The sequence below is a fragment of the Streptomyces spongiae genome, assembly GCF_009377185.1.
Taxonomy (GTDB): Bacteria; Actinomycetota; Actinomycetes; order Streptomycetales; family Streptomycetaceae; genus Streptomyces; species Streptomyces spongiae.
Genome location: NZ_VJZC01000005.1, coordinates 1 through 57,671, shown reverse-complemented (window position 1 = coordinate 57,671; position 57,671 = coordinate 1). Strand labels below are relative to the sequence as shown.

General features: G+C 69.3%; 48 protein-coding genes and 2 pseudogenes (1 of these 50 running past the window's edge). 30 read left to right on the top strand and 20 right to left on the bottom strand.

Going from position 1 to position 57,671, the window contains the following annotated elements; all coding sequences use genetic code 11:
* A protein-coding gene (locus tag FNH08_RS53415) for an ASCH domain-containing protein (protein WP_152769448.1) crosses the window boundary here: on the top strand, nt 1-689 show its 3' portion. 46 nt of this gene lie to the left of the window's left edge; the window shows 689 of its 735 coding nt (coding positions 47-735); its start codon lies off the left edge, out of view; its stop codon occupies nt 687-689.
* Nucleotides 690-816: 127 nt separating this feature from the next.
* On the opposite strand, the gene FNH08_RS01840 is transcribed toward FNH08_RS53415, so the two are convergent.
* The 3 genes from FNH08_RS01840 to FNH08_RS01825 form a co-directional block, all read right to left on the bottom strand.
* Entirely contained in the window at nt 817-2,646 is a 1,830-nt protein-coding gene (locus tag FNH08_RS01840) for a tyrosine-type recombinase/integrase (RefSeq protein ID WP_152769447.1), read from the bottom strand.
* Nucleotides 2,646-3,668 carry a tyrosine-type recombinase/integrase gene (locus FNH08_RS01835; protein ID WP_152769446.1) on the bottom strand — a complete coding sequence of 341 codons (1,023 nt, stop codon included), beginning with the start codon at nt 3,666-3,668 and terminating at the stop codon, nt 2,646-2,648. Before FNH08_RS01835 ends, FNH08_RS01840 begins: the two co-directional genes overlap by 1 nt.
* A 516-nt stretch (nt 3,669-4,184) precedes the next feature.
* Nucleotides 4,185-5,087 carry a LysR family transcriptional regulator gene (locus FNH08_RS01825; protein WP_322723484.1) on the bottom strand — a complete coding sequence of 301 codons (903 nt, stop codon included), beginning with the start codon at nt 5,085-5,087 and terminating at the stop codon, nt 4,185-4,187.
* 188 nt (nt 5,088-5,275) lie between these two features.
* Between FNH08_RS01825 and FNH08_RS50525 the strand changes: the two genes are divergently transcribed.
* Nucleotides 5,276-5,581, top strand: coding sequence for a DUF1330 domain-containing protein (locus tag FNH08_RS50525; protein ID WP_194238330.1), 306 nt, complete (start codon nt 5,276-5,278; stop codon nt 5,579-5,581).
* 279 nt (nt 5,582-5,860) lie between these two features.
* Here FNH08_RS50525 and FNH08_RS51460 read toward each other — a convergent pair.
* Nucleotides 5,861-6,292, bottom strand: a pseudogene (locus tag FNH08_RS51460) (tyrosine-type recombinase/integrase); the annotation flags it as partial.
* A gap of 242 nt (nt 6,293-6,534) precedes the next feature.
* On the opposite strand from FNH08_RS51460, the gene FNH08_RS50520 reads away from it, so the two are divergent.
* The gene (locus FNH08_RS50520; RefSeq protein ID WP_194238329.1) at nt 6,535-6,822 is read left to right on the top strand and encodes an integrase core domain-containing protein; all 288 of its coding nucleotides are present in this window, start codon (nt 6,535-6,537) and stop codon (nt 6,820-6,822) included.
* A 53-nt stretch (nt 6,823-6,875) separates the two neighbouring features.
* On the opposite strand, the gene FNH08_RS53840 is transcribed toward FNH08_RS50520, so the two are convergent.
* The 6 genes from FNH08_RS53840 to FNH08_RS01785 form a co-directional block, all read right to left on the bottom strand.
* Nucleotides 6,876-7,220, bottom strand: a complete 345-nt coding sequence (locus FNH08_RS53840; protein WP_407704319.1) for a DUF742 domain-containing protein — start codon at nt 7,218-7,220, stop codon at nt 6,876-6,878.
* Nucleotides 7,221-7,247: 27 nt separating this feature from the next.
* A complete protein-coding gene (locus tag FNH08_RS01805) occupies nt 7,248-8,591 on the bottom strand; it encodes a D-arabinono-1,4-lactone oxidase (RefSeq protein ID WP_322723483.1) in 1,344 nt (447 codons plus the stop codon).
* Between the two features lie 61 nt (nt 8,592-8,652).
* Nucleotides 8,653-9,924 (bottom strand): MFS transporter, encoded by a 1,272-nt coding sequence (locus FNH08_RS01800; RefSeq protein WP_152769442.1) that lies wholly within the window; start codon nt 9,922-9,924, stop codon nt 8,653-8,655.
* Between the two features lie 40 nt (nt 9,925-9,964).
* Complete coding sequence (locus FNH08_RS01795; RefSeq protein WP_152769441.1) at nt 9,965-11,227, bottom strand: amino acid deaminase/aldolase; 1,263 nt, start codon at nt 11,225-11,227, stop codon at nt 9,965-9,967.
* Nucleotides 11,228-11,318: 91 nt separating this feature from the next.
* Complete coding sequence (locus FNH08_RS01790; protein ID WP_194238331.1) at nt 11,319-12,164, bottom strand: SDR family NAD(P)-dependent oxidoreductase; 846 nt, start codon at nt 12,162-12,164, stop codon at nt 11,319-11,321.
* Nucleotides 12,165-12,222: 58 nt separating this feature from the next.
* Nucleotides 12,223-13,206, bottom strand: coding sequence for an SMP-30/gluconolactonase/LRE family protein (locus FNH08_RS01785; RefSeq protein ID WP_152769439.1), 984 nt, complete (start codon nt 13,204-13,206; stop codon nt 12,223-12,225).
* A 160-nt stretch (nt 13,207-13,366) separates the two neighbouring features.
* Here FNH08_RS01785 and FNH08_RS01780 point away from each other — a divergent pair, with 160 nt between their 5' ends.
* Together FNH08_RS01780 and FNH08_RS01775 are read left to right on the top strand one after the other, a co-directional pair.
* On the top strand, nt 13,367-14,887 hold the full coding sequence (locus tag FNH08_RS01780) for an aldehyde dehydrogenase family protein (RefSeq protein WP_152769438.1): 1,521 nt from the start codon (nt 13,367-13,369) through the stop codon (nt 14,885-14,887).
* 45 nt (nt 14,888-14,932) lie between these two features.
* Nucleotides 14,933-15,760, top strand: a complete 828-nt coding sequence (locus FNH08_RS01775; RefSeq protein ID WP_152769468.1) for a class II aldolase/adducin family protein — start codon at nt 14,933-14,935, stop codon at nt 15,758-15,760.
* 118 nt (nt 15,761-15,878) lie between these two features.
* On the opposite strand, the gene FNH08_RS01770 is transcribed toward FNH08_RS01775, so the two are convergent.
* On the bottom strand, nt 15,879-16,469 hold the full coding sequence (locus FNH08_RS01770) for a TetR/AcrR family transcriptional regulator (protein ID WP_152769437.1): 591 nt from the start codon (nt 16,467-16,469) through the stop codon (nt 15,879-15,881).
* A 1,544-nt stretch (nt 16,470-18,013) separates the two neighbouring features.
* Between FNH08_RS01770 and FNH08_RS01765 the strand changes: the two genes are divergently transcribed.
* Nucleotides 18,014-18,664, top strand: a complete 651-nt coding sequence (locus FNH08_RS01765; RefSeq protein ID WP_152769436.1) for a TetR/AcrR family transcriptional regulator — start codon at nt 18,014-18,016, stop codon at nt 18,662-18,664.
* Nucleotides 18,665-18,779: 115 nt separating this feature from the next.
* Here the strand turns inward: FNH08_RS01765 and FNH08_RS01760 are convergent, their stop codons facing one another.
* Nucleotides 18,780-19,622: an IclR family transcriptional regulator gene (locus FNH08_RS01760; protein ID WP_152769435.1), complete on the bottom strand. Its 843-nt coding sequence runs from the start codon at nt 19,620-19,622 to the stop codon at nt 18,780-18,782.
* A gap of 185 nt (nt 19,623-19,807) precedes the next feature.
* Between FNH08_RS01760 and FNH08_RS01755 the strand changes: the two genes are divergently transcribed.
* The 9 genes from FNH08_RS01755 to FNH08_RS01715 all read left to right on the top strand — a co-directional run bounded on the left by FNH08_RS01755 (nt 19,808) and on the right by FNH08_RS01715 (nt 28,238).
* Nucleotides 19,808-20,656, top strand: coding sequence for a 2-keto-4-pentenoate hydratase (locus FNH08_RS01755; protein ID WP_152769434.1), 849 nt, complete (start codon nt 19,808-19,810; stop codon nt 20,654-20,656).
* A 148-nt stretch (nt 20,657-20,804) separates the two neighbouring features.
* Nucleotides 20,805-22,154 (top strand): aromatic ring-hydroxylating dioxygenase subunit alpha, encoded by a 1,350-nt coding sequence (locus FNH08_RS01750; RefSeq protein ID WP_152769433.1) that lies wholly within the window; start codon nt 20,805-20,807, stop codon nt 22,152-22,154.
* On the top strand, nt 22,151-22,498 hold the full coding sequence (locus tag FNH08_RS01745; protein ID WP_152769432.1) for a bifunctional 3-phenylpropionate/cinnamic acid dioxygenase ferredoxin subunit: 348 nt from the start codon (nt 22,151-22,153) through the stop codon (nt 22,496-22,498). The genes FNH08_RS01750 and FNH08_RS01745 overlap by 4 nt, the downstream gene beginning before the upstream one ends.
* Nucleotides 22,495-23,706: an NAD(P)/FAD-dependent oxidoreductase gene (locus FNH08_RS01740; RefSeq protein ID WP_152769431.1), complete on the top strand. Its 1,212-nt coding sequence runs from the start codon at nt 22,495-22,497 to the stop codon at nt 23,704-23,706. Before FNH08_RS01745 ends, FNH08_RS01740 begins: the two co-directional genes overlap by 4 nt.
* Before the next feature lie 116 nt (nt 23,707-23,822).
* On the top strand, nt 23,823-24,380 hold the full coding sequence (locus FNH08_RS01735) for a 3-phenylpropionate/cinnamic acid dioxygenase subunit beta (protein ID WP_152769430.1): 558 nt from the start codon (nt 23,823-23,825) through the stop codon (nt 24,378-24,380).
* A 19-nt stretch (nt 24,381-24,399) separates the two neighbouring features.
* Nucleotides 24,400-25,266, top strand: a complete 867-nt coding sequence (locus FNH08_RS01730; RefSeq protein ID WP_322723480.1) for an alpha/beta fold hydrolase — start codon at nt 24,400-24,402, stop codon at nt 25,264-25,266.
* Entirely contained in the window at nt 25,266-26,108 is an 843-nt protein-coding gene (locus FNH08_RS01725; RefSeq protein ID WP_152769429.1) for an SDR family NAD(P)-dependent oxidoreductase, read from the top strand. The genes FNH08_RS01730 and FNH08_RS01725 overlap by 1 nt, the downstream gene beginning before the upstream one ends.
* Before the next feature lie 41 nt (nt 26,109-26,149).
* Entirely contained in the window at nt 26,150-27,718 is a 1,569-nt protein-coding gene (locus FNH08_RS01720; RefSeq protein WP_152769428.1) for an acyl-CoA synthetase, read from the top strand.
* 16 nt (nt 27,719-27,734) lie between these two features.
* The gene (locus FNH08_RS01715; protein WP_152769427.1) at nt 27,735-28,238 is read left to right on the top strand and encodes a GNAT family N-acetyltransferase; all 504 of its coding nucleotides are present in this window, start codon (nt 27,735-27,737) and stop codon (nt 28,236-28,238) included.
* Between the two features lie 98 nt (nt 28,239-28,336).
* Here FNH08_RS01715 and FNH08_RS01710 read toward each other — a convergent pair whose 3' ends face one another.
* The gene (locus tag FNH08_RS01710; RefSeq protein ID WP_152769426.1) at nt 28,337-29,302 is read right to left on the bottom strand and encodes a helix-turn-helix domain-containing protein; all 966 of its coding nucleotides are present in this window, start codon (nt 29,300-29,302) and stop codon (nt 28,337-28,339) included.
* A gap of 257 nt (nt 29,303-29,559) precedes the next feature.
* Here FNH08_RS01710 and FNH08_RS01705 point away from each other — a divergent pair, with 257 nt between their 5' ends.
* The 15 genes from FNH08_RS01705 to FNH08_RS01635 all read left to right on the top strand — a co-directional run bounded on the left by FNH08_RS01705 (nt 29,560) and on the right by FNH08_RS01635 (nt 48,869).
* Nucleotides 29,560-30,678, top strand: coding sequence for a saccharopine dehydrogenase family protein (locus FNH08_RS01705; RefSeq protein ID WP_322723479.1), 1,119 nt, complete (start codon nt 29,560-29,562; stop codon nt 30,676-30,678).
* Complete coding sequence (locus FNH08_RS53410) at nt 30,675-31,901, top strand: thiolase family protein (RefSeq protein WP_322723477.1); 1,227 nt, start codon at nt 30,675-30,677, stop codon at nt 31,899-31,901. The genes FNH08_RS01705 and FNH08_RS53410 overlap by 4 nt, the downstream gene beginning before the upstream one ends.
* Nucleotides 31,902-31,962: 61 nt before the next feature.
* Nucleotides 31,963-32,853 carry an enoyl-CoA hydratase/isomerase family protein gene (locus tag FNH08_RS01695; protein ID WP_152769425.1) on the top strand — a complete coding sequence of 297 codons (891 nt, stop codon included), beginning with the start codon at nt 31,963-31,965 and terminating at the stop codon, nt 32,851-32,853.
* Nucleotides 32,850-34,148, top strand: a complete 1,299-nt coding sequence (locus tag FNH08_RS01690; protein WP_152769424.1) for an acyl-CoA dehydrogenase family protein — start codon at nt 32,850-32,852, stop codon at nt 34,146-34,148. The genes FNH08_RS01695 and FNH08_RS01690 overlap by 4 nt, the downstream gene beginning before the upstream one ends.
* A gap of 28 nt (nt 34,149-34,176) precedes the next feature.
* A complete protein-coding gene (locus FNH08_RS01685) occupies nt 34,177-35,748 on the top strand; it encodes an acyl-CoA synthetase (RefSeq protein WP_152769423.1) in 1,572 nt (523 codons plus the stop codon).
* Between the two features lie 128 nt (nt 35,749-35,876).
* On the top strand, nt 35,877-36,908 hold the full coding sequence (locus FNH08_RS01680) for an NADP-dependent oxidoreductase (RefSeq protein ID WP_152769422.1): 1,032 nt from the start codon (nt 35,877-35,879) through the stop codon (nt 36,906-36,908).
* 85 nt (nt 36,909-36,993) lie between these two features.
* Nucleotides 36,994-37,977, top strand: coding sequence for a zinc-binding dehydrogenase (locus FNH08_RS01675; protein ID WP_322723475.1), 984 nt, complete (start codon nt 36,994-36,996; stop codon nt 37,975-37,977).
* Nucleotides 37,978-37,987: 10 nt separating this feature from the next.
* A complete protein-coding gene (locus tag FNH08_RS01670; RefSeq protein WP_152769421.1) occupies nt 37,988-38,935 on the top strand; it encodes a 3-carboxyethylcatechol 2,3-dioxygenase in 948 nt (315 codons plus the stop codon).
* 5 nt (nt 38,936-38,940) lie between these two features.
* A complete protein-coding gene (locus tag FNH08_RS01665) occupies nt 38,941-39,738 on the top strand; it encodes a 2-keto-4-pentenoate hydratase (protein ID WP_152769420.1) in 798 nt (265 codons plus the stop codon).
* Between the two features lie 4 nt (nt 39,739-39,742).
* Nucleotides 39,743-40,705, top strand: coding sequence for an acetaldehyde dehydrogenase (acetylating) (locus FNH08_RS01660; RefSeq protein WP_322723473.1), 963 nt, complete (start codon nt 39,743-39,745; stop codon nt 40,703-40,705).
* The gene (gene dmpG, locus FNH08_RS01655; protein ID WP_152769418.1) at nt 40,702-41,736 is read left to right on the top strand and encodes a 4-hydroxy-2-oxovalerate aldolase; all 1,035 of its coding nucleotides are present in this window, start codon (nt 40,702-40,704) and stop codon (nt 41,734-41,736) included. The genes FNH08_RS01660 and dmpG overlap by 4 nt, the downstream gene beginning before the upstream one ends.
* Nucleotides 41,729-42,640 carry an alpha/beta hydrolase gene (locus FNH08_RS01650; RefSeq protein WP_322723472.1) on the top strand — a complete coding sequence of 304 codons (912 nt, stop codon included), beginning with the start codon at nt 41,729-41,731 and terminating at the stop codon, nt 42,638-42,640. Before dmpG ends, FNH08_RS01650 begins: the two co-directional genes overlap by 8 nt.
* Before the next feature lie 95 nt (nt 42,641-42,735).
* Nucleotides 42,736-45,102, top strand: coding sequence for a SpoIIE family protein phosphatase (locus FNH08_RS01645; protein WP_152769417.1), 2,367 nt, complete (start codon nt 42,736-42,738; stop codon nt 45,100-45,102).
* 149 nt (nt 45,103-45,251) lie between these two features.
* Complete coding sequence (locus FNH08_RS01640; RefSeq protein ID WP_152769416.1) at nt 45,252-46,265, top strand: zinc-binding dehydrogenase; 1,014 nt, start codon at nt 45,252-45,254, stop codon at nt 46,263-46,265.
* A gap of 249 nt (nt 46,266-46,514) precedes the next feature.
* On the top strand, nt 46,515-48,869 hold the full coding sequence (locus FNH08_RS01635) for an ATP-binding protein (RefSeq protein WP_322723471.1): 2,355 nt from the start codon (nt 46,515-46,517) through the stop codon (nt 48,867-48,869).
* Here FNH08_RS01635 and FNH08_RS01630 read toward each other — a convergent pair.
* The 7 genes and pseudogenes from FNH08_RS01630 to FNH08_RS01600 all read right to left on the bottom strand — a co-directional run bounded on the left by FNH08_RS01630 (nt 48,836) and on the right by FNH08_RS01600 (nt 57,590).
* A complete protein-coding gene (locus FNH08_RS01630) occupies nt 48,836-50,029 on the bottom strand; it encodes a cytochrome P450 (RefSeq protein WP_152769414.1) in 1,194 nt (397 codons plus the stop codon). The genes FNH08_RS01635 and FNH08_RS01630 overlap by 34 nt on opposite strands.
* 66 nt (nt 50,030-50,095) lie before the next feature.
* Complete coding sequence (locus FNH08_RS01625; RefSeq protein ID WP_152769463.1) at nt 50,096-50,755, bottom strand: alkaline phosphatase family protein; 660 nt, start codon at nt 50,753-50,755, stop codon at nt 50,096-50,098.
* A 21-nt stretch (nt 50,756-50,776) separates the two neighbouring features.
* Nucleotides 50,777-51,280 (bottom strand): annotated as a pseudogene (locus FNH08_RS01620) (hypothetical protein); the annotation flags it as partial.
* A complete protein-coding gene (locus tag FNH08_RS01615) occupies nt 51,280-51,894 on the bottom strand; it encodes an EboA domain-containing protein (protein WP_152769413.1) in 615 nt (204 codons plus the stop codon). The pseudogene FNH08_RS01620 and the gene FNH08_RS01615, both read right to left, overlap by 1 nt.
* A 24-nt stretch (nt 51,895-51,918) precedes the next feature.
* Entirely contained in the window at nt 51,919-52,827 is a 909-nt protein-coding gene (locus FNH08_RS01610; protein ID WP_407704317.1) for a sugar phosphate isomerase/epimerase family protein, read from the bottom strand.
* A gap of 180 nt (nt 52,828-53,007) precedes the next feature.
* Nucleotides 53,008-54,201 carry an MFS transporter gene (locus FNH08_RS01605; RefSeq protein ID WP_322723469.1) on the bottom strand — a complete coding sequence of 398 codons (1,194 nt, stop codon included), beginning with the start codon at nt 54,199-54,201 and terminating at the stop codon, nt 53,008-53,010.
* A 161-nt stretch (nt 54,202-54,362) separates the two neighbouring features.
* Nucleotides 54,363-57,590: a bifunctional cytochrome P450/NADPH--P450 reductase gene (locus FNH08_RS01600; RefSeq protein ID WP_152769411.1), complete on the bottom strand. Its 3,228-nt coding sequence runs from the start codon at nt 57,588-57,590 to the stop codon at nt 54,363-54,365.
* Between the last annotated feature and the right edge of the window lie 81 nt (nt 57,591-57,671).

Genomic DNA, 57,671 nt, shown 5'->3' with positions numbered 1-57,671 from the left:
CTGCGGAACGGCTCGCAGCTTCCCTCGGAAGCGACCCGAACCACACCGTTGCCGCAGCGGCGATGGACACGGTCGGCAGCATCTATGAGGCGGTCAACGTCTATCACTTCACCGGCGGACCGTGCGCAGAGCTCGTCGTACTCGGTGCCGCCGCAGCAGCGGGAGCCGGCCCGCTCGTCACAATCGCTGCCGCGGGAGATCGGGGTCGCGGCCTGATCCCGCCGTGCGGCCGCTGCCGCCAAGCGCTTCTCGACATCCATCCCGACGTCTTCGTCGCCGTACCGACCGACGACGGACCGGCACTGCGCCCGATCCGGAGGCTTCTGCCGGATACCTACTTCTACCCCGATGCGGATGCGCGTCGAATTGTTCGGTTCAACAAGCGCTACTACGAAGACATCGCCACCGCACGGAAGACCTCCACCGTCCGTTATGAGGATCCGATCGCGCCGGGTCCCGCAATCTTCCTCTTCGAGGACGACGAAGCCCCCCGCACGTTGGAGGGCACCGTCACCGGCGTCGAACGCCACCGGCTCGATCGCCTCACCGCCGAACAGGCTCGGCTCGATGGCTTCACGAGCATCGACCAGCTCAAGAAGGGCCTCCAGGGCCACTATCCCGGCCTGCCCTCTGATGCCGAAGTCGAATTTGTGACGTTTACGGTCGAAGCGCCTGACGCCGTGGAGTGATGCAGCGTGGATAGCTCCATGCCCGATGGGATCGCAGTGCGGACGCCTGGCGATCCCATCGGGCGCCCTTTTGTTGATATCGGCGTCACATCACAGCTGGCCGGATCGTTCAGCTTGAATGGGGCCGTCAGGACGCTTCTCCATCGAGTCTGCTGAGGAGTCCGTCGAAGATCTGCTCGCGTGTGACTTGTCCCTTCGCTGCCGCGTCGTCTCGCTGGCGTTCGAGGGTGGGCCGGAACTCGATCGTGGTGACGAAGAATGTGCACGATTCACAGATCGACTCGAAGTGGCAGTCCATCTCGATGGGGCGAGCGCAGTAGCCGTTGCCGAGCATCCGGCGATGCATCTCCCGGCGGAGCTTGGCCATCTCCGTGCCCTCGGCATCGGCCGGCAGCTGACGCGGTGCGTCGTAGAGTGCCTCAACCTTCTCCGAGACGGCGAAGTACTCGTCGGCGACGGTGCGGTCGGCGATCCGGGCGTAAACATGGGTCATGGACAGCGACTTATGTCCAAGCAATGCGGCGATGGCCTCCAGCGACATGCCCCGGTTGATCGCCTGGGTGGCCAGAGTATGCCGGAGCTGGTGTGGGGTGACCCGGCCGAGGCCAGCCCGCTCGGCTGCCTTGCGGACCGCGGCCTCGATGCGGGAGGCGTTGACAGGGCGGCCGTGGTCGGTGAACAGCAGGTTCGAGCGCAGGCCCTCGGGCCGGTGCAGCAGCCAGTCGTCCAGCAGCGTCTTCAATTGCGGGTGCAGGGGGACGTAGCGGTCGGTGTGCATCTTGCCGACCGGGACGCGGAGCCAGTAGGCGGAGCCGATCTGCACGATCGCGTCGACGGTGAGGCCGAGCATCTCGCTGCGGCGCATCCCGGTGCGGGCGAGGATCTCGATGGCCAGCCGGGTGAACGGGTCGGAGTCCTGGCGGGCGGCGGCCAGCAGTTTGGCGGCCGCGGCGTCATCGAGGAAGCGAGGCAGTGGTTCGTCCGCGATCGGGAAGTCGCTGTCGAAGACCAGCTGGCGGGGCGGCCGGTCGGCGGCATCCCACTCATCCAGGCGGCCGAAGAAGCCGCGGAGTTTGCTGAGCCGGTCGCGGACGGTGTGCCGGTGCAGCGGTCCTCCGCGGGCGGCCGGCCGCTCAAGCAGCCACTGCCGATAGCGTTCGACGTGCCGCCGCTTGAGCTCCGCGACGCAGGTCACGGCCGTGTCCTCGGCGGCCACCAGGAGGGCGAACTCCCGCAGTGTCAGCTCAGTGTTCTTCACGGTTCCCGGCCGCAGCGTTCCGGCGATCTGCTGCAGATAGTGCTGCATCGTGTCCGCCAGCCCGGCAGGGACGCGGGCCCACTCGCGGGCACGCATGTCGGCGTGGTCCGGGGAGCGACGGCGTGGGAGCTGGTCGGTCAACTCGCAGTGGAAGAGCGTCGCTTCCAGGTTGAACAAGGCGGTCGAGAGGGCCTTGACGCCGCGATTGGGAATGCGGCAGGCCGCCTCCAGCAGCAGGCGGCGTCCCTGGTCCCAGTCGCTCTGTTGCAGCTGGTCCGGCTGCCGTCCGAACAGGGCGATGAAGTGGGCCAGCAGGTTGAACTGGGTCATGGCCACTGTGTCGCGGAAGCCCAGTGTGCGGGCGGTCTCCATGAACCGCAGGTGCAGTTCTGGCTCGGTGCGTGCGAGCACGATGCCCAGCCTCGGACGCCGGGCGACCAGGTAGTCGGCGCCCGGCTGCATGCGTCCGGTGACCGCCAGCCAGCTGATGAACCGGTGCGTCTCGTGGTTGAAAGCAAGCTGGCGTTCCAGCGGCAGCGTGCGGAAGTCGTCGAGGTCGGGCACTGCGGCGAGTAGGACTCGGGCGCCCCAGCGAACCTTGTGGTCGGTGTTCATGCCCTGCGCGGCCCGGTGGGCGAGGTAGAACTCGACAAGGTCCGGGCGCACGATCGGCAGGGCGGCGGCGCGGGCGCGGCGCATCAGGACTCCGCCCGGTCGGCGTCGATGGCAGCACTGGCCTGAAGGTATTGCTCGACCAGCCAGCTGTTCGCCAGGTGGATGTAGATCCGGGTCGACTCGATGGAGCGGTGACCAGCCTGGGCCTGTACCGCCTCCAGGGCCATGCCCGCCTCCCGCAGCCGGGTCAGGCAGGTGTGCCTGAGCTGATGACAGGTCAGCCTCGGTAGTCCTGTTCGCTTCCGGACACCATCGAGAATCTCGTCCAGACCATCGGCGGAGAGCGGTCGGCCGCGGGTGGGCCCGCGCAGCACCACGAACACTCGATCGTGGTCGACGGGTGGACGCTCACGGTCCAGGTAGTCGCCGACCGCGCTGAAGAACTGCGCGGAGACGGGTATCAAGCGCTGGTGGCCGCCCTTGCCCTCGCTGATGAAGACCCGACGTTCGCCTGGTGAGAGGTCGCCCAGCCGCAGGCCGAGGACCTCGCAGCGGCGAAGCCCGCCGAGCAGCATCGCGAGGACCATGGCCCTATCCCGTGCGGTGTTCACCGCGCCGAGCACCATTTCGACCTCAGCCGGGCCGAGAACGCGTGGGAGGGTTCGGGGCGTGCGCAGGAGCGGTGCCCCGCGGTTGCCGCTGCGGCGGCGGTTGGCCAGCCCCGTCGGCACCGGGTTGCGATCAACGGCCAGGTCGTCGCGGGTCATGAGGTAGCCGAACAGCCCGGAGATGCTGGCGAGACGGCGCTTGATGGTCCGAGCCGAGAGTCCTGCTTCACCGTCTTCGAGACGGACTACCTTCGGTCCCCGCCTCGGCTTCTTCTGCGCGGTGATGAACGCGAAGACATCCGCGGTGACGACGTCGGCAGGCTCCTTGGGCACCACCGAGAAGAAGACCTTCAGGTCGTAGGCGGTGGCCAACAGAGTGTTCGGCCGGCAGCGTGCCGCCACGAACTCCAGATAGTCGTCGACCAGGGCGTGCCCCAGCGATGCCGTGGGGTTCCCCGCGGCGTCGACGCGTCGTACCAAATGCGGCTGCCAGGCCATCTGGGCTCCTCGACGGGAGCGACCATCCTGACCGGCAACGTGAGATCGCGGAAGAGTTGTCACCCACATAACCTCCCAGCACAGACAGCGCGTGCACGTGTCCTTCGAAGAATGCCTGCTGCCCGCAGGATCGGGAGATCCTTCTCCGCACTACTGATCAAGGGCCGATGGAGAACCCGGCCTCGGGGAGCAATGGAACAGTGGTTGGCGTTAAGCATTGACCGACGTCATGGACGCCGTTGACGGCGGGCGTTCCCGCCGGTTACCCGTGCTTGTCCGGTTCGGCGTCGGCGAAGGCGCGGTATCCGCCGAGATCTCGGGCTGGGCGAGGACGTCGCCGCGGTGTACGACTCGGACCGGACCCGGGGCCATCATCGGATGCTGATCCGCCGGCGTAGCGAGGTCGTGTCGGACATTCAGCAAGACCACCGTCGTCGTCATCACCGCGCAGTCCGCCGGGCGCAGGGTCTTCGGCCTTGCCACCGCAGGCGTCCGTCTCGCTTGACCTCTTGCGCGTCAGTCCGGCAGCCAGTGCAGCTCGTGCGCCAGGGTTTTGGCGACGGCACGGATGCGGCGGTGTAGTGGCGACTGCTCGCGTGGGAGGACCAGGTGGATCGTCAGGCTGGGTGCGCCCCGCAGCGGTCGCCAGGTGATGCCGGGCGGTTGTGCCGTGGCCGCGGCTTCTCCGGCCGGGGCGAGGGTGACCCCGTCGCGCAGGTCGCGCTGAGACATGTCGAAAGAGACTGCGGGCGTGTGGAATCGGGGGTGTGGTCGGGTGTCTCGGAACAGTGCGGACAGCTGATCGTGGATCACGGGGTTGGCCGCACGGTCCGGGAGTCGCAGCGGATACGCGGCCGCGTCGGCGATCTCGATCTCCGGGTGTTCGGCCAGCGGATGGTGCTGCGCCAGCTGGACCCCGATGCGCGCACGCCGCAGCAGGTACCGGCGCACGCCACGGCCCGGCTGTTCACCGCGGGTGATCCCGGCATCGATGCGGCCGTCGGCGACCGCGGGGGAGATCTCCGGTGTCGCCATCGGGACCGCGCCGACCTCGAGTCCGCTGTTGCCGCGAATCAGCCGGTCCACCAGGGCCGGTGCCGTCTCGGCCCCGGTGCTGAGGCTGTATCCGATGCGCAGCGTGCCCAGTTCACCGGCCGCCGCGCTCCGGGCGGTGTCCCATGCCCGGTCCAGCGCCGCCAGCGCGGGCGGCGCGGACTCCGCCAAAGCCGCACCGGCCGTGGTCAATACGACGCTACGCGTGTTGCGGACCAGCAGGGCCGTACCGAGTTCGGCCTCCAATCGGCGCATCCGGGCGCTGAGTGCGGGCTGTGCGATACCGATCCGTGCGGCCGCGCGGGTGAAGTTCAACTCCTGTGCCAGCACCAGGAAGTACCGCAGGCTCACCGTATCCGGCGCCACGTGGCCTCCCTGCCGATTGATAACGATCCGTTCTGAGTCTATCCCGTACCGGTCTTTCCCTCGACCCCACGTCAAGCCCTAACCTGCGCATATGACGGTTCAACTGACCGCAGTACCCGTCACCGGGATCGATCGATCTGAGTGTCAATTCGAAGTCGGACGTGTCCGGCCGAACACAGGAGGTTTCCATGGCTAAGGGCTACTGGGTCAGTGTCTACCCCGCCATTTCCGACCCTGAGGGGCTGACTGCCTATGACAAGCTGGCCGGTCAGGCTGTCCAGGCTGGGGGCGGGCGCACCCTGTCCCGGATCCCGTCCCGTGGCGGTCGAGTCGTCGCCCACGAGGCCGGAATCACGCAACGCGTCGTTCTGATCGAGTTCGACAGCTTTGAACAGGCCGTCGCGGCATACGAGAGCGAGGCATACCAGAAGGCGCTGGTGGCCCTCCCCGACGGCGTCGAGCGCGACTTCCGCATCATCGACGGCATCGACTGACCGGCAGGCCAGCTTCCGGATCGGGCTCGATGGGGTCTCCGGACCAGACCCACCCGCCCTGGTTTTCGACAGCGACCACCAGCCGATCACCGGAATGGCGAGACAGTTTCTCCCACGGTTCCAGGAAGTTCGGCACTCCGAGAATCGCCAGCCGACCCGCGGGCGGCCGATGGAAGTGCACCAGGGATTCCTTGAGCCTCGCAGCGGCTGCGGCGCCGGTTTCGGGCGCGCGTAGTGCTCGTGGACCTTCGCAATGACCTCGTCGGTGCGCGGACGCAGGTAGCCACCGGTGGTGGTGATCTGCCGGTGCCGCATCACCTGCTGGACGTCGACGAGGGTGACGTCGGGGTCGCCGCTCAACCGCAACCCGAGCGTGTGCCGCAGATCGTGAAGGCTGACGTTGGCCCCGATCCGGTCGTTGATCCGAGTCAGGACGGCGCGCAGTGCGGTGTAGGTCAAGGGCCGCAGCGGATGACGACGGGTCCACCACAACGGCTCGCCCGGCTCGGGCCGGTGCCCCGCGTCCAGGAGCTCGCCGAGGTAGACAGCCAGCCAGGCGAACGCCTCCGGTGCCGCCGGGCACGCCTGCTTGATCCCGCCAAGGCCCTTGGTCCGCACGTAGATACGGCCGTCGCCGGGGTGAGCGTCGCCCACCGTCATGCCCAGCAACTCGGCAGCCCGCGCGCCGCTGGACAAGAACATGCTGAACATCGCCCGGTCCCGGTTGCACCCCAGCCGCGCGAACAGCTCGTCCAGCACGTCGTCAGGCACTGCCCGGGGCGGTCGGTCAGGCTGCTTCTGCCGGTAGACGCCCCGCTGCTGTGGGCGGAACGACTCCAGCGGGTTGTGGTGGGCGTTCGGGCGGCGACCGGACCGGCCTCACGCACCACTCGGACCGCGGAGTCCAATACCGAGCTCTGCGCTACACCGAACGCCTCGAACATGAGGCCGCCGTGGCCTCGGTCGGCTCCAAGGGCGACTCGTACGACAACGCCCTGGCCGAGGCGTTCAACAGCCTGTTCAAGGCCGAGCTGATCCGCAACAAGGGACCGTGGACCGGCATCACCGACGTCGAGGTCGCGGTCGCCGAGTACATCGACTGGTTCAACCAGCGCCGTCTCCACGGCGAGCTCGGCCACATCACCCCGCCGAGCACGAGGCCGCCCACTACCTCGCGGCCGAACCTCCTGCGTCACTCCAGAAAACCAGCTAACTCAGTCTCCACGAAACCCAGGGCTTGACACTGTAACCGGGTGATGTCCGGGCCGCTCCCGCCTTGGGCGGGAGGTGTGGATCACTCCTTGGTCCAGCGGTCCGACAGAAGGATCTTGGTGAGGGCGACCGGAAGGTCCAGATGGGCCGCTGTCTCGGCGACGGCCCTGGGTATGCCGCAGAGGGCCGGCGCGCGGTGATGTTCCCATTGCGGTCCCCGAGGTGCCTGGCCGTGGGGAGGGCCCTCACCATGGTGATCAGCGTGAGGATGTTGCGGCTTGGCCGAGAGCGGCCACCGGCGATGGCGAAGGGACGCACAGGCCGACTGGCCTGCTGAAACTCCGTCTCGCCGGTCATGGCGTGCCGCTGGCACTGTGCCAGCCTGTGGGTGGAGGGGGAACGGAGCCGAAGGTGAGCTCCTGATCATCTCCGGCAAACGATGTGTTTCCCGAATTCAGTCGCCCAGCACCCGGCGCAGGTAGGCGTTGGCGAAGCGTCGGTCGGGGTCGAGCCGGTCGCGCAGCGCGGTGAACTCGCCGAATCGCGGGTAGACGTCGGCGAAGTGGGCGGCGTCGCGGCTGTGCAGCTTGCCCCAGTGCGGGCGGCCCTCGTGCGCGACGAAGATGCGTTCTGCCTCCGCGAAGTACTGCTGGTAGGGCGTGCCGCGGTACACATGGACGGCGATGTAGGCGCTGTCGCGCCCGGACGCGGTGGACAGGGCGATGTCGTCGGCGGGTGTGGTGCGGACCTCGACAGGGAAGCTGATGCGCAGATCGGAGCGTTCGACCATGGCCTTGAGTTCGCGGAGGGTGTCGAGGACGGCCTCGCGCGGGACGGCGTACTCCATCTCGATCATCCGGACGCGGCGGGGGCTGGTGAAGACCTTGTGGGGGATGTCCGTGTAGGTCCTCGCCGAGAGACCGCGGCTGGTGATCTGCGCGATCGCCGGGACGGCCGCGGGAACGGCCCGGCAGACGGAGTTGAGCGCCTGGAAGACGCCGTTGGCGAGGAACTCGTCCTCGAACCACCCCTTCAGCCGGCCCAGTGGCGCAGGAGGGCCGACCGTCCGGTTGTTGCGCAGGGTGTTGCAGCTGTCGGTGTGCGGGAACCAGTAGAACTCGAAGTGATCGTTGTCCGCGTGGAGTTCGTCGAAGGCCGCGGTGACCTTGTCGAACGTCATCGGTTCCTCGCGCGCGGTGAGCAGGAAGAGCGGTTCGACGGCGAACGTGATGGCGCTGACGACACCGAGCGCGCCGAGCCCGACGCGTGCCGCGGCGAACACCTCCGGGTTCTCGGTGGCGGAGCACCGGAGCAGCGAACCGTCCGCCGTCACCAGTTCCAGGCCACGGATCTGCGCCGCGATCGCGCCTGATGCGCGTCCTGTGCCATGGGTGCCCGTGCTGGTGGCGCCGGCGACGGTCTGTTCCATGATGTCGCCCATGTTCGTGAGTGACAGACCGTACTGGGCCAGGGCCAGGTTCATCGTCCTGAGCCGGGTACCCGCCTCGACGGTGACGGTGCCGGCGGCCCGGTCGATCGAGCGGATCCCGGTGAGCCGGTCGGGTCGGATCAGTACACCGCCGGTGGCGGCGGCAGCGGTGAACGAATGGCCGCTGCCTGCCGCCTTCACCGTCAGGCCGTCTTCGGCTGCCTGACGTACGACGGTGCGAAGTTCCTCCACCGAGGCGGGGGTAGCCTCTCGGACAGGGCGGGCTGTGACGTTTCCGGCCCAGTTCCGCCAGACGGCCGTCCTTGGGTTCGCTCTGTGCCGGGGAGCGCTGGAGCCGATCGTGGCCACGGCCTACCTACTTTCTTGTGTGTGGTGAATTCCGGGGAGCGCGGGTGGTGGCTCGGCGTCTCTACCTGACGGACCGGACGCGGTACACGAGCACCACTCCCACTGCCGCGATCGCGCCCACGCACGAGAACAGGAGTGGGTAGCCCCGGTTCGAGGTGATGATGAAGCTGGCGATCAGCGGGGCCAGCGCGGGTGGCACGAGCGTGCCGATGTTCATGATGCCGAGATCCTGCGCTCGGCTTTCGGCATCGGGCAGAACCTGCGTGATCAGAGCCTGGTCGACGGCCATGTACGCTCCGAAGCCGCCCCCCATGAGGGCTGAGGCCACCAGCGTGACGGTGAGGTTCGGGAAACCCGCCAGGAGGAAGCCCGAGACCGCCTGGAGCAGAGCCGCCAGCGCGACGAAGATGCGCCGTCTGCCGAGACGGTCGGAGAGCACCCCGGCGACGGAGGTGGCCAGGATGCCGGCCAGGAGGTAGAGGGCGGTGCAGGCCAGCAGACTGCCGGCCGGATCGGGGACCTTCAGGGCGTCGGACAGGAAGTAGAGCGTGTAGCAGGTCCCGAGGGAATTCGCGAGGTTGACCAGGAGCCTCCCACCGAATGCCCAGGCGAACTCGCGATTCCTCAGAGAGCTGCCCATGGACCTGACAAGCGCGCCCAGGCTCAGCGGGGGCTCCGGACTGTACGCGGGGTCCCGGAAACACATGAGGAACGGTAGGGCGCAGGCGAGGAGCAGGGCCGCGATGACGATGTAGCCGTCCGACGGCGGGAGAGCGAAGGCGGAGACGATGGCTATGCCGACCATGACGCCCAGGGCCTGGGGGCCGTAGATCGCGCTGGACACCAGACCGCGCTGGTCGACGGGAACCTGGTCGGCGATCATGGCGGTCAGCCCGGCGGTGGCGGCGCTGAGGCCGAGCATGCTGGCCGACCAGGCGGCGGTCACTCCGGTCACGGTGGTCTCTTCGCCGGTGACGACGAGTCCGGCAGCGAAGAACAGCGCGCCCCCCACGAGCCAGATTCGTCTTCGTCCGAAGCGGCTTCGGGAGCGGTCGCACAGCGCGCCGCAGACGGGGAGGGCGACGACTGCGACCAATCCGGAAACAGCGTTGACGACGGCGAAGCTCTGCACCTTCGATGCCGGATCGATCAGTTCCAGTTGCTGGGGGAGCAGCAGCTGAAGGGGGACGAGATTCGCCGTCCAGTACCCGAACCACACCAGACCGAACAAGGCGATCCAGTTGCGGGAGACGGGATCGGTCGGCCCATGGCCGGCGTCCGACCCGACGACGGCTGCCGACCCGGGAGCGGGTTGGTGGAACTCTGTGGACATGGGGCCTCCGGGGGACGGAAACGGGCCTGTCGGAGTGGGATCAGAGGAAGGCGTGTCCTTCGCCGCGGTAGGTCGTGACCTGGTCGACGATCTCCGCGCCGGACACCAGGTGGAGTGTGTTGACGCGTTCGCACAGTTCACCGGCCTTGGCATGCCGGAACCACACGTGGTCGCCGAGCCGCAGTCCCTGCGCCGCGGCGCCGAGAACCGGTGTCTGGACTTCGCCGGCACCTTCCATGGGGTTCATGCGCAGGCCATGAGGCCAGCTGAGAGTGGGTTGGCGGTCGAGACCGGGAGGCCCGGAGGCGATCCAGCCGCCGCCGAGAACGGTGGCGATCTTGGTGGTCGGACGGCGTACGACGGACATCACGAAGAACGCGGCGGGACGGGGGCGGAAGCGCCGGTAGTAGTCGAACAGTCCGGGTCCGTACAGGCCCGATCCGGCGCCGATCTCGGTGATGACGTGCTCGGCGGCGGTCTGCTCGATGGAGCCCGTGCCCCCGCCGTTGACGAATTCCAGCGGTGCCACTGCTTCGACGGCGGCTATCGCCGCGGCCCGCCGGTCGGCCAGTTCACTGGCGGAGATGCGCTGCATGGCGCGGATCGCGGCCCGTTTGAGCAGGGACCCGGGCTGGTTGTCGCCGAGTCCCGCGATCTGGCCCTCGTAGGACATGACGCCGGCCAGATGGAATCCGGCTCTGCTCTGGATGGCGTGGGCGAGCGCGGCGGCCTGCTGCGGGGAGTGCACCGGGGAGCGGTACGGCCCGAGGTGGATGCGACCGCCGGCCAGTTCCAGCGAGGCGTCCAGATCGATACAGACGCGGATGTCGGGGCGGGAACGGCCCACCACCTCGTCGACGAAGTCCAGCTGACCGATCGAGTCGACCATGAGAGTGACGCGCGAGGCCGCGCTTTCGTCCGAGGCGAGCCGCTTCAGCGCGGTTCGGTCCGTCGTCGGATATCCGATCACCACGTCCTGGTGCTCCTCGGCCAGCCACAGGGCCTCGGGCAGGGTGAAGGCGAGGATCCCCCGGTAGCCCTGGTGCTGGACGGCCCGCCGGATCAGGTCGGAGCTGCGGACCGACTTGCTGGCCAGACGAATGGTCGCCTGTCCGGCTGCCCGGCGTGCCAGATCCGCGGTGTTGGCGTCGAAGGCGTCGAGGTCCACGACCGCGAACGGCGGATCCAGGTGCTCGGTCGCCCTGCTCAGCTGGATCATCCGCACCTCGTTCGGCGCGGAGATGGCGGAGCCGGGCTTTCTCACGTCTGTTCGGGACGCCGTGTGTGTACTCACGGTCCGCATCCTTTCTGGGAGGTTCGCCTCGTCGGGCGGGCCGACGGGGGCCGGGGGCATTGCGATGAATCTCGAAGACGGGCCGGATCGGTGGGGAACCCTACTTCCCCGGCCGTGGGTTCCCCGCGACGGTGAGAAGCTTCTCCCGCTGTCGTCGGCCCTTGGCCTCGGCCATGGGGATGACGCGGCGCATCAGCCTGGGGAAGACGCCGGCGATGCGCTGGACACGTCCGGCGAACGGGGGGAACACCACTTCGACCGGCTTGGTGGTGATCGCGTCGACGACTGTCTCGGCGATCTGTTCCGGGGCGTAGGACTTCTCCGCGAAGGAGATGGCGCAGGACGGGTCGGCCATCTCCTGGTCGAGCATGCCGGTCCGGGTGGACGGCGGGTGGATGATGGTGAAGTCCAGCGGCCCGTCGCGTTCCTCGATGGCGACGCTGTGGTGAAAGGCCCGCAGGCCGTACTTCGTGCCGCAGTACGTGGCGTATCCGGGCAGGGGCAGGAACGACGTCATGCTGCAGACGGTGATGATGTGACCGTGCCCTTGCGTGTTCATGCGCGCAAGTGCCGTGCAGGTGCCCGTGATGGTGCCGAGGAGATTGATCTCGACGATGTCGCGGTGCTGCTGCGGACCGAGGTCCCGAGCGTGTCCCGTGTGGGTGATGCCGGCGTTGCTGACCAGCACGTCGACGGCTCCGAACTCCGCCTCCGCCGCGTCGAACGCCCTGTCCCAGTCCGCTGGACTGCGGATGTCCAGCGCATGAGCGGCGGCTCTGGCGCCGAGATCACGGGCGCGGGCCGTTACGGCGTCCTTGTCGACGTCGGTCAGCATGACGCGATGGCCGTGTGCGATCGCGAGTTCGGCGATGGCGGCTCCGATGCCGTTCGCCGCACCGGTCACGAGAATGACCCGGCTCTTCTCGGATGCCTGGTGTCTGGCCACAGAATCTCCTCGGTTGGTTGTCCGGGCCGGCCGCTTGGTGCGGTGTCGCCCGTGATCGTCACTGCGGGAACCACAGCCGCAACATCTCGATCCGGCCGCCGTTGAGTTCGGCGGCGCGGACGGGATCGTCCGTCGGGACGGTGGCCGCGAAGAGGGTGCGCCCGTCGTCACCGGCCACAAGGCAGCTCAGGGTGTTCTGGCTCGTGGCGACGCGATCGAGGACCTGGCCGCCGGGGGCGACTCGCACGCACTCACCGCGAAGAGCGTTCGCGACCCAGATCGACTCGCCGTCGGTGTCCCACGCGATGCCGTCCGGCGCGATCGGCGACGCGGAGCGCTTCGCTATGGCCGGGTGGTCGAGGAGCGCCGAGACCCTGCGGGTGAGACGACCGGCCGGCCCCGGGTGGTTCAGGAGGCGCCAGAGGCCCGGTGCGATCAAGGGGGCCCAGGGCCGCGGTCGTCCTACGGTGCCGTCAGGGTTCCTGGACAGGGCGGTGAGCCGCATGGCCAGGGTCTCGGCCACCACCAACGTGCTTCCGTCAGCGCTGAGAAGGGTGCCGTTCGGGAAGTACAGGGGCTCCGTCAGGCCGAGCAGGCTGCCGTCCGGCGCCAGACACGCGATCGGGGTCCTCGGGGGGCCCGGCGGCGCGTAGAGCATGGAGTTCGGGTGCTCGCGTGCGAACGCGTGGTAGTCGAAGCCGAAGTTGCCGACGTAGGCCCGGCCTTGAGGGTCGACGAGCATGTCGTTGACCGGACCTCCGACGATCTCGCGCAGGTCCGCGTGCTCGACCAGCTCGCCGTCGGGCTCCAGGCGGTAGACGCGGCTCTCGTCCATGGAGACGACGAGCAGGCGGCCGTCGGGGAGCCAGCCGAGTCCGCCGGCGCGGCCGGGAACCTTGAGCACGGTTTCGGGTTCCTTGCCGATGTCCCAGCGGTGCACCGTCCCGTGTGCGAGGTCGGAGAACCACAGGGCTCCCTCGTGCCAGCGCAGTGACTCGGGCACACCCAGGCCGCTGAGCGCGACCGATGCCGTCCATTTCATGCAACCGCTCCTTCATGGCGCGGAATCCAGGAGTTCACTGCCCAGTGAGGTACTTGGACGTTCGTACAAGACGCTTGACTTGTACGAATGACCGTCTCATTCTGGATGAAGAGAAGTCAACGTTCCGGTGGGAGTTTCCGTGGCTCAGACTCGATCCCTCATGACAGACGGCTCCCCGACGGGCGCACGTATCGCCGTGGACAACCCCGCGACCGGAGCCGTGGTCGGCCATGTGTCCGAGGCTTCCGCCGAAGAGGTGGCGCACGCGGTCGCGCGTGCCAGGCGGGCGCAGAAGGGCTGGGCCGAGCTGGACGACCGTTCTCGCGCGGAGTTCTTCGCGCGAGGCCGACGCTGGCTCCTGGCGCACCGACAGGAGATCACCGACTGCATCGTCGAGGAGAACGGCAAGGCGGTGGAGGACGCGATCGTCGAGATCGTCTACTGCGCCAGCGCCTTCGCCTACTGGGCGAAGCAGGCCCGCAAACTTCTCGCCAAGACGAAGATCCGCTCGCTCTCGCCCTTCGTGCTCGGCCGCAGCATGTACACCCGCCGGGTGCCCCGCGGGGTCGTCGGAGTCATCGGCCCGTGGAACAACCCGTTGCTCAACTCCTTCGGCGACGCCATCCCCGCTCTGGCCGCGGGCAACGCCGTGGTGCTGAAGCCGTCCGAACACACGCCCCTGACCGCCCTCCTCATGGAGAGGATGGTCCGCGAGTGCGACTGGCCCAAGGACGTCTTCCAGGTCGTCACCGGTGCGGGGGCCACGGGGCGGGCGGTCGTGGACACCGTGGACTTCGTGATGTTCACCGGGTCGACGAAGACCGGGCGGCTGGTCGCCGCGCGGGCGGGCGAGCGCCTCATCCCCTGCTCACTGGAGCTCGGCGGCAAGGACGCGCTGGTCGTCCTCGCGGACGCCTCCCTGGAACGGGCCGTCAACGTCACGATCCAGGGCGCCCTGTCGAACGGTGGCCAGATGTGCACCTCGGTGGAGCGGGTGTACGTGGAAGAGCCGGTGTACGACGCGTTCATCACCCTGCTGCGGGAGCGGTTCGATCAGGTCATCTCCGGCAAGCCGGGTGCTCTGGGCAGTACCCATGTGGGTGCCGTCACCTTCCCTCCCCAGCTGACCGTCATCGAGGACCATGTCAACGACGCGCTGAGCAAGGGCGCCCGCGCGCTCGTCGGCGGCCACTCGGTCAAGGGGCCGGGCCGGTTCTTCGAACCCACGCTGCTCGTCGACGTCGATCACACGATGAAGTGCATGCGGGAGGAGACCTTCGGTCCCACGCTTCCCGTGATGAAGGTCGCCGACGCCGAAGAAGCCCTCCGGTTGGTGAACGACAGCTCCTACGGGCTGCAGGCCTCGATCATCGGATCGGACATGAAGCGCGCCCGCGCTCTCGCCGAGCGGTTCGAGGCCGGCTGCGTCACCATCAACGACGCCCAGACCAACTACATGGCCCTCGGTCTGCCGATGGGTGGTTGGAAGGAGTCGGGCCTCGGTGTCCGTCATGGCGCCGAAGGAATCCGGAAATACACCAGGCTTCAGGCCATCAGTGCGAACCGGTTCCCGATGCGCCGGGACATGCACATGATCCCCTACGAGCCCTCGGCCTACCGGTTCATCGTGCGCCTGGTGGACGTCTTGTACGGATCCGGCCTGCGTGGCCGCACCAAGTAGTCAGTGACCGTGCCCACCACCCACCAGATCACGAGAGGCCAGACCATGACGACGACACCCGAGGCACCTCAGGCCCCCGAGGCACCGGTGCATGCTTCCGTCGGTGCCATGCCCGAGGGCGTCTACCTGCCGTTGCCGGAGACCAACGCGAGCATCGAGCGGGAGCGCGAGATCCGCAAGCAGGAACTCGCCGCCGCCTTCCGCCTGTTCGCCCGCTTCGGGTTCTCCGAGGGCGTGGCCGGACACATCACGGCTCGTGACCCCGAGAACCCCTCGGCCTTCTGGGTCAACCCCTTCGGTATGTCGTTCAAGCAGATCCGTGTCTCCGACCTGATCCTCGTCGACCACGAGGGCACGCTGCTTCAGGGCAGGCGTCCGGTCAACAACGCCGCGTTCTGTATCCACTCCGAGGTGCACCGTGCCCGCCCGGACGTGGTGGCGGCCGCACACACCCACTCCCTGCACGGCAAGGCCTTCGCCAGCCTTGCCATTCCGCTGGACCCGATCACCCAGGACGCGTGTGCCTTCTTCGAGGACCACGGCCTCTACACCGACTACCAGGGCGTGGTGAACGACACCGAGGAAGGCCGACGCATCGGCGTCGCCCTGGGCGACAAGAAGGCCGTCGTCCTGCAGAACCACGGGCTGCTCACCGTCGGAGCGTCCGTCGCCGAGGCAGCCTGGTACTTCATCACGATGGAGCGCTCCTGCCAGGCCCAGCTGCTGGCCATGGCCGCCGGAAAGCCGAAGCTCATCGACACCGAGACGGCACGGATGGTCCGTGACCAGATCTCCGGCCCACTGCCGGGGTGGTTCCAGTTCCGCCCTCTGTGGGACCAGATCACCGCGGAAGAGCCCGACCTGTTCGAGTGAATCGATGTGGTCGGAGCCGCCTCATGTTCCGGGAGGCGGCTCCGACCAAACCGTTCACTCGGTGGTGACCTGCCTTGCGGAGAGTCTGTGACGCGCCCACCGGCTAATGGCGTTCCGGCTAATGGCGTTCCCGGGCGAGAGACAAGAGCTGCTCACCGGTCAGGCGCAGGATCTCACGACTGTGCTCGCTGTTGCGGTCGACCAACCAGGTCAGGGTGACCCCGTCGAGCACCGAGTTCAGATAGCGGGCCAGGACGGGGATGGGAACGGCCCACTCGATGCCGGTGCTTTCGGCGGCTTCGGTGAGGAGTTCCTGGTGGGCTTCGAGGTAGTGCTGGTACTGACGGCGGGCCAGTTCCTCGAATCCGGCTTGGCGTAGTGCGTAGTGCGTGAGCTCGTAACTCACCTGGTGTTCTCCCGGGCTGAGTTCGACACTCTCCCAGAACGCGCTCAGACTCTTGGTGACACGCGAGCCGAGGTCGCCCTCTGTGCCGGACATTTTCCGAACTCTTTCCGTCCAGCTGTCCGTAAAGCGAGTGATGACTTCCTGGAGGAGCTCCTCGCGTGAGTTGAAGCAGTAGTGGAATACGCCCAGCGGCATTTTTGCCTCATTGACGATCGCGCGCGTGGTCGCCTTGGTGACGCCTTCACGGATCATGACCCTGAACGCCGCGGCGATCAGCTCTTCTCGGCGATCCTTGGCCGCCATACGAGACATCTGGGCCCGCTTTCTGCTTCGAGACCGGCATGTGAGAGGTAAGTATATCTCAGCGTCTTGGACGGTTGACCAAGCTGGATTAACGGCCGGTCCGACCCTGTCAATCAGATTGCGCAGAGTCGTTGTGAAAATCCGACATCCTTGATTCTGCGGCACGAATAAGTAATTCGGCGAAGATTTCAACAAATCTCGTGCGCCGCGTCCGAGTCCACATTCGGTGGCCGGAGTCGAGCATAAAGTGGTGCCATCCTGTCGGACTCGCCGGAGCCGATCGGCGACCTCGTCCGACGGCCCGGGAGCCCCGCCACGACATCGCGCGTGCGGGCCGCCACCCTCTCGAAGGGGCATAGCTCCAGCAAGGCCTGGAAGTCGTCGGCCTCACTGTCGAAGCAGGGCGGACGGCCGCCGAGTGGGCCTCGCCGTAGGCGGTGCCGACTTGGTCGGGCGGCAGCGGGATGACCACCCGGATGCTCACCGTCAAGCGGGCCGCCGCGCGATCGGGCGGTTCCCGTTCTGACGATCAAGTTCGAGGGGGCATTCGAGCGGTCGAGTCCGCGACCTGGGTGCGAAGGCGAGGCGCAACTCAGTCCGCCACCGGTCCTGGCCGACGCCGACGTGACCGGCCGACAGGGCGATCTCGGCCTCACCGGGCCCGGTCTGCCGCTGCCACACGCGGGAGCTCGCCCTTGCCCCGTCTCGCCGAGCTGCCACGGTCGGCATCCGACCCGGCCAACGGCAACGGTGTCTCAGAGCTCCGAACAAAGGGACAAAGGGGGAGTCCGATCGGCTCGCGGCGTCTGGTGCGTGCGATCGCAAGGCGCCGGAAGTTCCTCGATGGGGTCCCCCCGCTTGAGCGAAGACGAGAGCGGGGGAGGAGCTACCAGGGGCTTTCGGCAACGCGGCGAGCGTGCGTGCCAGGCGTCGCGAGCCGGGCTCCCCTTTTGTTCGGAGCTCTCAGCCCGGGGGCCCTTCGGAGCGGGCCGCACCGCGTAACAGCACGTTGTCAGCGGCGAGGTGCGGCTCTGCTCGTCCGGCTTCGGAATCGAGTCCTTGCTTCACCCTGTGAGGGGCTGATACCTCAGGGCCTGATCGACCTGCCTCATGAGCCGAGAGCACCGGCCCGGCGGCCGGGGAATCAGGTCGCTGACGTGAACGAGCGGGCATGTCAGGGCCCTGTCGAGCCGGCCGGCCACTCGACCACTTTGTCTGGCTATGCGAGGTTCCCTGCGGGTGATGCCCCGGGCCCAGCTGGGCCCGACCCCTGCGGTGGTCAGGATTCCGCCGGGTTCGCCCGGCCAAGGACGTGCACCGGTCGATTGATTGCTGTCCGGGTGAGGGCCGGCTTCTCCACGGCAGTCTTCCCCGCGCCCGCCTGGGCGGGTGGAAGAGCCCGCGGCTCCGCCCGCGCCCCAACTGCTCTTTGTGAGTTTTTTCACCGAAATTTACCTGGTGAAGGGAACGTCGTGGGCGTGGCCTGTGGAGATTCGACTTGTTCGAGTGACTCCTTCAATGGATTCAGTCGGTATGGTAGGTGCATGGCTCATGTCTCAGCGGCCGAGCGCCGCCCTCAGTTGATCAAAGCGGCCATCGACCTCATGGCGAGAGAGGGAGTCGCTGCCGGAAGCACCCGCGCCATCGCCGCCGAGCTCGGCGTCGCGCAGGCCACGGTGCACTACACCTTCGGCACGAAGGAGGATCTGTACCGTGCCGTCATCCAGCACCTCACCCAGGAAATGGAGGGTCAGGTACGGCAGGCCGCACCGGTCGACGCCGATTTCGAGGAAACCCTGGGAGTGCTTGCCTCCGCCCTGTGGCGCACGGTGCGTGACCAGTCGAAGAGCCATCAACTCCTCACCGAACTGACCATGTTCGCGCTCCGGTCACCGCACCTGCGAGAGGCCCTCGAAACACACAACCGCGGTGTGGTCAGAGTGACATCGGAGCTCGTGATGGAAGCGGCCGAGCGCACGGGCCAGCAGCTCGCACAGCCTGCGGGAATAATCGCCAGGTTCTTCCTCGCGGGATTCGACGGACTCACGATGCAGCATCTGACGCACCCCGACGACGAGGCGGAACTCGCCTGTCTGCAGGCTCTGATCTCGTCCACGCTCGCCCTCGCCCGCGGCCGTGTGGAGATGGTGGCCGTGCCCCGCGACCTCATTGAAGGAGTCGTGGCGAGCGGTTGAGCCGGGCTCGGTCGGGTGGCTGGGCTGTGCGGGGATGCCGCGACGGGTGGGCGAGGGCCCCGCGCCGGCTGCACGGCCCGGCGCAGGGCCATTTCCATCCGCCGCCCGACGTCGGTCAGGCAGCGGGCATCCGGCTGAGCCCTGAAGCCGCTGCCGGCCAGCACAGGGCCGCACCGGCCGTGCGTGCCGCGTCGTAGGCCGCGCGGCGCAGGGCCGGGGTGACGCGGGCGGGTTCGAAACGGTGGTCGGCACTGGCGACGGACAGGGCCGCCACGGGACGTCCGGCTGATCCCATGACCGGCACGGCGACGCAGGTGAGACCCAGCACGGCTTCCTGACGGTCGTAGGCGACGCCGTCCCGGCGGACACGAGCGAGTTCGGTCCGGAACAGGTCGGGGTCGGTGCAGGTGTATTCGGTGTGTGGGGTGAACCCGTCCACGATCGCCGCCTCCGCGGCGTCGTGATCGAAGGACAGCAGGGCCTTGCCGACGGCCGTGCAGTACGCGGGCAGTCGGGCGCCGATCCGCGTGGGCGTGCGGATCGCCCGATGCCCTTGGATCTTGTTGACGTACACGACATCGGTCTCGTGCAGCACGGCGAGGTGCACCGTCTCGTGGGTGAACTCGTACAGGTCCGCCAGATGCGGCATCAGCAGTTCCTGCAACAGCGGGGGAGTGGGACCGTAGACGCGGGCGCCGATGTCGAAGAGCATCGGGCTCAGGCGGTAGTCGCTCCCGGCCCGTTCCACTAGATCGTTGCGGTGCAGGATGCCGAGCAGGCGGAAGGTGGTCGACTTGGTCAGGCGAGTGCGCCGCGCCAGCTCGCTGACCCCGATCTCCCCGTCGAGCTCGGCGAGGGACTTCAGCAGCATGAGTGCCTTGTCGACCGCCGTCTGTCGGTCGGACTCGTCGGCCTGTGCGGGGGAGTGCTGTGCGGGAGAGGAAGAGGTGACGGTCATGGCGGCTCCGGTGACGATCGGACATCCCATTAAGATGGACGCTCGTCCAGTTTAGGTGACATCCCGAGTCCTGCAAACGGTCCCGGCGCACGTGTTGCACGTCACGGTGGCCGCGGGGTGTGATCGTGCCAGGTCACGGCACAGCGGGTGGGCAGCGCTCCGGACGGCGCGGTCTGCTGTGGCTCATGCAGCGACACGATTCCGCGGTCACCACCGCCCTTCTCGCCGACCGGGCCTTTCCGGACGCACGGTGCGTCGAGGAGTCGGCGACGCTGCTGCGGCGTGCCGAGGCCGAACGCACACCGATCGCTCCGCTCACCGAGATCCACGAGGGGCTCGACCTCTGTGCCGCCTACGCCGTTCAGACAGCCAACGTGCGGCACAGAATCGCGGCCGGCGACCGGATCGTCGGGCGGAAGACCGGTCTCACCTCCCTGCCCATGCGCCACCAACTCGGTGTCGATGAAGCCGTCCACGCGCCCTTGTTCCAGTCGATGGTCATCCCTGACAGAGGGAGGATCGACAGCCGAGAACTCATAGCTCCGCGCGTCGAGTCCGAGATCGGTCTGGTCCTCGGCCGACGGGTGGCGGGCTCACGGGTGACGGCGGCCGACGTGGCGGCGGCGGTGACCCAGGTCGTGCTCGCGCTGGAGGTCATAGACAGCCGTATCGCCGACTGGCGCGTCACGTCGGCCGACGCCGTCGCCGACAACGCCTGCGCCGCTCGCGTCGTCGTGGGCCAGGTCGTCGACGTCACGCGGAGTCTGCTCGACGGACTGCGGGACGAGTGCGTCGGCCTCTACGCGGACGGGGAACAGGTGGCGCAGGGGCTGGGCGCCGAAGTGCTCGGCGATCCCCTGGAAGCCGTGGCCTGGCTGTCCCGCACGCTGCACGCCCAAGGCGGCGCGATCCAGCCCGGCGAGCTGCTGCTCACCGGTTCCGTGCACGCAAGTGTCCCGCTGACAGCGGGTTCCCGGTTCACCGTGAGATCAGGGACCCGCCACCTGCCCGAACTGAACGTCACCGTCCGATGAACCACCAGCAAGAGAGCGGCAGAGCCGTCATGTCACCGCGAGAACCACGGCGCTCCGGTCCCGTACCCCCGCGCCTCACCGTGCGCCGCACCGTCGGCTCGCACCGGCCACACGCCACGCACCCGCCTCGGCCCGAGGAGATCCAGCGATGACCACCACACCAGCCCGTCCCTCGGACCGCCCGGCCGGCGTACCGGAACCGTCCGTCGACGTCGGCGGCTATGTCGATCTGGACCGGGGCCTGATCGACCGGACGATCTTCAGAGACGACGTCCTCTACCGGCAGGAGCTGCGCCGGGTCTTCGCCCCGAGCTGGCTGTTCCTCGCCCACGAGAGCCAGTTCGCCAAGCCCGGCGACTTCTTCACCACGTACATGGGCGAGGACCCGGTCATCGTCACCATGGGGCGCGACCGGAAGCTGCGGGCGTTCCTCAACGCCTGCCGCCACCGGGGCATGCGCGTCTGCCGCGCCGACGCCGGCGCGACCAAGGCGTTCACGTGCAGCTACCACGGCTGGGCCTACGACACCTCCGGCAAGTTGATCAACGTGCCCAACGGCGAGGACTACCCCGCCCACTTCGAGCAGGAGAAGTGGGGACTCGTCGAAGTCGCCCAGCTCGACACCTACAAGGGGCTCGTCTTCGCGACATGGAACCCCGAGGCGCCGCCCCTGCGCGAGGCGCTCGGCGGCCTCGGCTGGTACCTGGACGCCATGCTCGACCGCGACCCGGAGGGCACCGAGGTCGTCGGCGGCGTGCACAAGTGGGTGCTGGAGGGCAACTGGAAGCTCGCCGCCGAGCAGTTCGCCTCCGACTGGTACCACGTCAACATCTCGCACGCCTCGGCGCTCATGGTCATGTCGCCCACCGGCAAGGGGCCGAAGACGGAGATCGTGCAGACCCCGGGACGGCAGTACGCCGACCCGCTCGGGCACGGCCACGGCTTCCCCACGCATCCCAAGAGCCGTTTCGACGACCGGGTGGTGCATGGCTGGTACGACTACGAGGCGTTGCGTGAGCGGCTGGGGGATGCCCGTGTCGAGGGGCCGATGACCACCGGGCACGGGACGGTGTTCCCGAATTTCTCGTATCTCCCGGTCAACGGTTCCATCAGGGTGTGGCACCCCAGGGGTCTTGACCGGATGGAGGTGTGGGCCTGGACGCTCGTCGACCGGTCGATGCCGGACGAGGTCAAGGACGCCCAGCGCATCTACAACCTGCGGACGTTCGGGCCCAGCGGGATCTTCGAGCAGGACGACGGTGAGAACTGGTCGGAGGTCCAGGCCACCGCCCATGGCTTCATGGCCGGTTCGATGACCCTCAACTACCAGATGGGCCTGGGCCTTGAGGGCGAGGACGGTGTCCACCCCGGCACCACCGGCCACCTCTACAGCGACGGCGCCGCCCGCGGCTTCTACACCCGCTGGCGCGACTTGATGAACACCCCCGCCTGGCACGAGAAGGCCGCCGGACAAGTCACCGAGAAGGACACCCCATGAGCACCACCGGCACCGGTATCCGGGTCGCCGACCTCGGCGGCATCGAGGAGGGCGAGGCCCTGAAGGTGTCCGCCGAGGCCACCGGCCACGGCGACGCCATCGCCGTCTTCCACGACGGCGGCGCCTACTACGCCCTCGACGACACCTGCTCCCACGGCCAGGCCTCCCTCTCCGAGGGCTGGATCGAGGACGGCGAGGTCGAGTGCCCCCTGCACAGCGCCCGCTTCTGCCTCAAGTCCGGCGTACCGCTGTGCATGCCCGCCACCGTCGCCGCCCGTACCCACAGGGTCGAGGTCCACGACGGAGGCATCTGGCTGCACCCGGGTGAGGAGGCCACCGGATGAGCCCGCCCCGGAGCATCGCCCTCGTCGGCGCCGGCCTCGCCGCCCTCTCCACCTGCGACGCCCTGCGCGCCCAGGGCTACGACGGCGAACTCGTCCTCTACTCCGCCGAGCACGGACTCCCCTACGACCGGCCCCCGCTCAGCAAGGACGTCCTGCTCGGCAAGGCACGCCGTGACGACGTTCTGCTGCGCCCCGAGCAGTGGTACGACGATCAGCGCGTGTCGCTCCGTGAGGGAGCGCCGGTCCGGGCGATCCGACCGGCCGAAGGGGGCCTCGAACTGGCGGACGGCACCGTCGAGGCCGCCGACCGCCTCGTCCTGGCCACCGGCGGCACGCCCCGCCCGCTGCCCGTGCCCGGCGCCGACGACCCCGCCGTGCACCTTCTGCGGACCTGGGAGGACGCCGAGCGGCTGCGTGCACGACTGCTGCCGGGGGCGAGGGTGGCTGTCGTCGGGGCCGGGCTGATCGGCGCGGAGACCGCGGCCGTCGCGTGCGCGCTGGGATGTCTGGTCACCCTGATCGACCCGGTGGCGGTGCCGCTGGCCGCGGTGGTCGGGGACGATGTCGCGGGCGTGCTGCACCGCAGGCACACCGACGAGGGGATCGAGGTGATCACCGCTGGTGTCGAGCGCGTGGAGCGCCGGCCCCATGGGGTTCTGGTGCACCTCGGCGGAGACCACGGGCCCGTTGCCGTCGACACGGTCGTGGTCGGTATCGGCATCCGGCCGGCCATCGAGTTGGCACAGGCAGCCGGGCTTGTCGTGGACAACGGGATCGTGGTGAGTGAGGGGCAACGCACCTCCCGCCCCCACGTCTTCGCCGTCGGTGACGTGGCCCGCCCGGACGGCCATCGCGTACGGCACGAGCACTGGGAGGCCGCCCAGCGGGGAGGCGAGGCCGCCGCATACGGCATGCTCGGCCTGACCGTTCCTGAGCCGGGCGCGTCCTGGTTCTGGTCCGACCGGCATGGCTCGCGGCTGGAGGCGGTCGGCACGATGGCTCAGGCCGAGCGGACCGTGCTGCGGGGCGACCCCGCCGACGGTGCCTTCACTGCCTTCGGGTTGCGTGGGGACAGGGTGGTGGCCGCGGCCGCGATCGACCGGAGCCGGGACGTCAAGGTCGCGCGGCGGCTGGTCGACCGGGGTGTCGCCGTCGACGCGGGGCGTCTGGCCGACGAGGGCGCGGATCTGCGTGTGCTGCTGCGCTGACGGTTCACTGCGCCCCTCAACGGCACGTGCCGTGCCGTCCACCGGCACAGCCGCTTTCCGAACCACCCCCTCCGCGCCGGAATGACCCTGAGCGCGGATCTCAGGAGGACCGACCCATGAGTATCCATCCCCCGGAGCCGACGGCGCCCTCGGCGGTGTCGGACGACGAGATGCGATTGCACTTCGAGGTGCAGCGGCTGTACGCCGTCGAGGCGCGACTGCTCGATCAACACCGGTACGCAGACTGGCTGGAGCTGTTCGCCGAGGATCTGCACTACTGGGCGCCCGTGCGGACCAACCGGCTGCGGCGGCAGCAAGCCCTGGCCGACGGCTCACCCGGCGAGGTGGCGATCTTCGACGAGACCAAGGCGAGTCTCGCCTGGCGGATCCGTCGCTTCGACTCGGGCATGGCCTGGGCCGAGGACCCACCGTCCCGCACCCGCCACCTGATCAGCAACGTCCTCGTACGGGAGGGCGAGGCACCGGGTGAGTACGTCGCCGAGTCGGCCTTCCTCTGCTACCGCAACCGGCTGGAACGCGAGGTCGACCTCTACGCCGGCGGCCGTACCGACCTGCTGCGCCGCACCGGGGACGGCGGCCTGCTGATCGCCCGCCGCACGATCCTGCTCGACCAGAACGTCCTGCTCGCCAAGAACCTCAGCACCTTCCTGTGACGACCGACCGGAGAACCTCGTGACCACTGCCCACACTGAAGAGCCGAAGCTCGTCGAGCACATCGTGGAGACCACGCTCGGGCCGATCGCCGTCAGCGAGGCGGGCGACGGGCCGGTGCTGGTGATGCTGCACGGCGGAGGCCCCGGAGCGAGTGCCGTCGCCAACTACAGCCAGAACCTGGCCGCCCTCACCCCGCACTTCCGCGTCGTCCTGCCCGACCAGCCCGGCTTCGGCGACAGCTACCGCCCCACCGAGGCAGACCTGGAAGCCCGCAGCATCACCGAGATCACGGTCGACGCCCTGCTGCAGACCCTGGACTCGCTCGGCATCGACCGTTTCCATCTGCTGGGCAACAGCCTCGGCGGGGCCGCGGCCATCGCGACCGCGCTCGAAGTGCCCGACCGCGTGGAGAAGTTGGTGCTGATGGCTCCCGGCGGTGGCTGGCTGCCCTTCGGGCCGACGCCGACCGAGGGTCAGAAGGCGATGTTCCGCTACTACAACGGCGAAGGCCCGACGGCGAAGAAGATGCGGGACTTCATCCGTGTCATGACCGCCGAGCCCAAGCGCTGGGAGGACACCGTCCAGGCCCGCTACGAGGCCTCCCTGGACGAGTCCCACATCGCCTTCTACCACGCCTACAACGCGGCCTTCGCCAAACGGCACGGCATGGACCCGCTCTGGCAGCGCGTCCACAAGATCAAGGCTCCCACCCTGCTGCTCTGGGGCCGCGACGACCGCACGATCACGCTCGACGGGGCCCAGCTCATGCTCAAGCAGATCCGCGACGTGCAGCTGCATGTGTTCGGCGGCTGCGGGCACTGGGTGCAGCTGGAGCGGCAGGCCGAGTTCGATCGGCTGGTCACCGACTTCCTCGGAGCGCGGTGATGGGCGGCTGGCTCCAGGGCGACGTCGCCCTGATCACCGGCGGCGGCTCCGGCATCGGCCGCGCCGTCGCCCTGCGGTACCTGGCCGAGGGGGCGAGCGTCGCCATCATGGGCCGCAAGCTCGAACAGCTGAAGGAGGTCGTCGAGGCCGCCGGCGAGGCGGGCGAGCGGGTGCTGTGCGTCTCCGGCGACGTGCGCTCTCCGGACGATCTGCACCGCGCCGTCGAGGCCACCGTGGAACGCTTCGGCAAGCTGGACGTCCTCGTCCCGAACGCCGGAATCTGGGACTACCACCGCAGTGTCACCCGGCTGAACGGCAACGAGCTCTCGGAAGCCTTCGACGAACTGTTCGGGATCAACGTCAAGGGATACGTCCTGGCCGTGGAGGCCTCCTGGCGGGAGCTGGTCCGCACGCGCGGAAGTATCGTCATGACTCTCTCCAACGCTTCCTTCCACACCGACGGCGGCGGCTCCCTCTACACCGCCAGCAAGCACGCCTGCCTCGGCCTGCTCCGCCAGTTCGCCTACGAACTGGCGCCGAAGGTCCGCGTCAACGGTGTCGCGGTCGGCGGCATGCGCACCAAGTTGCGGGGACCGCAGAGCCTTGGGTTGCAGGACCGCACTCTGGAGGCGTCCTTCGCCAAGAACGAGGCGTCCGGCATCGAGCAGGCACCGCTCATCCCGCTGTACGACTCCAGCGTGGAGCCGGAGGACTTCACCGGCCCCTACGTCCTGCTCGCCTCCCGCGCCGACAGCGGCACCGTCACCGGAGCCGTCATTCCCGCCGACGGCGGCATCGCCGTACGCGGCTTCCGTTCCGCCGCCGGCGGCGCCGGCCTCTGAGCCGCGCAGCCCCGACACCCGAGCGCCATCGGAGACCCGCCATGACCGTCGTGGACATCAGCCCCGCCACGGCTCTGCGCCGCAGAGCCCAATACCCCACCGCCAGTGCTCTCGTCTACGAGGGCCACGAGTTCTCCGCGGCCCAACTCAGCCGCACGGTGGACGAGTTCGCGGCCGGACTCGCCGAACGGGGGCTGCGGCGCGGCGACCGGATCGCCTACCTCGGCCTCAACAGCGTCACCTTTCTCCAGACGCTGTTCGCCGCCGCCCACCTCGGAGCGGTCTTCGTCCCGGTCAACTTCCGCCTCGCCGCCGACGAGGTCCGCCACATCCTCACCGACAGCGGCGCCCACACCCTGGTCGTCGAGGAGGGCCACCGCGAACTCGTCGAGTCGGTGATGAGCGACGTACCCGCCCGTTGCCACGTGCTCGTGGACACTGACCCGCGGTGTCCGTCGACCGAGGCCCCGGTCGCCGTCTGGACACCACTGTCGGAACTGCTCGGCGCCGACCGGCCGTTCACGGTGCCCGTGCCGCTGCACGATGACGATCTCGCGTCGCTGATGTACACCTCCGGCACCACCGGCCGCCCCAAGGGCGTCATGCTCACCCACGGCAACCTGTGGTGGAACGCGGTCAACGTCGACAGCATGGTGGACACCCGCTCCGACGACGTGAACCTCGCCGTCGCACCCCTCTTCCACATCGGCGGCCTCAACGCCCTCACCCTGCGCACCCTGCTGCGCGGCGGCACAGTCGTCCTGCGCCGGGCCTTCGACCCCGCCCAGTGCCTGCGGGATCTGGTCGATCACCGGGTGACCAGCCTCTTCGGGGTCCCCGCGATGTACACCGCGCTCATGCGGGTGCCCGGTTTCGCCGAGGCCGACCTCACCGCCCTGCGCGCGGCGATCGTCGCCGGCGCTCCCGTGCCGGAGCGGTTGATCGTCGACTACGCGGAGCGGGGCGTTCTGCTCCAGCAGTCTTGGGGACTCACCGAGACCGCGCCCTTCGCGACCTGCCTCCCGGCCGGCCTGACGACAGAGAAGACGGGATCGGCGGGCTCCCCCATGCCGTACACCGAGATCCGTCTGGTCGACCCGGCCACCGGAACCCGGATCGACGGAGTCGAGGCACGCGGGGAGATCTGCGTACGCGGTCCGAACGTGGCCGCGGGCTACTGGAACAACCCGGAGGCCACCGCCGCCGCCTTCGACGACGCGGGCTGGTTCCACACCGGCGACATCGCCCATCGCGACAGGGACGGGTTCTACTACATCGTCGACCGCTTGAAAGACATGATCATCAGTGGCGGTGAGAACATCTACCCCGCCGAGGTCGAACGCGTCCTCGCCGCCTGTCCCGGAGTCCTGGAAGCCGCCGTCATCGGCGTCCCCGACCCGAAGTGGGGCGAGACCGTTCTCGCCGTCCTCACCTGCGAGCCCGGTATCACGCCCACACTGGATGTGGTGCGCGCCTTCGTCGGTGAGAGCCTGGCCCGGTACAAGTTGCCGACCCGGGTGATGGTCGCCGAACAGTTGCCCCGCAACGCGAGCGGCAAGCTGGTCAAGTCCGATCTACGGCGCTGGGTGGAAGCCCGGCAACACGCCTAGCCCTGGGAACCCCGTGATGAGCAGCAACTTGATCAACCCCGTACTGGCACTTCCGGACCTGCACCTGGGCCCCGACTGGGCCGTCCACTCGACCGGTGCCCCCACGACGGTCTCCTCGCACGCGGCCCGGACGTTCGCCGTGACGCCGGTGCGCGGCGGCCCGGCCGCGCTGGTGCGTGTCCACCGTGTCGCGCACCACCCGTTGAGCGCCTGCTATCCGTACGGGGCCCACGATCTCGTCCTCGGACTCGCCCTCGCCGAGGAGGGATCCCGGGGACGACTGCTCGCCTCACGACTGCTGCGCGCGGTCGTCCCGGCGCTCTTCGCCGCCGACCCGCGCTGCCGCCGCGTCGTCGCCGCGCCGGACGAGAGCGACACCGTCATGCAGGGCGTGTGGGAGGAAGGGGGGTTCTCCCGGGTCACCGAGGCCGATCTGGGGGATGCCAGTGTCGTGCTGTTCACCGTCGAACCACCGGACCTCGCCGGGATGTCGACGGCCCTGGACGATATGCCCCACTGAAGGACACGGCTGTCCCGTCCACGGCCACGCCGCACGACGTTTCGCCCCGGTAGAGCTGTCTACCGGGGCGAAATGCCGTGACGGAGCCGCCGGAACGGTCAGTCGGCCGTGGCGCGGCGTCCCCGCGCCACGACACTGCTCGGTGTGACACCGAACGCCTGCTTGAAGACCCGGCTGAAGTGCGCCGCGTCGTTGAACCCCCACCGGAAGGCCACGTCCGTGACCGTCCAGTCCCCGGAGCCGAGCGCGAGTTCCCGGTAGCAGACGCGCAGGCGTCGCTCGCGGATCCAGCGACCGGCCGTCGTGCCGGTGTCGGCGAAGGCGAGGTGCAGGGTGCGCACGGAGATGTCGAGTGCCTCCGCGACGGACGAGGCCGACAGCTCGGGATCGTCCAGATGGTCCTCCACGTACTGGCGGACGCGCTTGAGCAGCGCCGTCCGGGCGCCGGCGGAGGGTGCTTTCGCAGCGGGCGCGAGCGCAGAGTCCAGGGTGTCGAAGAAGTTCTGGCAGGCGATGGCGAGCCCCGCGTCCGAGAGATGGTCCAGCTCACGGACGATCGCGCGCAGCTGATCGGCGGCGATCGCCGCCAACCCGGTCCCGGCACCGACCGGCACCGGGCCGCTCATACGGGCGGCCACGTCCACGATCCCCTGCGGGAGCCGGTCGCGTGGCAGCAGGAGTGAGAGCTCGTGGTGCGGCTCGACCGCGTCGAAGGCGTGCGCGAGATCGCTGTCCCACACGACCAGGTCGTGAGAACCGAGGACCAAGTCCGTGTCCCGGTACCGGCACACCAGTGTGCCGCTGAGATTGATCAGCACTCCGATCTGTGGAGGTCCGCCCGAGGCGAGGGGGTCGTCGTTCCTGCGGCCGGCATAGCGTCCGCCCTTGAATTCCGCGACGGTGAGTTCGTCCAGCCTGCGATAGCGGACCAGCGCCCGGAACCGCTCCTGCTCGGGGAAGGTCAGGGTCCAGGGAAGATGCAGCTCGGGCATCTTCCGCCCCCAGGCGACGGGCGCCAGGGTCTGCGGCAGTCCGTCGGTCGACCACACGCCGGTACCGGACATCCTGAACACCTCCGCGAGCCGTACCTCTCCATTGTGCAGTGCATTCCGGTCGTCGAGACCGGGCAACAATGCGTGCCGCCATGCGGACCGCGCCTCGGTGCCGACGCGGGTAGCGCGTGGTCTTGCACACATGGGCAAACCGGATTGCGCTGTGGGACAAGCGTCGCTGTCGCCTGTTACGCAGAGTTCTCCTCACCGTCACCCGCGCCGAGCTCTCCCGAGACAGGGGACTCGGCTCACCACGGAAGGACCCAGCGGTGAGCGAATTGCGTCCGGTCGTACTCTACGGAGCCAGCGGATCCACCGGCCGACTTGTGGCCGAATACCTGCGTGAATACAGCATCCCCTTTGTGGCTGCCGGCCGGAACAAGGCCCGGATCCAGGAGGTCATGGACAAGGTCCCCGGCATCGAGACCGCGGACTACGAGATCGCCGAGGTCGACGGGTCCGTCGAGTCCCTGACCCGGCTGTTCGAGGGCCGCGCCGTGGTCTGTAACACCGTGGGACCGTTCATGCGGTACGCGGAACCGGTCGTCGAGGCGGCGATCCGGGCCGGCGTTCACTATCTCGACACCGCCGGAGAGCAGGACCACATTCTGCGCCTGAAGGACGAGTGGGGCCCCCGGTTCGCCGCGGCGGGCCGCGCGGCGTCCTCGGCGATGTCCATCCAGTACGCCCTGCACGACATCGCCGCCCGGATCTGTCTGGAGACACCGGGCGTCGACACGCTGGAGCTGGGTTCGTACGCCAACGCCATCCCGACGGTGGGCTCCACCCAGTCGATCTTCGACGTGATCCGGGCGGACGCGTACCACCTTCAGGACGGGCGGCTGAAGAAGTACGACGGGGTGGTCCGCCAGGACATCGTCGTGCCCGGTTCCGGCTATGTGGTCACCGGCCTCAACTGGGGCGGCACCGCGATGCCGGCGTTCTTCAAGGACGACCGCCGGGTGCGCAACTGCCGCATGGTCGTCGCGATGCAGAACCAGGACATCTGGAAGCGGGTCATCGACCTGGAACGCCTGTTCAAGGTGTCCCTGCAGTGGCTTCCGGAGGAGGCCCTGTATCCCGTGCTGGACAGGATGGCGGCCGGGATGACCGCGGACAGCCCGCCGCGGGAGAACCGCCACGTCCAGCGTTCCCTCGACTGGTGCAGCGCACGGGGCAACACGGCCACATCGCGGGTGGTCATCCAGAGCAGCACCGGCTACCAGATGACCGGACTCATGCAGGCGTACGCGGCCTCCCGTCTGCTCGGCTCCACCCACAACGGCGTCGGCTTCCGCTCGCCCGCCGAGCTGCTCGGCCACCGCGAGCTGATGGGGGCCGTGGAGTCGTACGGGTTCGCGCGCATCATCGAGGAGAGCGCGGCGTGACCGCGGCACCGGTGTGGATCGCCGGCATCGGCATGACCCCCTTCGGGGTCCGCCGGGAGGCCTCCGTCAAGGACCTGACCAGGGACGCCGTCACCGAGGCGCTCAAGGACGCGGGCCTGCAGCTGGGCGACGTGGACGCGGCGTACTTCGGCAACACCTCCCAGTCGGTGCTGGAGGGCCAGATCGTCGTACCTGGGCAGATGGCGCTGCGCAGCATGGGCTTCGAGCGGATCCCCGTGGTCAACGTCGAGAACGCCTGCGCCACCGGAGCGACGGCTCTGCACCAGGCGGTACTGCACGTCAGGTCCGGTGCCGCCGACGTGGTGCTGGCGGTCGGCGTGGAGAAGACGAACGTCGACGACAAGCGCAAGATGCTCGGCCTCTTCGACGGCGGTGTGGACGTCCACGACCCCGAGGGTGTGCGGGCGGCGCTGCGCGAGCTGGGCGGTGAGGTCCCCGTCGACGACACGGCGCCCCGCAGCATGTTCATGGACATCTACGCGGCGCTCGCCCGGTCGCACATGAAGAGTTTCGGCACCACGAAGCAGCACCTGGCGCTGATCTCCGAGAAGAACCACGCGCACGCGGTGTCCAATCCGCTCGCCCATTTCCGCAAGGCCATGTCGGCCGAGGAGATCCTCGCCGCGCGCACGGTCGCGGAACCCCTGACGGTCCCGATGTGCGCGCCGCTCACCGACGGCGCCTCGGCGGCGATCGTCTGCAACGAGGCGGGCCGCAGGCGCCTCGCGGCCGGCCGGCACATCCGGATCCTGGCCTCGGTCCTGGGGACCGGGATGCCCCGCTCGCTGTCCGACTGGGAGCACTCGGTCAGCAGGCTCGCGGCCCGGACCGCCTACGAGCAGGCCGGCGTGGGACCGCAGGACGTGTCGGTCGCCGAGGTCCACGACGCGTCCGCGTTCGGCGAACTCCTCCAGACCGAACTGCTGGGATTCTGCGAGATCGGCGGCGGAGGCGCGTACGCCGCGTCCGGCGCCACCACCCTGGGCGGTCGCCTCCCCGTCAACCCGTCGGGCGGCCTGGAGTCCAAGGGCCACCCCATGGGCGCCTCCGGTCTCGCACAGATCTACGAACTGGTGCAGCAGCTCCGTGGTGAGAGCGGCACCCGCCAGGTCCCCGGCGCGCGCATCGCGCTGGCGGAGAACGGCGGCGGCATGTACGGCGGCGAGGAAGCCGTGGCCGCCATCACCCTCCTGAGCGCGTGACCACGCACGCGAGCCCTTCGACATCCGCGATATCCGCGACATCCGCGAAATGGAGCCCGCCATGAACTACAAGACACTCGCACTCCGGCGCGACGGCCGGATCCTGTACGTCGACTTCGACAACGGACCGCTCAACCTCATGACGATCGACATGGTCGGAGAGCTGTTCGACCTGGCGGGGAAGCTCGTGTTCGACCGCGAGACCTCGGTCGTGGTCCTCGGCAGCGCCAACCCCGAGTTCTTCCTCGCGCACTTCGACCTGGAAGACCTGTTCCGGGCCATGAACGACCCGGACGTACCGCAGAGCAAGTACGACGACATCAACGTGGTCCAGGCGCTCACCACCATGTGGGAAGCGCTGCCGCAGGTGACGATCGGCCTGCTCGACGGCATCTGTCGCGGCGGCGGACTGGAGTTCCTCCTCGCGACGCACATGCGCTTCGCGACACCGGAGAGCCGTCTGTGCCTTCCCGAGGCGAGCGGCGGTTTCCTGCCCACGGGCGGCGGCACCACGCGCCTGGCCCTGCAGATCGGACCGGCACGCGCCCGCGAGGTGATCCTGTCCGGCCGCGACTTCAGCGGCGAGGAAGCGGCCGCCTACGGCATGGTCAACCGGGCCCTGCCCGCCGACGAGATCTGCGCCTACGTCGACGACCTCGCCCAGCGGGTCGCGGCCCGCTCCGCCGGCTCCGTCGGAGCCGTGAACGACGTCTTCACCAAGGTCTACAACAGCGCGGTCGACGCCCAGTTCGCCGGCTTCGGTGCCGAGAGCAACGCCATGCGCACGCTGCTCGGCATCCCCGCGGTCCAGGAGCACCTGCGGCAGCTGGCCGGTCTGCAGGACGTGGAACACGAGCTGGACCTGCCCGCGACCATCGCTGCACTGGGCGGCCCCACGGCGGCGCGGCAGGACACCGCGCGCCAGGACCAGGACACAAGGAGCGGATCATGACACGGCAGAACGCGTCCGCAGCGGTGCGCCCCGGCCTCCCGCACGTCGAACTGACCGGCTTCGAACCGGGACTGAGCGAGGACGAGCGCGCGGTCCAGCAGGCCATGCACCAGTTCGCCCGCGAGGTGATGCGGCCGGCCGGGATCGCGATCGACAAGCTGAGCGCGGACGAGGTCGTCGCCCCCGACTCCCCGTACTGGCAGTTCCTGAAGACCACGGCGGCCTCCGGCATCGAGTTCGACGCCATGGCCGACGGCGTACCTCCCGAGGCCCTGTCCCGTCTCCAGGCCATCGTCGTGGAGGAGCTCGGGTGGGGCGACGCCGGCCTGGCCGTCTCCCTCGGCGCCGGGGCGATGCCCAAACTGATGGCGTCCCGCTCGGGCAACCAGGAACTGGTCGACCTGTGCGAGGGCAGGCTCGGATGCTGGATCGGCACCCAGCCCGACCGCGGCTCCGACGGACTGAGCCTCTACCCGGCGGAGCGGCACGCCACCGCCCCCCACGGCAACAAGGGCAACCTGACCGCCCGGGTGTCCGGGGGCGAGATCGTCATCAGCGGGCAGAGCTCGGCCTGGGTGTCGAACGGCCCGGTCGCCCAGGTCGGCCTCCTCACGATCGCCGCCGACTACGGCGACGGGTTCTTCGACGAGGAGGGACACCCGCGCGGCGTGGAGCTCATCGTGCCGCTCGACCTTCCCGGAGTCAGCCGCGGCCGGCCACTGGAGAAGCTCGGCAAGCGGGCCCTGCCCCAGGGCGAGGTCTTCTTCGACGACGTCAAGGTCCCCACCCGCTTCGCCCTGTCACTCGGTGACGACTACTGGCCCGGCCACGCCTCGTCGTGGTCCTCGGCCGGCGTCGCCATGGGGCAGATCATGACCGGCCTGGCCAGAGCCGCGTTCGAGCACGCGCTGGCGTACTGCCACGAGCGGCGGCAGGGCGGGGCGCTGCTCGCCGACCACCAGCTGGTGCAGTACCGGCTCGGCACCATGGCCCGGAAGGTGGAGACCATGAGGTCCGTCTCCCGCCGGGCCACCGACTACACCTTCCTGTCGCCGAAGAAGCACCCGTACTACACGGCCGGATCCAAGGCGACCTGCACGGACCTGGCGTTCGAGGTGGCCGACGAGGCGCTGCAGCTGTTCGGCGGCTACGGGCTCACACGGGAGTACCCGATGGAGAAGCTCTTCCGCGACGCCCGTGCCGCCCGCATCGAGGACGGCGAGAACCACCTGCTGACCATGAAGTTCGGCTATCTGACCGCCCTGCTGCACCGTGCGGGCTGGGCCCGGCCCTGAGCCGCGCACGTTTGAAAGGAAACACCCCATGGCAGTGACCGACTTCTTCGACCGCGGCTGGCGCGCCAACCCGGACGGCGTGGCCTTCGTGGCCGGCGACAGGTCCTACACCTATCAGGAGATCGGCGAACTCTCGTGCCGCGTCGCCCACGCCCTGCTGGAGAGGACCACCGGGCGTGAGGTGAAGGGAGCCGTGCTCGCCGGAAACGACCCGGTGGCCTGGGCCTGCGTCCTCGGCCTCTGGCGGGCCGGGCTCGCCTGGGTGCCCGTCAACCCCGCCAGCCCGCCGGAGGAGATCCAGCGCCTGCTCAAGGGGTTCGACTGCGAGGTGCTCTTCTGTCATGAGCGGTTCCTGCCGACCGTCGAGAAGCTGCGCACCGATCTCGGCCACCTGCACACGGTCGTCTCGCTGGGCTCGGACCCGGACGCCGCCTCAGCCGCTCGCGCCGTCCCCTTCGAGCAGTTCCTCCGGGACATGCCCCACGACCGCCCCCGGCACATCCCCTCCCCGGAGTCGGTCGCGGGCATCATGCCGACCGGCGGCACCACCGGCGCCCCCAAGGGGGTGATGAACACACACCGAGGCCTGACCGTCAGCGCCGTCCAGCAGATGCTCGCCGCGTCGTACTCGGCGGACGAGACGGTCGTGAATCTCGTCGCCGCCCCGATGACGCACACCGCGGGCACGCTGACACTGCCCGTCACGGCCCGCGGTGGGACGGTCGTGGTGATGAGCCGGCCCGACCCGGTGGAACTGCTGGACCTCATCGAGAAGCACCGCGTCACCGAGCTCTTCCTCCCCCCGACCGTGATCTACCGCCTGCTGGAGATCCCCGGTGTCGAGCAGCGCGACTTCTCCTCGCTGAAGTACCTGATGTACGGCTCCGCGCCCATGTCCACCGAGAAGCTGCGCCGGGCCATCGAGGTGTTCGGCCCCGTGATGTTCCAGGGGTACGGCCAGACCGAGGCGCCGGCCGCCATCGCCTTCATGCGCCCGGAGGAGCACTTCACCGACGGCCGGATCGCCGACGACTCCCGGTTGTCGGCGGCGGGACGCCCCGCCCCGCTGGTGCGGGTGGAGGTCCTCGACGAGGACGGCACGATCCTCCCCGTCGGCGGCACGGGCGAGATCTGTGTGCGCGGCGACCTGGTCATGAAGGGCTACTACAAGGCACCGGACAAGACCGCGGAGACCCTCGTCGACGGGTGGCTGCACACAGGAGACGTCGGATATCTGGACACCGACGGCTTCCTGCACATCACCGACCGCAAGAAGGACATGATCATCTCGGGTGGCTTCAACGTCTATCCGAGCGAGGTCGAGCAGGTCATCTGGAGGCATCCTGCCGTGCAGGACTGCGCCGTCATCGGTGTCCCGCACGAGGACTGGGGCGAGGCGGTCACCGCCGTGGTCGAGCTCAACCCGGGCGCGGAGCTGACCGAGGACGAGCTGATCGCGTACTGCCGACCGCAGCTCGGTGGCATCAAGAACCCCAAGAAGGTCGTCTTCACGGACTCTCTGCCGCGCAGCGCCAACGGAAAGGTGCTGAAGAAGGACGTCAGGGAACCGTTCTGGCGCGGTCGGGAGCGACTCGTCTAGTACGGCCACGGCTGCCCGGCGCGCGTCGAGGCGACGCCGACGGCGATCCCGGCCCCCACCTCACCCATCGCCGCACGACACGGCGGTTGCACACACCTGACCATTTCCGGTCGCGAGAGGAACGTCTTATGTCCGATGTCACCGTCAACCGTCAGTGGGTTCTGGCCCGGCGTCCGGTCGGGGCGGTCTCCGTCGACGACTTCCGGTACCAGGAGGGAGAGGTGCCCGAACCCGGCGAGGGCGAGGTACTGGTCCGGACGCTGTACTTCGGGTACGACGCCAGTCAGCGGATCTGGCTCACCGACGACGGCGGTTACATGCGGCCCGTGGGGATCGGGGAGCCGATGCGGACCATGGGGATCGGCCAGGTCGTCGCCTCTTCTGACCCCGGCTACCGGCCCGGCGACCTGGTCGAGGGGTTCATGAGCTGGCAGGACTACGTCGTGGCCCGCAGTGACGGCCCGATGCCGCTGCGGGTGCTGCCCCCCGCCGACTTCCCGCTGTCCTGGAACCTGGGGGTGTTCGGAGTCGGAGGGCTGACGGCGTACTTCGGTGTCACGGACGGGCTGAAGGTCGGCCCGGGTGACACCGTGGTGGTGTCGGCCGCGACGGGAGCGACCGGCTCGGTCGCCGGAGCGGTGGCCCGGGCGATGGGTGCGAAGACGGTGATCGGTATCGCCGGTGGTCCCGAGAAGTGCCGTTGGGTGGTGGAGGAAGCCGGGTACGACGCCGCCATCGACTACCGCGACGACGACTTCGCGGAGCGTCTGCGGGAACTGTGCCCGGACGGGGTGGACGCCTACTTCGACAATGTCGGCGGCGACATGCTCGACACCCTGCTGCTGCACATGGCGCCGCACGGGCGGGTGCTGATCTGCGGCGCGATGTCGTCCGGGTACACCGACGTCCAACTGCAGGGGCCCACCAACTACATGAAGATCTGCACCCAGCAGCTCACCGTGCGGGGCATCCTGCTGTTCCACTACCGCGACCGCCTCGCCGAAGGCGCGCGGGAACTCGGCCAGTGGGTCCGTGAGGGACGCCTGCACGTAGCCGAGAACATCGTCGAAGGCTTCGAGCACGCCCCTGGGCTGCTGCCCACCCTCTTCACCGGCAAGCAGCCCGGCAAACTCCTCCTGAAGGTCGCGGACCCCGCATGACACGAGGGGCACGGCGCCGGCGGGGTGTGCTGCATCGCGGCACATCGGCTATGACCGGTGGCGGTGAAGGGGAGAACGTGACGTCGTGATAGCTGCCGTCGCCGTTGCCCAGAGCGCCACCGACCCCCTGTCCGGCCTGGTCCTGCGCGACCATCCCGAGCCCCGCCCACGGCCCGGCTGGTCCCGGGTCCGCGTCGTCGCCTCGTCCCTCAACATGCACGACCTGTGGACGCTCCGGGGGGTGGGACATCCCCCGGAGCACCTCCCCATCGTGCTCGGCTGCGACGCCGCCGGGTACGACGAGGACGGCAACGAGGTGATCGTCCATCCGGTGCTGGGCGATCCGGACGCCGGCGGCGGGGACGAGACACTGGACCCGGACCGCGCGCTGCTGTCCGAGCGGCACGACGGGGCCTTCGCCGAATACCTCAGCGTCCCGACCCGCAACCTCGTTCCGAAGCCCGCGTGGCTCTCCTTCGACGAGGCGGCCTGTCTGCCGGTCGCCTGGGGAACGGCGTACCGCATGCTGTTCACGCTGGCCGGGCTCACCGCGGGCGACCGGGTGCTCGTCCAGGGCGCCGGAGGCGGTGTCGCCTCCGCGGCGATCAAGCTGGCGGTGGCCGCCGGGGCCGTCGTCTACGCCACGAGCCGCAGTGAGGCCAAGCGTGCCGAGGCCCTCGGCTGGGGCGTGCGCGCCGCGCTGCCCACCGGGGAGCGGCTCCCGGAGCGCGTCGACGTGGTGGTCGAGACCGTCGGTGAGGCGACGTGGTCGCACTCGCTGAAGTCGCTGCGACCCGGCGGCACGGTCGTGATCGCCGGCGCCACCAGCGGCGTGAACCCACCGGCGGACCTGGGCCGGATCTTCTACCTCCAGCAGCGGATCCTCGGCTCCACCGGCTGCACCCGTGCGGAACTGGTCTCGATGCTGCGTCTGATGGAGGCGACCGGCGCGCGTCCGGTGATCGACCGGACGCTGCCGCTGACGGACATCCACAAGGGCTTCCAGCTCATGATCGACGGCGGTCTGACCGGAAAGCTCGTCATCCACCCGCCGACCCCCCGACAGTGAGGAACCCACGATGACCGCAACCGCAGCCGCAGTCGGGCTGTCGCACTCGCCGCTCATCGGCAAGAACGACCCCGAGCCCGATGTCCTCGCGCGGGTCGACCAGGCCGTCGACAAGGCCCGCACGTTCGTCCGCGACTTCGATCCCGAACTCGTGGTGCTGTACGCGCCCGACCACTACAACGGCTTCTTCTACAAGGAGATGCCCCCGTTCTGCCTGGCCACCGAGGCGCACGCGGTGGGCGACTTCGGTTCGCAGGCCGGGCGGCTGTCTGTCGACCCCGATGCCGCCCGGGACCTCGCCCAGGGCGTGCTGGACCGGGGGATCGATCTGACCGTCTCGGCCCGGATGACCGTGGACCACGGGTTCGCCCAGCCCCTGGAGATCCTGTTCGGCGGCATCGACCGTGTGCCCGTCGTGCCCGTGTTCGTCAATGGAGTGGCGACCCCGCTCGGGCCCGTCGCCCGGATCAGGGCGCTGGGCACCGCTGTGGGAGAGGCGGCGGCCGCACTCGACAAGCGGGTGCTGTTCCTCGCCTCCGGCGGTCTCTCGCACGATCCGCCGGTCCCGGTCCTCGACGGAGCTCCGCCCCGGGTGGCCGACGCCCTCATCGAGGGGCGGCCCCCGACTCCGGAGCAGCGTGCGAAGGGCGAGCAGCGGGTGGTCCAGGCCGGCCGAGACTACGCCGCCGGATCGACCGCGATGATTCCGATCAACCCCGCGTGGGACAACCTCCTCCTCGACCATCTGGAGCGAGGCGAACTGGCGGAGTTCGACTCGTGGACCGTCGAGGACATGGGGAAGCAGGGCGGTGGCTCCGCCCACGAGGTGCGCGCCTGGATCGCGGCGCACGCCTCCCTCGCGGCGGCTTCGGGGGAGTACGAGATGACGTCCCGCTTCTACGAGGCGATCCCGGCCTGGATCGCCGGGTTCGCCGTGACCACCGCGAAGGGCCGGTGACCACCATGGCGCACCCGTCCGTCGAGCAGGCGGCCGCACGGCTGGCCGCCGCCTTCGACGAGGGCTGTCCCGTCGCCCCGGTACGGGATCTGATCGGCTCTCACGACATCGCCGCGGCCTACGCCGTGCAACAGGAGCTGACCCGCCGTCGGCAGGCCGGCGGGGCGGTCGTCGTGGGCCGGAAGATCGGCCTGACCTCTCCCGCGGTGCAGCAGCAACTCGGCGTGGACCAGCCGGACTTCGGCGTGCTCTTCGCCGACATGGACGTCTCGGCCGAGCCCGAGGTGCCCTCCGCCCGGTTGCTCCAGCCGAAGGCGGAGGCGGAGATCGCCTTCGTACTGAAGGAGGACCTCGCCGAGGGCGACCTCGACCCGGCGCAGGTGCGGGCGGCGGTGGACTACGCGGTCGCCGCGCTGGAGATCGTCGACAGCCGGATCGCCGACTGGGACATCTCGCTCGCCGACACGGTCGCCGACAACGCCTCCAGCGGACTGTTCGTGCTGGCCGGACACCGCCTCACCCTGGCCGACTTCCAGCCCCGCGAGACCACCATGCGGTTGTACGCCGATGACGTCCTGGTCTCCGAGGGCAACGGGGCCGCCTGCCTCGGTGATCCGCTCGACGCGCTGGCCTGGCTGGCCCGAACGGCGCGGGACCTGGGCGACCCGCTGCGGGCCGGACAGGTGATCCTCTCCGGTGCGCTGGGCCCGATGGTGCCGGCTCCTCCCGGCACCCGGATCCGTGCCGAGATCAGCTCACTCGGCACGGTGAGCGCCACGTTCTCCGAGAAGAAGGATGCCTAGAGCCGTGAACCAGCCCAGAACCAAGGTCGCGATCATCGGGTCGGGAAACATCGGTACCGACCTGATGATCAAGATACTGCGCCTGTCGGACACCCTGGAGGTCGCCGCCCTCGTCGGCATCGACCCGGAGTCCGACGGGCTCGCCCGCGCCGCCCGGCTCAAGGTGCCGACCACCCATGAGGGAGTCGAGGGGCTGATCGCCCTGCCGCACTTCGACGAGATCGAGATCGTCTTCGACGCCACCTCGGCCAAGGCCCATCTCGCCAACGCCCACCGGCTCGGGCCCTACGGCAAGAAACTGATCGACCTCACGCCCGCGGCCATCGGCCCGTTCGTGGTGCCGCCGGTCAACCTCGACGAGCATCTCGACGCGGGTGCCGACAACCTCAACATGGTCACCTGCGGTGGACAGGCCACGATCCCGATGGTCGCGGCGGTGTCGGCGGTGACCGAGGTGCACTACGCGGAGATCGTGGCGTCCATCGCCGCCAGGTCGGCCGGGCCCGGCACCCGCGCCAACATCGACGAGTTCACCGAGACCACGTCCCACGCCATCGAGGCCGTCGGCGGTGCCGCGCGCGGCAAGGCGATCATCGTCCTCAACCCCGCCGAACCGCCCCTGATCATGCGGGACACCGTCCTCTGCCTCACCGGGGACGTCGACGAGGACGCCGTACGCGCCTCGGTGAAGGAGATGGCCGAGCGGGTCGCCCAGTACGTGCCGGGCTATCGGCTCAAGCAGGAGGTGCAGTTCGCGCCGGTCGCCGACGACGAGCCCGTACACACCCTGCTGCCGGACGGCGCCGGACCTGCGACCACCCGTATCTCGGTGTTCCTCGAAGTCGAGGGCGCCGCTCACTACCTGCCGGCCTACGCCGGAAACCTCGACATCATGACGTCGGCAGCCCTGCGCGTCGCCGAGTCGATCGCCCGGCACACCGCCGTCCCCGGGGAGGCCCACAGATGAGCCGTACGCTGTACATCCAGGACGTCACCCTGCGTGACGGCATGCATGCCATCCGGCACCGTATCGACCCGGTGGAGGTGGGTCGTATCGCGGCCGCGCTCGACGCGGCGGGGGTGGACGCCATCGAGGTGGCGCACGGCGACGGTCTGGCGGGCGGGTCGCTGAACTACGGACCCGGCAGCCACACCGACTGGGAGTGGATCGAGGCCGCGGCCGACGCGATCGAGAACGCGGTTCTCACCACGCTGCTGCTGCCCGGAATCGGCACCATCGCCGAACTGGAGCGCGCCCACGCCCTGGGTGTCCGCTCGGTCCGCGTTGCCACCCACTGCACCGAGGTCGACATCGCCGCCCAGCACATCGCCAAGGCACGCGAACTCGGCATGGACGTGTCCGGCTTCCTGATGATGAGCCACATGGCTCCGGCGGCCGAACTCGCCGCCCAGGCCAAGCTCATGGAGTCCTACGGCGCCCACTGCGTCTACGTCACCGACTCCGGCGGCCGGCTCACCATGGACGGCGTCCGGGAACGGGTCCTCGCCTATCGCGAGGTCCTCGACCCGGCGACCCAGATCGGTATCCACGCGCACGAGAACCTCTCCCTGTCGGTCGCCAACAGTGTCGTCGCGGTGGAGGAGGGAGTCACCAGAGTGGACGCCTCCCTCGCGGGCCAGGGCGCCGGCGCAGGCAACTGCCCGATCGAGGCGTTCATCGCCGTCGCCGACCTCCAGGAGTGGAAGCACGGGTGCGACCTGTTCGCCCTCCAGGACGCCGCCGACGATCTGGTCCGCCCGCTCCGCGACCGCCCGGTCCAGGTCGACCGCGAGACGCTCACCCTCGGCTACGGAGGCGTCTACTCCTCCTTCCTGCGCCACGCGGAGATCGCCGCCCAGCGGTACGGCGTCGACGCCCGCACGCTCCTGCTGGAGGTCGGGCGGCGAGGCCTGGTCGGCGGCCAGGAGGACATGATCGTGGACATCGCCCTCGACCTGACGTCGGGCCGAGCCGCTGGGAGACCTACCCGTGGGTGAGCGGCTGTCCGTTCGAATTCCGGTCGACGGCGACGAACTGGACGCGTGGTGGTACGCGCCGCGGGGCGTGGACGCGCCCGCCCCGTGCGTCGTCCTCGCGCACGGCTTCGGCGCCATCAAGGAGATGCGGCTGGGTGCCTACGCGGAGCGGTTCGCCGCGGCCGGTCTCGGCGCGCTGGTCTTCGACTACCGGCACTTCGGCGCCTCGGGCGGCCGGCCCCGCAACCTCCTCGACATCGGCCGGCAGCTCGCCGACTGGAAGGCCGCCGTCGCCGCCGCGCGGGTGCGGCCCGAGGTGGATCCCGACCGGGTCGCCGTGTGGGGCAGTTCCATGTCCGGCGGCGCCGTGGTCCTGGTCGCCGCGGCCGATCCGCGCATCGCGGCGGTGGTCTCCCAGGCGCCCCTCGCCGACGGACGGGCGGCGTTGTTCCACATGCTCCGCGGTTCCGCGCGCCATGTCATGGCTCTGGGTGTCGCCGGTGTCCGGGACACGGTGGGGGCACTACTGGGTCGCGGACCGCACACACTGCGAGCCGCCGGCCGCCCCGGTGACCGTGACGCGGTGCTGACCACCCCGGACGCGTACGAGAGCATGATCCGGCTGCTGCCGCCCGAGGCCCCGTACGACAACGAGGTCAGTGCACGGGTGATCCTTACCCTGCCCTTCTTCCGCGCCGTCAAGGCCGCACCCCGGCTCACCTGCCCGTTGCTCGTCCAGGTCATGGACCACGACGACATCACCCCGCCCGGCCCCGGCGCCGCGCTCGCGGCAGCCGCCCGGCACGGGGAGCTGCTCGCCTACCCCGGTGGCCACTTCGATCCGTACGCCGGGGAGGGCTTCGACCGGGTGCTTCCCGACCAGATCGCGTTCCTCGCCCGCGTCCTGCGGACAGGAACGGCCTGACCCGGGGCCCGGCGGCTCGCGGCTTGCCCCCAGCCCCACAGCGGAGCACCGTGGGGAGAGCCGGGACACGGCGCCCGGCAGGTAAGGGATCGGCCATGACCTCACACGAGCCGCGCCGCCGGCTCCCGCCGTCGGCGGAACAGTCCTCCATCCTCACGCGGGCGGCCGTCGTGGTCGCTGATCACGACGGCAGGATCACCCACTGGAGTACGGGCGCGCGGGTCCTGTGGGGATACCCGGTCGAGGACGCCGTGGGCCGGCCACTGACCGACCTGTTCACGGACGACGGTCTCAGGCCCAGACATCGTGACCGCCATGAGCTGCCCGTTCCGGTCGATCTGCACCTCCTGCCCGGCAGCCCCGGAGAGCCGGGCGGTTTCCTCCTGTCGGCACGGCACCCGGGTGACGACGGGCCGGGGCACGACGAGGACGAGCTGACCCGGTGGATGTTCGAGCAGTATCCGTGGCCGCTCGTGGTCTACGACCCGCAGGGGCGCGTCCTACGGCTCAACGAGGCACTCGCCAAAACGGTGGGACGGCGCGAGGACGAGGTCCGTCACCGGACCACCCCGCAGTTCGCGCAAGGGCCCGTCTACGAGGAGGGGCACCGCAGGGTGCTGCGGGTGGCGCGGACCGGCGTCGCCGAGGTCATGGAGGCGTTCGTCAGAGCACCCGGCGAAGCGCGCGCCCACGCGTGGGGCATGGACATCTTCCCCCTGAGGGACGCCGACGAGGACGTACGCGCGGTCGCCGTCGCGTCCTACGACCACTCCGAGCAGTACGGCTCCAGGCAGCGGCTCGCGATCCTGAGCGAGGCCCGTACCCGTATCGGCACGAGCCTGGACATCGAGGGAACCGCGCGGGAACTGGTCGACGTGGCCGTGCCACGATTCGCCGACGCCGCGGCCGTCGACCTGGTGGACGCCGTCTTCGAGGGGCGACTGCCCGCCCCGGGCGTGCCCGGCCCCGACCGGCTGCGGAGAGCCGCGTCCCGATCGGTACACCTGCCGTCGCACGGCCACGACTCCGCACCGGGCAGCGCACCACGCACCTTGCGCGATACGCCCCTCGCGCGTTGTCTGAGCAGAGGAGAGGCGGAACTGCTGCACGTCACGGCCGCGGAGGCCGACGGGCTCCTCCCCGGACACGGGCGAGGACGCCCCGGGAGCTGCTCCCTGATCGTGGTGCCCCTCCGCGCCCGCGGCACGATGCTGGGCAGCGCCCTCTTCCTGCGGGACGCGGGCTCCCGAGAACCCTTCGACGGCGACGACCTGACCGTGACCGAGGATCTGGTGGCGCGCGCCGCCGTCTGCCTCGACAACGCACGCCGCTACGCACGTGAGCGCGGAATCGCACTCGCCCTGCAACGAGCCCTGCTGCCGCACGGCCGTGTGCTGCATCCGGCCGCGGAAACGGCCGTGCGCTACCTGCCCGCGGAGGACTCGGCGGAGGCGGGCGGGGACTGGTACGACGTGATTCCGTTGCCCGGCGCCCGGGTCGGCCTCGTGGTCGGCGACGTCGTCGGGCACGGCATCCACGCCAGCGCGACCATGGGCCGCCTGCGCACCGCGGTGCGCACCCTCGCCGACCTCGACCTGCCCCCCGACGAACTGCTCACGCACCTGGACGACATCGTGACGCACGCGTCGGACGGCGAGCAGGACCCCACCGGTGCCGAGCCGCAGGGCGACATCGGGGCGCGATGTCTGTACGCGGTGTACGACCCCGTGTCGCGCGTTCTGTCACTGGCCCGTGCCGGGCACGCACCGCCGGTCCTGGTGCGCCCGGGTGGTGTGGCCGAGACCCTCGACGTGCCGGCCGGACCCTCGCTCGGACTCGGCAGCCTGCCCTTCGAGGCGGTGGAGTTCGCCCTCCCCGAAGACAGTGTGCTCGCCCTGTTCACCGACGGTCTCGTCTCCGCCGGTGGCCAGGACACCGACGACCGGATGCGGACGCTGTGCCGCTGCCTCACCCCGCCGGCGGCCTCGGCCGAGGAGATCTGCGACCGCGTGCTGTCCCGGTTGGAGACCGCGCCCCGCGACGACGACGCGGCCCTGTTGATCGCCCGCACCAAGGCGCTCGACCCGGACCACGTGGCGACCTGGGACGTACCCGGTGACCCCGCCGCCGTGGCCGACATGCGCTGCCGCGCGTCGGAGCGGCTCACGGCCTGGGGACTGGAGGAGGCATCGTTCATGACCGAGCTGGTGGTCAGCGAACTGGTCACCAACGCGATCCGGTACGCCTCGGCTCCGGTCCGGCTGCGTCTCATCAGGGACCGGTCGCTGATCTGTGAGGTCTCCGACGGCAGCACCACCTCGCCCCATCTGCGCCGGGCACGGCTGAGCGACGAGGGCGGACGCGGACTCTTCCTCGTGGCCGAGCTGACCCAGCGCTGGGGCACCCGGTACACGACCACCGGCAAGACGATCTGGGCCGAGCAGTCCCTCGAACCCGCTTGAGCCGGTGCCGGCGGGACGGGTCCGTCCTCGTGGTGCCAGACGTGCCACCGCGTGGCACGGGCGCGTGTTCCTGGCAGGTATGGGCTGATAGACGGGACAGGCGCCAGGAGCCCATCGGCTCCGGGAAACATCCTGCGAGGAAGACACCCATGGACCTCATGCGAGCCGCACGCCTGCACATCCCCTCCCACACGCTGACGATCGAGGAGGTTCCGAAGCCGGCCCCCGGGCCCGGTCAGGTCCTCATCGCGGTCGCGGCCGCCGGTGTGTGCATGTCGGACGTCCACCTCATCGACGGCACCCTCGGCCGTCCGCCCCACCTCCAGGGAGACACCGTCACCATCGGGCACGAGATCGCCGGCACCATCGTCGAACTGGGCCCCGACGTCATCCAGTTCCAGGAGGGCCAGCGCGTGGTCCTGCAGGCGGGCGATGTCAAGAACGGCCAACTGCACACACGGGGCGTCGACTTCGACGGCGGATGGGCCGAGTACGCCCTGGCCGCTGTGGAGTCCGTGTTTCCCCTGCCCGATTCGCTTCCCTTCGAACAGGCGGCGATCGTCCCCGACGCGGTCTCGACACCGTGGGACGCCATCGTCCGCACCGCCGCCATCAAGCCGGGAGAGGCCGTCGGAGTCTGGGGAGTGGGCGGCCTGGGCGCCCACGCCGTCCAACTGCTCCGGGCCGTGGGCGCCTTCCCGATCATCGCGGTCGACCCGACGCCGGGAGCGCGGCGACGCGCCCTGGACCTGGGCGCCGATCTCGCGCTGGACTCGGCTGACCCGGCCTTCCGTGAGCAGGTCCTGGCGGTCACGAAGGGCCGTGCCCTGAACGCCGCCTTCGACTTCGCCGGCGTCAGCGCCGTCCACGAGCAGGCGCTCACGGTCCTCGCGCCCGAGGGCCGGCTGATCCTGGTCGGGCTTTCGGGCAGGCCTCTGGTCGTGCACGACAGCACCATGTTCAGCTACCTCAAGCATGAGATCCGTGGCCACTTCGGCACCGAACTGGACGCCGTGCCGAAGCTGGTGGACCTCGCCGCCGGTGGACGGCTGGACTTCTCCCGGTCCATCACCGACGTACTGCCACTGGAGAAGGCCGGCGTGGCTGTCGAGCGCCTCCAGACCAAGGAGGGCGACCCGCTCCGTCTGATTCTCAAGCCCTGACACGGGTGCGGGGGACAGGTGCGCGAGGTGGCCTGTCCCCTTCCCAGGGCGGTCCGGCCGGCTGGTACAGCACAGATGTGACCAGTCGGCCAAGCGCGGGCTCCTGCGAACCTCTCCAATTCCTGTGTCACCATGGGCCTGACATGTGGCCCCGGGCGGAGATGCGCTGGGGACGATGCGCACGGCGGAAAGGCGAGTAAGACCGTGGAGGTTGCGGCAGGGAACCTTCCTGCTACGCTCACGCCCCTGGTGGGCCGACGACGGACCGTCACGGAGATTCGCCGCCTGATCGCCTCCTCCAGGCTTGTGACCCTGGTCGGCACCGGCGGCATCGGCAAGTCGAGACTGGCACGGGCGGCCGCCGCCGTGACCCAGTCCAAGGGGACTCTCACCGGTGGCGTGTGGTTGGTCGACCTCGCCTCGGTGACGGACCCGGAGGCCGTTCCCGGCGTCACCGCCGCGGCTCTGGGCGTTCACCATGTGGGTGGCAAGGCCACAGTGCCTCTGATCGCTGCCCACCTGGCCGATCGCGAGGCGCTGATCGTGCTGGACAACTGCGAACACGTCGTGGGCACCTGTGTGGCTCTCGTCGACGGTCTGCTGTCCGCGGCACCTCGGTTGCGGATCGTCATCACCAGTCGGCGGACCCTGCGCATGGTCGGCGAGCAGGTGTTCCACGTCCCCGTTCTGCTCCCGGACGAGGCAACCGACCTGCTGGTGGCGCGTGCCGTGTCGGTACGGCCCGATTTCCGTGTCTGGCAAGGAAACCGCGACGCCGTCGACCGACTCTGTGCCGCTTTGGACCGGCTGCCTCTGGCGATCGAACTGGCGGCCGCCCGGCTGCAGACGCTGACGGTCGAGCAGTTGGCGGAGCGTCTGAAGGACCGCTTCGACCTGCTGATACGGGGTAACGGAGCCGCTCGCCCTCCGCACCGGACGCTCCGCGCGCTCATCGACTGGAGCTATGAGCTGTGCAGTCCCGCCGAACGCGTTCTGTGGAACAGGATGTCCGTCTTCGCCGGAGACTTCAGCCTGGACGCGGCCGAGGCCGTCTGCGCGGGAGGCTCTCTCGCAAGGCCTCACGTGCTGAATCTCCTCGACTCCCTGGTCGCCCAGTCGGTCGTGGCCACCACGGAACGGGACGGCGAACTCCGCTACTCGCTGTTGCAGACCGTGCAGGCATACGGACGCCGGCGGCTCGTGGAGTCGGGAGAGGAAATGCTTCCGCTGCGGCAGCACCGCGCGTACTTCCTCGCTCTCGCGCGTCGTACCGCCGAAGGCTGGTTCGGGCCGGGCCAGGCAGAGGCCCTGCGTCGTCTGCGGACCGAGCACGAGAACTTCCTGGCCGCTCTGACCTGGGACATACCGTCACCGCCCCAGCAGTCGGGCCGGATCGGGCCCTCCGTGTCGGACCCGGACCCTCCTGACGGCCAGGCAGCGCTCGCCCTGGCCATGGAGCTGCGCTATCACTGGTGCGCCGGAGGAGCCCTGGCGGACGGCCGACGCTGGCTCGACCGACTCCTCGCGGCTCACCCGGAGCCCACCCTGATCCGTGCGAAGGCGGTGTGGTCGGTGGCCTGGGTGACTCTGCTCCAAGGCGATCTGGCACAGGCCGACCGACGGCTGGACGAGGCGGAAGCGCTGGGCCGACGTCTGGACGATCCGCTGACGCAGGTTCAGGTCATGGGTCTGCGAGGACTCGCGGCAATCATGGGCGGCCGACTCGAAGACGCTGTCGAGCTGCTCCAAGGGGCCGTGGACGGCCTGCGCGCTCTCGCCGAGCGCCCTGCCGCTCTGTTCTGGCTGTTCCAACTGGCCATAGCCAAGTCCCGGCTCAGGGACCCCGGAGCCGCGGAGGTGGGTGGGCACGCGGTGGCGGAGGCCGAGTCGTTGGGCGAACGGCACAGCCGGTCGTATGCCCTCTGGGCACTCGCCTTCGACGCGTTCGCCCGTGAGGATTTCGAGCAGGCTGCCGCGCTGATCCACTCCGGCCTGCAGATTCAGCGAACTTTCAACGATCCCTTCGGAAGCGCCATGCACGTCAACCTGCTCGCATGGATCGCCACCGCCGGAGGCGACCACCAGAAGGCGGCGCGGCTGCAGGGATCGACGCGAGTCATGTGGCGGAGGATGGGAACGACGATCTTCGACTTCGGCCCACAGCTGTCCGACTTCCAGACCCGCTCCGAGACCGCGAACGTCGAAGCCCTCGGACGCGCGGCCTTCGAGGAATGTGTCGCGGCGGGGAGCCGCTACGACACAGCCCGGCGCTGCGCCGAGCTGGGCCTGGAACTGCATGCCGGCATCGTGCCCGGTTCGGTGGCTGTGTCCAGCCCCTTGACGCCCAGGGAGGAGCAGGTCGCCGCATGGGTGGCCGAGGGGATGGGCAACCGGCAGATCGCGTCGATACTCCAGCTCTCGCCACGCACGGTGGAGGGGCATGTGAAGAACATCCTGGGCAAGCTGGGTTTTCATTCCCGTGCGAGGATCGCGGCCTGGTGGGCGGCCGGCCGGGAGTCCCCGGAGAACGCCCTTCAGCGAGGACTGCGCGAGGCGGGTGCCCCCGCCCGCTACCAGGCGACGGGAAGGCGCTCGACGCCGTGAACCGCGCGCCCCTTGAAGGCGTGGTCCTCGGGGTTCTCCAGCAAGCGCAGACCCGGCAGCCTGCGGAAGAGGGTGGGCAGGGCGATCTGTAGTTCGGCGCGGGCCAGGGACTGCCCGACGCAGTGGTGCAGCCCGTGTCCGAAGGCAAGATGGCGGCCGGCGTCCCGGGTGACGTCGAAGCGGTCCGGGTCGGGGAACACGGCCGGGTTCCGGTTGGCCGCCTGAAGAGCCACGATCACACCCTCCCCGGCCCGCACGGTCGTGCCCGCGATCTCCACGTCCTCGGTGGCGATGCGGCGAAGACCGATGTGGACCACCGTGAGATGACGCAGCAGTTCCTCCACCGCGTCCGCGACCGCTTCCGGCTCCCCGCCCAGCACGGCGAGCTGCGCGGGATGAGCGAGCAGGGTGACCACGCCCAGGGACAGCATGCTCGCCGTTGTCTCGTGGCCGGCTATGAGGAGTTGCACAGCCAGGCCCGCTGCTTCCTGCACGCTCAGTTCGCCCGCTTCGACGCGTTCCGTGGCGAGCCTGCTGAGGAGATCGTCCGCTGGTTCCGCGGACTTGGCGGCGAGGAGATCCAGGAGATAGGAGAACAGCGCCGCCCATCCCGCCCGCATGCGCTCCGGCCCCTGGTCGACGGTGGCGAAGGCCGCGGCCTGCCGGTGGATGAACTCCCGGTCGGCGTACGGCACTCCGAGCAGCTCACAGATGACCTGCAAGGGCAGGGGCAGGGTGAAGGTTTCCACGAGGTCGGCGGTGGCCGGTGTCCGGCACAGCAGATCGTCGACCAGACGGTCGGTGAGCTTCTGGATCGCCGGCCGCAGGTTGTCGATGCGGCGGAACGAGAACTCGGGGATGAGTGTCCGGCGCAGTCTCGTGTGGTCGGGCGGGTCCATGGCGAAAAGCTGGCCCGGAGACAGCGGCGGAGGGGTCGGCTGGAGTCCCGGGAAGCCCTCACGGAAGTTCTCACTGCTGAATCGCGGATCCGCCAGGACGAAGCGGGCGTCCTCGTTGCGGGTGACGAGCCACGGTGTGATGCCGGGCCACAGCGTGATCCGCCGGATCGATGCCTTCTCCCGCATTTCGGCGTATTCGGCGGGGGGATCTAGCAGTGTGCCGCGGTGCAGGGGCAGAGGCGGCGGAACAGTGTCGGGCATGGTCATTCTCCGGTGGAGGGCGGCGAGTCGTACGACAGATCATCGAACTGAACCGGGGCGATGCCGTCATGGACGGGCTGCGAGCGGATGAGGACCGACCGCCGTCCAGTGGTCCGTGCGGGCCTCGGTCCGCAGTCTCGTTGCCGGTACCGCACGGTCATGGAGAGGGCCGGTCGGACTGTGTCCCGGCATGCGGTGGCCGTGGACGTGCTGGGCGAAGTCCGGTGCGTCGGCGTCGTCCAGCCAGTAGTAGTAGGTGAACCAGGCGTCGGGTTCGGCGAGCGCGACGAGATCACCGGACGTCCCTCGGTCCATGCCGTATACGGCCGTATCCTCGCTGTCGAGGATTTCGGCGACTCCGTCGAGAGCGGCGATCGTCCCGGCCACCCCGGCACGGTCCGCGGGGTCGCGGACGTATATGTGGGCGACCCTGTGGTCGGCGAAGGCGAAGGCCCGGGACGTCCACGGGTTCAGGTACTCCATCCGGCCCTGGACGTAGACCTCCAACAAACCCGCGTGCCGCAGAGCTCGGTTGATGTCGATGGGTCGGTGTGCGGGAGCGAGCCCGTACTCGCTCAGCACCACCACGCCCGCCGCGAGCAGGTGGTCGATGTACGGGCCGATGCCCTGGTCGAACTCGTGGCCGACAGGGGCCGCCTCCGGCGAGTGGCGTGGCAGGCCTGTGGCGAGGCCCACGCCGGACAGACCCACTGGACTTCGGTACATGGTGGTTCCTCGCTGACGTAACTCTCCACCGCGGCGAATGGAGTTTCCTTCGAAGAGCGCCGTCTCGTCGGGTGAGAGGGAGCCGATGTCGAGTCGCCCGCTCTGTCCGTAGAACTCGGCGGGGTTGCGCCACGTGGTCCACGTCGTCCTCGGTGAAGCCGTCGGCGAGCATGGCCTCCGCGGCCCTGCGCGTTGTGAGCGGATCGCTGCGCCCCCGGTCGGCGGCCGAGTTGACCTCGGGTAGATGGAGAAGCCCATCTAACTGCCGCTGTCCTTGACGAGGTCGACGGTCAGCTCGTTGAGGTGGTCGACGAGGACCCGCTCGGCGGGGATGGCGGACTCGCGGACCACGTCGAGCGTGCGCCGGGTGCCCGCCGCCTTGTCGCGGTGTGGGAACCGACGGTGGTGCGTGGCTGGCCCAGCCAGAAGGCCGGTTCCACGACCGCGCGCACGCCGCCGTGTACATGGCCTCGTAGTCGTTCGTGGTGGCGAGGTCATGTGGATATGAGGGTCGAAGATACGCATCAGACGGTTCCTTCATTGGTCGATGCCTGGAGCACGTCCCGTACGAGCGGCTGTATGCCGGCGGGCACCGGGCGACCCGCGGCGATCCTCTCCTGGGCGAAAACGTTGAGCATGCGGAGGAGTTCGTCGTCAACACGGTCCGGGTACCCAGGGGCACCGGTCAGCGGAATCTCACAGAAGAGGCACTTGAGCACGGCCTGCCGGAAGGCGTGGGGATCCAAGTGGATGGCGTAGGGCCCGAGTGCCGCCTCGACCAGGGTGGTGTCGTTGCTGCGCAGCGCTTCCTGGACCAGGGCCAGTCCGAGGGCGCCGAAGGAGGGGTCCGCGTCCTCAAGGTACGGCAGGGCCTTGAGGACTGCGCGCTGCTCGGCGGCGTCGCCCAGCCGGAACAGCCGGGTCACCGCGGAGGCGAGGTCCTGCCCCCGCTGGGGCAGGCTGAGCAGCAGGGCCGCGCGCACGTCGTCGGCGGCGGTCCGGCCGCACCGGCGGCCGACAGCGGGGAAGACGCTCTCGATGAACTGAGGTTCCGTCCCGATCCTCGTGCAGGTGTCGGCGACCCAGGCACGGGGTTCGGGGTCCAGCGGGAGCAGGAGGGGAGTGCGCGGATCCGACATGATGCCTCCAGGAGTGCTGTCGGCTCAGGTGCCGTTGGTCAGTGAAGACCGCAGGAAATCCAGGCAGCGACGGGCGACATCGGGGGCGGCCGCGGAACCCTCCTGGATCTCCACCGAGACCAGACCCTGATGCCCCATGGCGGCCAGTTCGGCCAGGAGAGGCGGGAAGTCGATCTCGCCCAGCCCGAATTCGAGGTGGCGGTGGACGCCACGCACCATGTCCTCGATCCGCACGTTGACCAAGTGCGGTTCGGCGAGCCGAAGACAGTCCAGGACCGGAGCGTCCTCCACACAGTGCGCGTGACCGACGTCGAAGGTGATGGCGAAGCGTTCGTGTCCGCCCAGCAGGTCACGGAGCCGGAGACAGCGGGTGACGGTGTCGACGAACGTGTCCGGTTCGGGCTCGAAGCCCAGGGTGATCCCGCGTGGTGCGGCGTGTTCCAGGACGGTCTCGCAGCCGGCCGCCAGTCGTCTCCAGGCAATCTCCTCGTCCAGCCCCGCCGGGGCCGGGCCACTGGCGAGTTGGACCGTCGGCGAGCCCAGCTCCTGGGCGATCCAGGACGCTCTGCGCAGCAGGTCGATACGGACCTCGCGATCCTCCCGCGCCTCCGACATGAGGTTGGGATGGTGGGGGCGCCAGGGATCGAGGAGGTAGGGGGCCCCGGTCTCGATCGTCACGGTCATTCCCGCCGCGTTGAGCAACCTGGCTATGTGGGACACCCGTCGGGGAAGAGCGTCCGAGTAGGGGTCGAGGTGGCCCTGGTCCAGGGTGAGGGCCAGGCCGTCGTAGCCGAGGTCGGCCAGGACCCAGACCACGTCTTCGAGACGGTGATCGGTGAACCCGTTGGTGCCGTAGCCGAAGCGGAGAGGTGCGGCCGAGGGACGGGGGCCGGAGTCCTGCCCATCACCCCCATGGCCCGGGGCCTCTACGATGCCGGTCACCGGAGCGGCGTCCGTCGTGCGGTCAGGGGTGCTTTCGACTGGGGGGCACGAGACTGTCGAGATGCTGTGCGGTTCGCCGCACTGGAGTTCATGTTCGTTGCTCCTGTCCTGTCGCCGGCCCGGGCCGCGTGCGAGGGGGCGAGACATGGGTGTGTGTTCATCGAGGCCGGATCACTGAACGGACGGAGCCTCATCCCGCTCTGCGGCCGGGATGCTCTCGCTCGCCGAAACCGTCATCTTCAGAATGGGCAGCGAGGCCACGAAGGTGCCCATTCCGAGGAGAACGCCGAGCACGGTGATTCCCAGGGTGTCGAGGAACGTCCCCACCAGGAGAGGCCCGAAGCCGACTCCCAGCGCGCTGGCTCCGCTGAGGGAGGCCACCAGTCGTCCGGTGGAGTCGAGAACGGCGGCGGCCCCGAGTGTCTGTATGAGCACGGCGAGTTGGGTGGCCTGCCAGACGACGGACATGACGATGAACAGCGGGGACGAGTGGGTGGTGACGAGGAGCGCCATGCTCACGGCCTGGACCACGACGAACCCGGCCAACGACCGCATCCGCCCGAGACGTTGAGCGACGTACGGGCCCACCACGGCGCCGACGAGTGCCGCCACGCTGGAGACGGCGAGGACGATCGAGAGGTCCGAGGAGGACATACCGGTGTGTTCGTGCCCGAGGACGGAGGCGTACGACCATGCTCCCAGGGTCACTGCCCACAGCAGCGCCATCCCCGTCAGCAGCACGGCGGAAGGCCGGGGGGCCGTCCCGGTCTTCTTCTCCTGGACCACCTCGGTGACCTGGGGCGGTGAGGCGTCGGGCAGTCGTCCCACCAATGGCCAACCGATCAGGCAGGCCACCCCCATCACCAGGCAGCCGAACCCCTCGGTGAGGTTCTGGTTGGCGGCGGGGACGGCCACGAGCAGCAAGGCCGTGGCGCAGACCGTTCCCACGACGGTGAGGGTGGATGCCCTGTCCGGGTTGTCGGTCGAGGCGAGGGCGGCCGTCGCCATGGCGTAGACCATGCCCAGTCCGACACCGATGACCAGGTTGGCCACGATGAGGCTCACCGGGTCGGAGACGAAGGTGGCTCCCACGAAACCGACCACCGCCACCAGGAGGCCGAGGCGCGCCGATTTCACCCGCCCCGGCCGGGTGGCCCGCTCGGCCATGGCCAGGGTCACCACCGCGGTCGCCAGAAGCTGCGAGGCGGCGACGAGACCGGACTCGGAATCGGACATCCTGAAGCGTGACGCGATGTCCTCCACGAACACCGGCATCACATTGGCTCCGGCATAGCCCAGCGACACCCCCGTCACCAGGGCTACGAGTACGCCGAACGTCAGGGACGAACTGCGGTGCTTCGTCACCTGCCCCTCCGATCGGAGTTCTCTCGCGGTGACTGGGCTCGTTCTTGGAAGCGCACACTCGTCCTGACGACCATGGGGACCTCGTAGGCAGATGGGAGGGATGGACCCGGGTGGGTCATGGCCCCGGCCATGACCCACCCGGTCGGAGGCTGACGGTGGCGTCAGCCCGCCCAGACGTCCTCGTTGTAGTGGCCGGACTCCACCAGGGCCTCCAGCCAGGTGGTGGCCTTCTCGTAGGAGGAGCCCGTCTTGTCGCAGTAGATGGTCTTGAAGGCCTCGCGGACCGCGGGGGCCATGCGGCGTCCGTCACCGCAGATGTAGACGCGGCCCCCCGCTTCGATGGCGTCCCAGACCTCCTGGGTGTCGTTCAGGATGCGGTCCTGGACGAAGCGCCGGCCGTTCTCGGGCGCGTGCATGAACGCGGGGCGGAGCTGGACGGCCCCGGCGCGTTCGGCGGCTTCCAGTTCGTCGCGGTGCAGGTAGTCGACCTCGGGGTGGTCGCAGCCGAAGTAGACCAGCGCCGTGCCGGTGGTGATCTTCCGGTGGACCCGGTCGAGGACGGCACCGCGGAAGGGTGCGAGTCCGGTTCCTGCGCTGACGAGGATGACAGGGGCGGTGCTGTCCTCGGGGAGGCGGAAGTCCTCCCGGCAGGGCAGCACTCGGGCCTGGATGGTGTCCCCGGCGGTGATGGTCTGCAGATAGTGGGAGGCGATGCCGGTGAAGGTGCCCTCGCCGCCGCGATGGGGCTGCGCCAGCAGGGAGACCATGAGGTCGACCTCACCGGGGGACGCCTCGGCGGAGGAGGAGATGGAGTAGTGGCGGGAGCGCAGCACCGGAAGGAGTTCCAGGAAGCGCTCGAAGGGCACCTCACACGCCGCATAGCGCTCGACGAGGTCCAGCACGCTGCGGCCGACGGCCGTGACCTGCTCGTGGAACGTGTCCGCGTCGGCGGTGGCGAGTTCGGTCAGCGGCTTCTTCTCGGGCGGGCAGGTGGTGTGCTCGGCCAGGACGGCGACCTGCTCCTGTGTGGCGGGGTCCTGCAGTTCGACGAAGTCGGTGAGCAGGCGGCGCAGGGTCAGGGGACGGTCGACCGGGAGGGCGTTGCGGCTGCGACGACGGGCACGGAGCCGTACGGTGCGGTCGAGGTCGAGGCCGAAACGGTCGGTGACACGCTGCACGAGGGCGTCGGGGTTCTGGGGCAGGACGGCGAAGTGGTCGCCGGTCCGGTAGGTCACCCCGTCGGGAAGACGGAGCTTCAGGAAGCGCTTGGAGCGGCCCAGCGGGTCGTCCATGTCGACGAGTTCGTACGCGTCCAGCACCTCCATGGGCTGTACGCCGTGGCGGGCGGCCAGCTCACCGGTGACGGAGTCGGTCGCCTCCTGGAGCTCGTACAGCCCCTGGTCGCTGTCGGTCGCCTCGGCCGGCCGCTGTGTCGTGTCGGACGCCTCGGCGCTGCCGTACTCCGCGAGCAGCGTCGTCCACAGCCGGCTGGTGAAGCGGTCGACGGCGCCACCGAAGTCCCCGGAGGCGTCCGCTGCGGCCCGCTCCACCAGGCGGGTGGCGCCGGCGGCGGCCAGGCGCTCGTCGATCAGGGTGGGGATGCGCTGGTAGGTGGCCGCCCAGTTGCGGTCACCGACACCGAGCACCGCGTAGGACAGACCGTCGAGGGACCCCGGCTCAAGCTCCTCCAACCAGGAGACGAACCGGTCGGCGTCGTCGGTGGGCCGGCCGTTGTAGGAAGCGGCCACGATCACCACCGGGCCCTCCTCGTCGGCCAGCCGGCCCGCCGCGTCGTTCAGCGGGGCTGCGGAGGCGCTGAAGCCGTACTCGTCGGCCTCTCCGGCGAGATCCTGCGCGATTCCCACGCACGTACCCAGGTTCGAACCGTGCAGGACCCGCAGTCCGGTGCCCGCCGCGCGCGTTCCGCTCGTCTGTGGCTCACCGCGCTCCGCGTGAGCCTCGGCCACGGTCACCGGGGTGCGGCGCTCGTCGGTCTGGCGCCGCACCAGCTTGAGGGTGAAGTCCTCCGGCTTGATCGTCAGACCCTGGGTGACCTTCAGCTCGTAGGCGGTGTGGTCGATGAACCGGTAGCGGTGCACCAGCATGGCCAGGACCAGCGTCGCCTCGTGGAGCGCGAACTGGCGGCCGATGCAGGCCCGGTCGCCGGTGCCGAACGGCTTGAACGCCTGCGCCGGCCGTGCGGCCTCCCGCTCGGGCGTGAAGCGCTCGGGGTCGAAGAGTTCGACGTTGTCACCCCAGGCCGGCTCACGGTGCAGGGCGGGAATGGTGACCATCAGCGTCTCGCCCTTGCGGACGGCGTACTTGCCGCCGATGACGGTGTCCTCCAGTGCCTCCCGCGCGAATCCGGGGGCCGTCGGCCACAGCCTCAGCGTCTCGTTGAGGATCTGGCGGATGTACTGGAGCTTTCCTATGTCGGCGTACTGGGGGTCCAGTTCGTCGGTGTCGCCCCATAGCGCGTCCACCTCCGCCTGGGCCCGCGCCAGAATCTCCGGATGCTTCGTCAGGTAGTACAGGGCGAAGGACAGCAGCCCGCTCGTCGTCTCGTGCCCGGCGACCAGGAAGGTGATCACCTGGTAGCGGATGTTGAGGTCGTCGAGCGGCTCCCCCGTCTCCTCGTCACGGACGTGCAGCATCCGCCCGAGCAGATCGGCCGTGCTCGTGTCGCCGGACGCCTTGCGTCGCGCGATGACGTCGTCGACCAGCTCGTTCATGAGGGCGACGTCCTCCTCGAACTGCTCCTTCTGCTTCCAGCGGAAGATCTCGGTGCCCGGGATGGACTCGTTCTTGATCTGGACGTACATCATGGCCCGGGCCAGCGCCACGACGAAGGGGTGCAGTTCATCACCGCGCAACGACTCGAAGTCGTACTCGAAACCGCACAGCCCGATCGTGTCGAACGTCAGCCGCGTCATGTCGGCGGCGACATCGACGGAGCCGTCACCCGCCACCCCGTCCCACCTGGCGATCAGGTCCCGGGCGACCTTGAGCATCGTCCCGTGGTAGTCACGCATCGCCCCCAGCGAGAAGGCCGGCATCAGGACGTCGTGCGCCTTGCGCCAGTTCGGCTCGTCGTTGTGGGCCGTGAAGAGCCCGTCGCGGCCCATCGCACGAAGACTCAGCAGGTCCGGATGGAGGTTCTTGCGGAACCGTGACTGGTCGCTGATCTCGTCCACCAGGTCCATCCCGTGGACGAAGGTCATCTCGGTGCCGAAGGCCTTGAGTTTGAACAGCGGGCCGAGCTCCTTCGCCTCCTTCATCAGATACAGAAGGCCGTCGAATCCACTGGGCACATCCAGGGCGTGTCCGATCAGCGGAAGGGCGGGGCGCTCGGGGATGGGCACGAGGTCGGACACGGACTGGTTCGTCATGGATGTCTTCCGTTCTGTTCTGTTGCGGGGCGGCGGCAACGTCGTCAGCGAGTGCTGGAGTGGCAGGCTCCGGCGGTGGGC

Coding starts and splice junctions, on each gene's coding strand:
- FNH08_RS01840 (WP_152769447.1), bottom strand. CDS start 2,646: ATGCGCCGCGCCCGCGCCGCCGCCCTGCCGATCGTGCGCCCGGACCTT.
- FNH08_RS01835 (WP_152769446.1), bottom strand. CDS start 3,668: ATGGCCTGGCAGCCGCATTTGGTACGACGCGTCGACGCCGCGGGGAAC.
- FNH08_RS50525 (WP_194238330.1), top strand. CDS start 5,276: ATGGCTAAGGGCTACTGGGTCAGTGTCTACCCCGCCATTTCCGACCCT.
- FNH08_RS53840 (WP_407704319.1), bottom strand. CDS start 7,220: ATGATCAGGAGCTCACCTTCGGCTCCGTTCCCCCTCCACCCACAGGCT.
- FNH08_RS01800 (WP_152769442.1), bottom strand. CDS start 9,924: ATGTCCACAGAGTTCCACCAACCCGCTCCCGGGTCGGCAGCCGTCGTC.
- FNH08_RS01795 (WP_152769441.1), bottom strand. CDS start 11,227: ATGCGGACCGTGAGTACACACACGGCGTCCCGAACAGACGTGAGAAAG.
- FNH08_RS01785 (WP_152769439.1), bottom strand. CDS start 13,206: ATGAAATGGACGGCATCGGTCGCGCTCAGCGGCCTGGGTGTGCCCGAG.
- FNH08_RS01780 (WP_152769438.1), top strand. CDS start 13,367: ATGACAGACGGCTCCCCGACGGGCGCACGTATCGCCGTGGACAACCCC.
- FNH08_RS01775 (WP_152769468.1), top strand. CDS start 14,933: ATGACGACGACACCCGAGGCACCTCAGGCCCCCGAGGCACCGGTGCAT.
- FNH08_RS01770 (WP_152769437.1), bottom strand. CDS start 16,469: ATGGCGGCCAAGGATCGCCGAGAAGAGCTGATCGCCGCGGCGTTCAGG.
- FNH08_RS01765 (WP_152769436.1), top strand. CDS start 18,014: ATGGCTCATGTCTCAGCGGCCGAGCGCCGCCCTCAGTTGATCAAAGCG.
- FNH08_RS01760 (WP_152769435.1), bottom strand. CDS start 19,622: ATGACCGTCACCTCTTCCTCTCCCGCACAGCACTCCCCCGCACAGGCC.
- FNH08_RS01755 (WP_152769434.1), top strand. CDS start 19,808: ATGCAGCGACACGATTCCGCGGTCACCACCGCCCTTCTCGCCGACCGG.
- FNH08_RS01750 (WP_152769433.1), top strand. CDS start 20,805: ATGACCACCACACCAGCCCGTCCCTCGGACCGCCCGGCCGGCGTACCG.
- FNH08_RS01745 (WP_152769432.1), top strand. CDS start 22,151: ATGAGCACCACCGGCACCGGTATCCGGGTCGCCGACCTCGGCGGCATC.
- FNH08_RS01740 (WP_152769431.1), top strand. CDS start 22,495: ATGAGCCCGCCCCGGAGCATCGCCCTCGTCGGCGCCGGCCTCGCCGCC.
- FNH08_RS01735 (WP_152769430.1), top strand. CDS start 23,823: ATGAGTATCCATCCCCCGGAGCCGACGGCGCCCTCGGCGGTGTCGGAC.
- FNH08_RS01725 (WP_152769429.1), top strand. CDS start 25,266: ATGGGCGGCTGGCTCCAGGGCGACGTCGCCCTGATCACCGGCGGCGGC.
- FNH08_RS01720 (WP_152769428.1), top strand. CDS start 26,150: ATGACCGTCGTGGACATCAGCCCCGCCACGGCTCTGCGCCGCAGAGCC.
- FNH08_RS01715 (WP_152769427.1), top strand. CDS start 27,735: ATGAGCAGCAACTTGATCAACCCCGTACTGGCACTTCCGGACCTGCAC.
- FNH08_RS01710 (WP_152769426.1), bottom strand. CDS start 29,302: ATGTCCGGTACCGGCGTGTGGTCGACCGACGGACTGCCGCAGACCCTG.
- FNH08_RS01695 (WP_152769425.1), top strand. CDS start 31,963: ATGAACTACAAGACACTCGCACTCCGGCGCGACGGCCGGATCCTGTAC.
- FNH08_RS01690 (WP_152769424.1), top strand. CDS start 32,850: ATGACACGGCAGAACGCGTCCGCAGCGGTGCGCCCCGGCCTCCCGCAC.
- FNH08_RS01685 (WP_152769423.1), top strand. CDS start 34,177: ATGGCAGTGACCGACTTCTTCGACCGCGGCTGGCGCGCCAACCCGGAC.
- FNH08_RS01680 (WP_152769422.1), top strand. CDS start 35,877: ATGTCCGATGTCACCGTCAACCGTCAGTGGGTTCTGGCCCGGCGTCCG.
- FNH08_RS01670 (WP_152769421.1), top strand. CDS start 37,988: ATGACCGCAACCGCAGCCGCAGTCGGGCTGTCGCACTCGCCGCTCATC.
- FNH08_RS01665 (WP_152769420.1), top strand. CDS start 38,941: ATGGCGCACCCGTCCGTCGAGCAGGCGGCCGCACGGCTGGCCGCCGCC.
- dmpG (WP_152769418.1), top strand. CDS start 40,702: ATGAGCCGTACGCTGTACATCCAGGACGTCACCCTGCGTGACGGCATG.
- FNH08_RS01645 (WP_152769417.1), top strand. CDS start 42,736: ATGACCTCACACGAGCCGCGCCGCCGGCTCCCGCCGTCGGCGGAACAG.
- FNH08_RS01640 (WP_152769416.1), top strand. CDS start 45,252: ATGGACCTCATGCGAGCCGCACGCCTGCACATCCCCTCCCACACGCTG.
- FNH08_RS01630 (WP_152769414.1), bottom strand. CDS start 50,029: ATGCCCGACACTGTTCCGCCGCCTCTGCCCCTGCACCGCGGCACACTG.
- FNH08_RS01625 (WP_152769463.1), bottom strand. CDS start 50,755: ATGTACCGAAGTCCAGTGGGTCTGTCCGGCGTGGGCCTCGCCACAGGC.
- FNH08_RS01615 (WP_152769413.1), bottom strand. CDS start 51,894: ATGTCGGATCCGCGCACTCCCCTCCTGCTCCCGCTGGACCCCGAACCC.
- FNH08_RS01600 (WP_152769411.1), bottom strand. CDS start 57,590: ATGACGAACCAGTCCGTGTCCGACCTCGTGCCCATCCCCGAGCGCCCC.